Genomic DNA, 57,671 nt, shown 5'->3' on the forward strand with positions numbered 1-57,671 from the left:
CAAATCAAATTTAAACAAAATGAGCCCGATTAAATATCGAGCTCACTATTATCAAAATTAATTATAAATTTGTCTAAACTTTTGGGTCCAGTCTAAATCGAACGCTTTTTTTGTTATAGTAACGAATGTCTTGTCATTTCAGCGGGTTTTTCAATTCCCATCAGTACTAAAATAGTGGGCGCAATATCACCCAAAACACCATCATGAATCGATTTCAATTCTTGGTCAACTAAAATGATCGGTACAGGGTTAGTGGTGTGAGCTGTGTTTGGAGTCCCATCAGGGTTAATCATTGTCTCGCAATTTCCATGATCGGCAATGATAATCGTTGTATAGTTGTTTTCTAGTGCCGTTTTAACGACTTCTTTGACACACTTATCGACAGCCTCGCAGGCTTTTATAGCTGCTTCCATGACACCTGTATGACCAACCATATCGCCATTGGCAAAATTAAGACAGACAAAATCTACCTCACCTTTTTTTAATTCAGGAAGAAGAGCATCTTTCAATTCGAAAGCACTCATTTCAGGTTGTAAGTCGTAGGTTGCCACTTTTGGGGAATTTCGCAATATTCTGGTTTCTCCTTCAAAAGGCGTCTCTCTCCCTCCCGAAAAGAAGAACGTCACGTGTGGATATTTTTCAGTTTCTGCAATACGAATCTGTTTTTTACCAGCTTTTTCAAGTACTTCTCCAAGGGTTTCGGTGATGTTGTCTTTGTCATAAATCACGTGCACATTTTCGTACGTATCGTCGTAGTTGGTCATCGTGACATAATACAAATTCATTTTATGCATATTGTATTCATGAAAATCTTTTTGGGATAAGGCTTCGGTCAATTCACGTCCTCGGTCAGTTCTGAAATTAAAGAAAATGACAACATCACCTTCTTTGATGGTTGCTAGTGGTTTATTTTCTTCATCCACACAGACTAAAGGGAGAATAAACTCGTCAGTGGTTCCTTGATCATAACTTTTTTGGATGCTTTCTGTCAAATGGGTGGTTGCAGTTCCTTCTCCATGAACAACTATGTCGTATGCTAATTTTACTCGTTCCCAACGTTTATCGCGATCCATGGCGTAGTAGCGTCCTATAAGAGAAGCAATTTTTGCTTCAGAATTTTTAGTATACTTTTCAAGATTTGCAATATCTGAAAGAGCCGATTTTGGGTCAACATCTCGTCCGTCTGTAAAAGCATGGATGAATACATTTTCGAGACCATATTCTTGAGCAGCGTCTAGTAAACCGTATAGATGTGACGTGTGAGAATGTACACCACCATTAGAAACCAATCCTAAAAAATGCACTTTTTTCTGATTTGTTTTTGCATAGTGAAACGCATCCAAAAGGGGTTTTTCTTGATTCATGGTTTTGTTTTGAACAGCCAAGTTTATTTTTGCTAAATCTTGGTATACAATCCTTCCCGCACCTAAATTCATGTGTCCTACTTCTGAATTTCCCATTTGACCTTCTGGTAAGCCAACATTCAGTCCATCAGTGCGCAATTGTGCATTTGGATATTTGGTGTAGAGGCTGTTTATAAAAGGAACGTTTGCATTGTCTATAGCAGATACTTTTGGGTCGGGCGATTTTCCCCAACCATCTAAAATCATTAAAATAACTTTTTTATTCATATCACATTTGATTTATACAAAGGTACGTATTTGCAAAATCTCAGGAGACTGATTATTAAGGAAAATTTTAAAAAAATCACGAAAACGATTTAGGATTCTTTACTAAAGAAAATTAAAAAATATTTTGTATCGCATTGTAATCTATAAAATAGCGAAGACTTATAGAAAAAATCTGATTCAAATTAGTGTTGAGTACATTTGAAAAATTAGTACCAAAATTACTGTCGAAATCTCTTTCAAAAAGTAAGGAGTTATTTCTATAAAGAATGGTTAACTGGCTGCCTGGGGCAAACCACCACGAATAAGAAACATCCATATTCCAGGTGTTGAAATTTGAATTTTTATTTGTTGTGTAGGCATCGTTTGAGAGTAAACTACCATCATCTTGCAATGTTAAAATATCATGATTCACGGCATAAGACCAATAATGTCTTATGGATAAGTCAAAGTTCATTTTGTTATTGAGTGAATATTTTCCAGATAGCGTGTTGGTATAAGTAACACGATCTCTACGCGCAAAAATTATGTTGTTGTCTGCATCGGTGTCAATCCATCCAATGTTTTTGTTTTGTCTAAAAAAATTGAAACTATAAACTAATGAGAACTTATTTGAAAATCGATACCTCGGATCAATTTCAAAACCATAATTTATGCGTCCTTTACTTTCAACAAAGGCAAATGAAGGATTGAAATCTATTGCAAACTTTCGATTGTAATTTGTAGAAATATAGGTCCAAAAATTTATAAATCTAGGAATTGTTACAAACTTTTGTTCATTGGCGGTTCTGGGTTCGTAAAAATCATAAGTTTCTACTGGTTTTATGCTGAATCCACCACCGTAATAGTCATTTTTTTTGTTCGTTGAATTTATATTGATATTTATGTTGGCATTTTGAATTCTATCGGTTCTGTTATCAAATTCTGAATATAAATTTGCATAAATCCCAAAAGAATTAAAGGTCTTCGTTGGGTTTAATATTCGATAACTTCCATTGCCAAAGAATGCATGATAATGGGTTTGGAAATTAATACCTAAATCGTTGTTGTCAAAATCTTTACTGATGTATTGTTCTCCAAATCCATATCGGTATTTTCCGCTGGTTTCTGCAAAATACAGTGACGAGTTAATGCCTCTTTTGATTTCAATATTTTTATCTTCACTGACTTTACTGTATTTGAAATCACCATTTAGTTTGTAGGTGTTCTTTTTCGTGTTCAAATCGAAAACTAATGCAGAAACATTAGCGTCTCTAAAATGACTTTCTCTAAAAACATTAGTGTTTACAAAAGAAACAGAGGAATTTTTTCTAAATCTTTGATCCAATACAAATACGTTATAATTAGCCAAAGGTTCTACCATTTCTTGTCTTTCAGATTGATCAGAAGTGTTCAATATCGTGGCAAAAGCTCTGTTTGTTATGGCGTTTAAAACACCTATGCCTAATCCGTCTTTGGTTCTTCCAGATACTTTTAAAGCGTTTAGTAGATTAACATTTTTTGGATATTTGATCACTTCCTCATTATCGGCAACCTCAGGATAGGTAGACGGACTTCCTCCAATTCTTCTCGAGTAAAACAAATCTCCTTTGCTGAATAATTCGGTTCCTTCGGTAAAAAAAGGTCTATTTTCCATGAATTGTTGCTCAAAAGGACCGAGATTTAGCACAACATTATCAAAAGTAGTTTGTCCAAAATCGGGGATTAAAATTGCATCTAGTGTAAATGCGTCATTGATGCCGTATTTAATATCCAACCCAAGTTTAAATTCTTTTGTCACTAGTTCAGGGTTGCTTTTATAGTAAAAAGAAGTGTAAGGGATAAAAAATAATCGTGTAGGGGTTTTAATATTTTGAATGCCTTCAAGAATTCCCATTTGAGTTGCTTCGTTAGAAATTTTATTGTCAATAAGATTCCAAGTGTAAGCAAATCGATTTCTTTTGTCTTCACGGAAGAAATTCAAACCCCATGTTTGTGTTTTTTCAGAGGAAAAGCGTAGGGCGGCATATGGAATTTTCATCTCGACGGTCCAACCAAACGAAGTAATGTCCACATGACTATTCCAAATAGAATTCCAAGAAAAATCTTCTCCATTGGAGTTGGTATACAAATCATCGGCTTGCACGCCTGACGCACTTACATAAAATCCGAAATATTGTTGTCCGTCATTAAATCCGTTAATAGAAACGCCAAAAATATCAGCGGTACCAAAATCGTCTCGTTTTGTAAGTTCGCGTGGGATTTTATTAGGTTCAGGATCATACATAGAAGCCGCAATGTAAATGGCCTCATTGTCATACAAAACTTTTACTTCAGTACGCGAGTCTTTGGGTTGAGGTTTGCCATTGTCTGGTTGAATCATTACAAAATCACTAGCAATGGCTACATTTTTCCAAGCTGCTTCATCAAATTTACCATCAATCGATATTTTTTCGCTACAAAAGTTGGTGTATAAGGATTTTTTTGGAACTTGACAAACTCCAATAGATATTCCAAACAGAAAAAGAATTAAAATAAAAGATAGGGTTCTTTTCATTGATTTGACTTTACTTTGACTTTACTTTGACTTTTTACATAATTAACTCAAGAAGTAAAAAATTAGTATTGTTTGTAGGACATTTGTTACTGCTTTTTCGAGAACTAATCAAAAATATTTTTCCGATGTCTAGAAATCAATCCGATAAAACTAATTTTTGAAGACAGTTCAAATTCAAAAATGGTACAAAGGATTTATTCAGAACTCAAATTTTTGTACATCACAACATGAGGGCCAATAGACTCAATAATAAAGAAGTCTCCAAGAATGGTGTACCCTAGTTTTTTATAAAAGGGAACTGCTTTTTCTCTTGCATGAAACCAGAGAAGACGGTTTGATTGTGTTTTTAATTGGTTTTCACAATGTTCTAATAATCGTCTTCCGAATCCCTTTTGTTGGTATTTGGGAAGAATCGCCATACCTCTTAATTGGTATTGATCTGCATTTGAGAGCTTTTTATTTTTCGACGAATAAAGCGAAGCGACACCTATTAATTCGTGTTCAAAAAAAAGTCCAAAATGAATTGTTGATGACAAGGTATCACCTTCAAAAATACAAGTTTCAATAGGTCTTCCATCTCTTAATACCAAATGTCTAATAGGAATTAGTTCTGATGCATCGATTTTTTTTAGTTCTATGGGCATGGTGAATTTTTGGTAACAAATTAATTATAAATATTTTATATTTAAATGGTGGTGTGGTAGGAAAAAAAATTAAACTTTTTTGTAAAAAAATTTGCTTTTGAAATAATTTATAACATATATTTGCACTCACAAATGAAGTACATCGGATGCCGAAATATACAACGTTTGTGAGATAAAAGCGGAAGTAGCTCAGTTGGTAGAGCTCCAGCCTTCCAAGCTGGTTGTCGCGAGTTCGAGCCTCGTCTTCCGCTCAAAAAACCCTAACATTGTTAGGGTTTTTCTTTTTATAGTTGGTTTAAGTTAACTCCAGATTCGAGTTCCATTGCGGGATGATTCTTTTGAAACCAACGTGCGGTTAATGTTCCTCTTAAAAAGATATCAGACCCTACTACTTCAAGCCAACTTCCTTCACGCAGTCCCAATACGGGAATAGTATTCAAAACATGAAATTCATTAATCCTAGTTTCCCTAGTTTCTCCCATGTGCTTGCTTTGTAAATCGGCATCTAAATAGTGGGGATTTAAATTAAATGGAAGAATGCCTAATGTATCAAAACTTGGAGGATAAACGATCGGCATGTCATTAGTGGTTTGCATGGAAATGCCCGTAATGTTACTTCCAGCGCTCGTTCCAATATAAGGAGTTCCAGCATTGAGAACAGCTGCCAAAGTATTCATGACGTTCTGTTTGTATAACTCGGTAACTAAAAGAAATGTATTTCCACCACCTGTAAAAATCCCTTTAGCTTCTTTCAAAGCCGTAATTGGATCTTCAAAAGTATGGAGTCCCACAATTTTTTTATTTATCTTCAAAAAAGCTTCTTGAACTTTTGTAGTATATTCATCATGTGTGATGCCTCCCGGTCTTGCGTATGGAATAAAAAGTATGCTCTCACAATGGCTAAAATGGTGTTCAAGTTGAGGAAATAAATACTCTAAATAAGCGCCACCAAAAAGGGTAGATGTGCTCGCAATTAGTAGTTTTTTCATGATATTTTAATTTTCATCAAATTTAAGAAAATATAATTAACATAAATTTAGTGTTGTCTTGGCTTATTTTTCGAAATCATTCTAGGTACTTTTACAGCTAATTAAAATCAATTTGCGTGCGTTTGTTTCGAAGTCTACTTCTTTTATTCTTGCTGAGTGTTTCTGTGCAAGTAGAAGCTCAAAACGCTGTGTTTTCCAATCGAATTAATGGAAAAGTTATTGCAGATTACAATGATTTAGAGGGAATTTACATTATCAATTTAGCTAACGAAAATTCAACTAGTACAGAACGAGGAGGTTATTTTTCAATTGTAGCAAAAGTTGGAGATACTCTTTTGTTTTCAGCTATTCAATTTAAAGCGTTGAAAGTAGCTGTCAAAGAAAATGATGATACTCATGCCCTTTTTTTCGTAAAAATGGAACCTTTAGTTCGAATGATTGATGAAGTACGAATAGGGGAGTACAAAAACATCAATGCGGTTTCATTGGGAATTATTTCGCCTAACATAAAGCATTTTACCCCAGCCGAAAGAAAGTTAAACACCGCTTCTAATGCTTATCCCTCCTTAGGTATTGGAACCAAAATAGGGGTTTCCGCAGGTTTAGACCCTTTGTTGAATTGGATGTCGGGTCGTACCACCATACTAAAAAAAGAACTCGAAGTAGAGAAAAAAGAAACCTTAATAGATAAAGTTCAAAATTGGTTTGAAGAAAAATACCTTGTTGAAAAGCTCAAAATTCCTCAAGATTATGTAAAAGGATTCTTATATTTTGTAGTAGAAGATGAAAAATTTGTAGCTGCGGTCAAATCAAAAAACAGAACGATGGCTACTTTCGTACTTAATGATTTAGCGGTAAAATATAAACAAATCATAACCGAAAAATAAGTACTTTTGGAGTATGATAAAACATAAAAAAATATTTTGGGTATTAATTTTCTGGTTTGTTTTTATAGCCATGATGCCTCATAAATTTTATTCTTCTATTTTCCAAATTAACTACGTGCCTCAAAAGAAAATGGTTCAAATTACGTCTCGAATTTTTGTAGACGATTTGAATCAGGCTCTCGAAAAAAAATACCATAGAAAATTTTTTATAGGCACAGAAAAAGAATCGCTTCAGGAGGAACAAGAACTACTAAAGTATCTTTCTGAGACCGTTGTGTTAAAAATTAATGGAAAAGTAAGATCCTTAGATTTTAGAAGCAAAGAAGTAGAGGCAAATGTCTTAATTTGTTATTTTAGAATTACAGAGGTTACGAAGATACATACTTTTGAAATCGAAAATACTACTTTGATGGAGTTGTATCCCGAGCAACAAAATATTGTACAAGCGAATATTTTTGGCGAAAAAAAATCATTTCTCCTAACAGCAGATAATTTTAAAGGAATGTTAAAAAAATAAGCTTCAAATATTCTTCATAAAAAAACTACTACTTTTATGACCTAAACTAAATGAGTATGTGGTTAAAAAAGAGTTTTATAATCCTAGGGGTTTGTGCTAGTTCAGCCTTGACGGGAATTGCACAAGACACCCAAAAAAGCACCAAAGAAACGGAACAAAATGTAGATAAATTCAAGCAAATGTACGATTTGCTGGCCACACCCAATATGTATCGTACAGCTTCTGGTGCACCTGGACCTGAATATTACCAGCAACAAGCTGATTATAAAATAGATGTTGAACTAGATGATAAAAACACGCGTTTGTATGGAAAAGAAACTATAACGTATACCAACAATGCGAGAGAATCACTGGATTATTTATGGGTCCAATTAGATCAAAATCAACAGGCTAGAACATCATTGACCCCTCTAATTAATGGCAAAACAACCGACCCAGCAATGGAAGTTCAAAATTTTTCGAGAAACTATTTAGAAGATGATTTTGATGGGGGGTTTAGAATAGATTATGTAATCGATGCTCAAGGAAAACCAATGTCATATACTATCAATCAAACGATGATGCGTATCGAATTGCCAAAACTGTTGAAACACGGCGAGAAAATTGTTTTTTCTATAAAATGGAACTATTTAATTAATAATTATACTATCGATGGAGGTCGTTCGGGCTATGAGCATTTTGATACAGATGGCAATAATCTCTATGTAATTGCACAGTTTTACCCAAGAATGGCGGTCTATAACGATGTGGAAGGATGGCAAAACATGCAATTTTGGGGTGCTGGAGAATTTGCCCTTCCGTTTGGGAATTTTGAAGTAAACATTACCGTTCCTTCCGATCATATTTTGGAAGCTACAGGAACGCTACTCAACAGAGCAGAAGTTTTTACTCCAGAACAATTAGCGCGCTATACTCAAGCAGAAAAATCATTTGACAAACCCGTTGTTGTTGTGACACAAGCAGAAGCAGAAGCCCGAGAAAAAAGTATAGCAACCACAAAAAAAACATGGAAGTTCAAAGCCGATAATGTGCGAGATTTTGGATTTTCAACGTCTAGAAAATTTATCTATGACGCCATGGCTGTTAGAGTTGGAGGCAATACCGCAATGGCAATTTCGCTCTATCCAAAAGAAGGGAATCCACTTTGGGAAACATATTCAACCAGAATGGTCGCACATACCTTAAAAAGTTATTCTAATTATACTTTTGATTATCCCTACCCGAAAGCAGTTTCCATCAATGCGCGAGATCAAGGAATGGAATACCCCATGATTTGTTGGAATTATGGTCGTCCAGAAGCCGATGGTACGTATTCTGACAAGATAAAATATGGAATGTTGGGCGTTATTTGTCATGAAGTGGGACACAATTTCTTCCCCATGATTATCAATTCTGATGAGAGACAATGGACTTGGATGGACGAGGGACTCAATTCGTTCATGGAATATTTAGCAGAAACCTCTTTCGATCCAAAATTTCCTGTGCGTCGGGGTCCCGCAAAAAATATAGTTCCTTACATGAGTGGCGATCCTAAAGGATTAGAACCTATTATGACCAATTCAGAAAGCATTCGACAATTCGGAAATAATGCTTATGGCAAACCTGCTACGGCATTAAACATTCTTCGTGAGACCATTATGGGACACGAATTGTTTGATTATGCCTTTAAAACGTATGCTAATCGCTGGAAATTCAAACATCCTACTCCTGAAGATTTTTTTAGAACCATGGAAGACGCTTCGGCAGTCGATTTGGATTGGTTTTGGAGAGGGTGGTTCTATACTACAGACTATAATGATATTGGAATTAAAGAAGTAAAGAAATATTTTGTGAGTAATGATCCTTCCAAAGAAGTAGAATCCTTCAAAAAAAATAGACGCCAGCGTGATTCGAGCCCGAAACCTATGGTTTATATGATTGCTGAAGGAAGTGAAGATTATAAACCTGAATTAAATAAACCTTTCAAGACTACCGATTTTAAAGTATTGAATGATTTTGTGATGGAACACTTTTCGCAAGAAGAACGTGCCAAATTGCATGAACCAAAGTATTTCTATCAAGTTACCTTTAACAAACCCGGCGGATTGGTAATGCCAATTATTGTCGAACTCACCTTTGAAGATGGTTCGACTGAAATTCAGAAATTTCCAGCTCAAATTTGGCGTATGAATGATAAAGAAGTCAGCAGAACCTTTGCAACTCAAAAGCCAATCACTAAAATTCAAATCGATCCAAAATTAGAAACCGCCGATATTGATCTTTCCAACAATACTTGGCCAAAAGAAGCACAAAAATCAAAATTTGACTAATTACTTTGTACCTTTGCACCTATAAAATCATAAATCATGTTTGGAGGAGAATTTTTTTTCATTATACTCATTGCCTTTCTTCTTTTTGGAACAAAAAATTTACCAGAAGTTGTGAGAGGTTACGCTAAATTTATGGCCACACTCAAGAATGCAACTAATGAAATTAAATCTGAAATTCAAAAGAGTGCCGATATAGACGGAATCAATTCTTCTATACAACAAATCACTTCTTCGGTAACACAAGAAGTAGAAAAAGTGAAAGAAAGTGTGGCAACTGATACGGGAGCTATAGGGCAACAGGTACTCAAGCAAACCACAGAGGAAGTTGGCGCAATCCAACAAAATATTGAAGATATTGTAGAAGGGCCTATCAAACGTCAAAAGTAATGCTCGATAAAATTATAGCGCTAGACAAAACTCTTTTTGTGTATTTAAACGGATTGGGTAGTCCTCAATTTGATGGGCTTTGGCTCATTATTACAAAGCAAGCCTATTGGATACCTTTTTTCTTGTTTTTAGCCTATTTAATTTATAAAAAATTAGGGTGGAAGCAGTTGCTCATCATCATGCTTTTTGTGGCGCTACTTTTGTTGTGTTGCAATACGTCTGTTGAGTTTTTCAAGGCGACTTTTCATCGCTTACGACCCTGTAATGATCCCGAACTAAAAAACACCATCAGAATCATCCATCAATCCGATTCCTACAGTTTTTTTTCAGGGCATGCAGCCAATTCTATGGCGACCATGACTTTTTTGTATTTGATGTTAAAAAAACAGTACAAATATATTGTTCTCATATTTCTATACCCTTTGATTTTTGCCTACAGTCGCATTTATCTCGGTGTTCATTTCCCCACCGATATTTTAACAGGCTATGCTTTTGGCATACTATTCGGAGTGAGTTTTTATTATATCAATAAAAAATTTATTCTTAAAAGTTAAAGCACACGACTCACCGTCAACCCATCGCGAATAGGCAACAACACCGTTTCCACTCTAGGATCCTCATTCACCATTTGATTGTATTCCAACAATACTTTCGTACTCATATCTTTCGGATTCAATTCCTCCAAAACCTTACCGCTCCACAACACATTGTCCGATAAAATAATACCACCTGGGTTCATCATCGGTACAATCATGTTAAAATAATGAATGTAGTTTTCCTTGTCAGCATCAATAAAAACCAAATCATATTTTTTATTCAAAGTCGGAATTATCTCTAAAGCATCACCCAAATGCGCCACAATCTGATCCTTCCACGGCGACAAATTAAAATACTTCTGCTGTATCGAAACCAATTCTTCTTTAATTTCAATAGTGTCCAATATCCCTTCTTTTTGCAACCCTTCTGCCAAGCACAAAGCGGCATACCCCGTGTAAGTCCCAATTTCAAGAATATTCTTGGGACAAATAATCTTAGACAACATGCTCAACACACGCCCTTGCAAGTGACCACTCAACATGCGGGGTTGCAATACTTTCTGATGCGTTTCCCTAAACAATTGCTCTAACAATTCAGGCTCTTTTTGCGAATGCTGAGCCACATAATCTTCTAATTCCTCTGATATAAAATGCATGACCCTTTATTTTTTTACAAACTTACAAATATCCCATCATAAATAACCAAACATTCAAATCAACAAATTATGTTACCTTTGCCTCATGATGGAGAAAAAAGACATTAGAGCCTTTTCTAAAGATCAACTTAGAGATTTTTTTGTAGCCAACGGCGATAAAGCCTTTCGTGGCAATCAAGTCTATGAATGGTTGTGGAGCAAAGGCGCGCACTCTTTTGATGATATGACCAATATTTCAAAGGAAACCCGCACCATGCTCGAAACTCATTTTGTCATCAACCACATCAAAGTAGATCAAATGCAACGCAGCGACGATGGCACAGTAAAAAATGCCGTTCGTTTGCACGATGGTTTGGTTGTAGAAAGCGTGTTAATTCCCACTGACACCAGAACAACTGCTTGCGTTTCTTCCCAAGTAGGGTGTAGTTTAGATTGTAATTTCTGCGCAACTGCCCAATTAAAACGCATGCGTAATCTAGAACCAGGCGAAATTTATGACCAAGTGGTTGCCATCGACAGAGAAAGTAGATTGTACTACAACAGACCTCTTTCTAACATTGTATTTATGGGAATGGGAGAGCCGCTCATGAATTATAATAATGTCATCAAAGCCATAGATAGAATTACCTCCGACGAAGGCTTAGGCATGTCTCCCAAACGCATCACCGTTTCCACATCGGGGATTCCCAAAATGATTAAGAAAATGGCGGATGATGAAGTGAAATTTAAGTTGGCCGTATCCCTACATTCCGCTATTGATGAAGTTCGAGCCAACATCATGCCTTTTAGCAAAAACTTTCCTTTAAAAGAGTTACGAGAAGCTTTGACCTATTGGTATCAAAAAACTAAAAGTAAAGTCACGTATGAATATGTCGTTTGGCGCGGCATTAATGATACAAAAGAAGCTGTGGATGCCCTAGTGAAATTTTGTAAATACGTACCCTGTAAAGTCAATTTAATTGAGTACAACCCAATTGACGATGGCATGTTTCAACAAGCCTCAGAGGCAGCCATTGCTATGTATATTAAAGAATTGTCCAAAATAGATGTCGTGGCCAAAGTACGCCGAAGCCGAGGAAAAGATATTGATGCGGCATGCGGACAATTGGCTAATAAATCATAAAAAAACGTCTCGAAAAATCGAGACGTTGTTAATCAAAAAAAAAAATATTTAGAAAAAACCCTAAATTAGTTTCCAATCACAATGGTATAAGAATTTCCATTGATAGTAAACACCGCTGTGTTGTCACAATCTCCAGTACCATAATCTAAAGTTGCGGTGTGATTGTTTTTAGTAAATGTAATTACACCTGAAACAATTAGTGGCTTGTGGACATTCATGCAACTCATTTTAACTTGCAAAGGAGTAGTTATTGTACTCGTAATTGTTCCCGATGGGTGTGTTGTAGTCCAGCTTCCAGTAATGCTGTAAACATTGTCAGATAAATCATTAGGAGTGTCATAACCAGCTATAATTTCTCTTGTTCTTGACCCAACTCTATGGTGTGTTTGTCCGTTAATTGTAGCTGTCAAATCCATTTGCATGATTACAATTGGGTGTGGATTAGCCCCGGTAGTCATGGTTCTAGTAAACGATTTATTTCCTTCAATTTTTATATTATTGTGGTAAAAATTGTCGAAGCTATAATTCACGGTTTGGCTTGTAGCTGTTGGGTGATAAGTAAAGGTAATGATGATTTTTCCACTTACTACATTATTGTTTGCAAGGGTACAACCTGAACCAAAATCGATGGTTTTAGTTACCAAGTCGCCATCATTTAATACGGTTCCAAAAGCAGGTACTCTTGTAATGGTTGCACAAGTAGACAATGCAACTACACCGTTCTTGTTTGAAAAAGAATTGGAATTAATATTATTGTACTGGTCTTCTACAATAGTACTTACATCATCACTAGCAAGGTCGATTTTTGAACTCGCTTGTGCTTCGTCTTTTGACATGTAAGAGGTTTCAGAAGTGTCGTTTTTACTGCAACTTACCACAAACAGTGATAATAGAATGGCAAGGGTTACAATTTTTGTTTTCATAAGTGTCAATATTAATGATTTGCAAGATAAGACTTTAATTTATTAAAAAGGTTTAATCCTTGCTTAAAAATTTTTCAAGTAATTGGATTGTTGTATCTTTGGCACAATGAATATTACTTCCCAAATAAAACAACCGATTCAAGTTGAGATGGAACTTTTCGAAAAGAAGTTCTACGAATCGATGTCTTCCAAAGTAGCGTTGTTGAATCGAATTACGTATTATATCGTAAATCGAAAAGGAAAACAAATGCGTCCGATGTTTGTTTTTCTAACAGCCAAAATGCTTTCTGGTGGGACTGTTGTAGAACGAACCTATCGAGGAGCTTGCGTTATTGAGTTGATTCATACGGCAACTTTAGTGCATGATGATGTGGTGGATGATAGTAATAGAAGACGCGGATTTTTCTCTATCAATGCCCTTTGGAAAAATAAAATTGCCGTTTTAGTAGGGGATTACTTTTTGTCTAAAGGTTTATTGCTTTCTATTGACCATGGCGATTTCGATTTACTTCGGATTATTTCAGTCGCCGTGCGCGAAATGAGTGAAGGAGAGTTGTTGCAAATTGAGAAAGCACGCCGTTTGGATATTACTGAAGATGTTTACTACGAAATCATCCGTCAAAAAACAGCCACGCTCATTGCCGCTTGTTGCGCACTTGGAGCTCGTTCAGTTTCTGATGATGAGGTTCTAGTTGAAACCATGCGGAAGTTTGGTGAACTCATCGGCATGGCGTTTCAAATAAAAGATGACTTGTTTGATTACACTGACGATGCAATCGGAAAGCCTACAGGGATTGATATTAAAGAACAAAAAATGACTTTGCCCTTAATATATGCACTCAACAATTGTTCTAATAAAGAAAAAAGTTGGTGCATCAATTCGATCAAAAATCACAATAAAGACAAAAAAAGAGTTAAAGAAGTCATCCAATTTGTAAAAGACAAGAATGGCTTGCACTATGCCGAACAAAAAATGATGCAATTTCAACAAGAAGCGCTCGCTTTAATTCAAAACTTCCCAGATTCTACGTATAAAGACAGTTTAACATTAATGGTTAATTACGTCATCGAAAGAAAAAAATAATTTTTTATTCCTTCTAAATGCCTTGATTTTATTGAGGTTTACATTTTTTAAATAATTTTTTTGAAGATAAATTTACCTTTGGTGCAACCCTTTTGCAACTGTAATCGTCTATGCTAATAGAAGTCTGAAATTCTGAAATAAGTAATCTTCAATCAAAAATCGAATGAAAGTAATCAACTTACGTCAAGAAGAACAAGAATTAATCGAGTTGGCTGTCGAGCATAATCGTCATGCACAAAACAAGATTTATTCCAAATTTTCTCCAAAGATGCTAAGTGTGTGTAGGCAATACATTAAAGATTTGCACCAAGCCGAAGGCATTATGATTACAGCTTTCATGAAAGTATTCACGAATTTGAAGAATTTTAAAAACGAAGGCAGTTTTGAAGGATGGATTCGACGAATCATGATTAACGAATGTATTTCGTATATCAGAGTTCAAAAGAAGGTAACGTTTCTGGATGATGAAAATTATTATGAAGAATCTACTAATGATATAGAGACACAGCTTTCTACAGATGATATTCAATATTTGATTGACCATTTGCCTGAGGGTTATAAAATGGTATTTAATCTTTATGTAATTGAAGGATATAAACACCAAGAAATTGCCACATTACTTGGAATCAGTGAAGGAACGTCAAAGTCACAGTTGTCACATGCCCGAAAAGTATTGCAAGACAACATAATTAAATTAAAAATGTACGAAAATGGCACAGAATAAACTAGATACTCAAATAAAAGAACAGATAGACAGGCGAGAAATTCAACCCAGCAATTCGTCATGGGATCGACTGGATGCCATGTTGACGATAGCAGAACAAAAAAAACCAAAACGTTTTGATTTTCATTCGTTTCAATCGCTTGGAATTGCTGCCTCTATTTTAGTATTGGTAGCGTTAGGTTTGTTCTTATTCAATCAAAAAGAAAACGTTGTTAAACCAGAAAACAACCTAGTTGTAAAAGGAAATAATTATAAAAATACCAATGAAAATACCAAAACCCATGAGATTGATAGTGTGAAAATCTTTGATATAGATTCTAAGCAACAAAATCAACAAGTCGTAGAAATCAACAATCAAAAAGTAACAAGCAGCCATCAAAGGCAATCAAAAAAGTTCAATCAAAACAAACCTAACCTATTGATTAATCAAGAAAACCAAATCGAATTTCAAAATAAAGAGAGTGTTGCTCAAAAAGTACCTTCTACAGTAGAACCTCAAAAAGCACGTATTTCAAATTCTTTAAATGAAGACAACGTATTGGTTTCGATAGAAAAAACGGCCAAACCAAATACTAAAGTTAAAGTCAATGCCAATAGTCTTTTATCTAAAGTCGACGGAGAATTAGACCAATCTTTTAGAGAAAAGGTTTTAACCAAAATCAGTAAAAACTACCAAGAAGTTAAAGGAGCTTTGGCTGCCCGAAATCAAGAATAAATTTAATATCAATTTCAAAAACAATTTTTAAGATTATTCATATTTCTTAATCTATATTGCAAAAATTAAGTCCAATCATCAATAAATTAAATCATTATGAGAAATTTTACTATTTACTTAGCGTTATCACTATGCCTTTTGGCAAGCAAACTAGTAGCACAAAAATCTTTTGAAACCAAAGCAAAAGCCATTGCTACAAAGATTGAAAACATTACTAAAGAAGAAAAAGAGACATTAAAAAAAGAGATTGAAAATGTAAACGAGCAACTTGAGAAAGGATCGCTTACAAAAGAACAAGCCGATGCTAAGAAAAAAGAACTTTCTGAGGCTCGTGCCACTATTATTGAAAATCGAATTGCTCTGGTTCAGGAAGAACTAAAAGATTTGGTGCAGGATAAAGTAGATGGTATATTAAATGAAGTAAATTCTAATCAAAAAAAATATTCTTTTAGTATTCCTGGTGGATTTAAAGAAAATAATATAAAAGATACGATAAAAAAATCAGAAAAAAGAACTACGTCTCAGTTTATTTTTGCAGCAGGACTCAATAATGTTGCAACAAACCATAAAGTAGCGGGATCAGATTTTAGATATTGGGGTTCGCATTTCTACGAGTGGGGCGCCACCTTAAATACCCGTTTGTTAAAAGAGTCCAATTTATTACATTTAAAATATGGTTTTTCAGTAATGTATAACAATTTACGTCCTACAGACAATCGCGTTTATGTGAAAAATGGCGATCAAACCAATCTAGAAGTAAGCGCGACACATTTAAGCGATTCACGTTTCAAAAGTGTGTATTTAGTCGCTCCTGTTCATTTTGAATTTGATTTTTCTAAAAACAAATCCAAAGAAGGTAAAACAATATTCCAATCGCATGAAAGTGTTCGTTTAGGAATTGGAGGATATGCCGGATTTCGTTTGAAAACCAAACAATTTCAAATTTTTGATGATGAGTCAGGTCACGAAGTCACCATTAAAGAAAAAGGAGATTTCAATGTCAATGACTTTATTTATGGGGTGAGCGCTTATTTAGGGTATAAAGAAACCAGTTTGTATGTCAAATACGATATGAATCCTATATTCCAAAATAATGCTGTGAAGCAAAACAACATTTCATTAGGAATTCGATTCGATTTCAATTAATATTTTTTGTTTGGGTTAGTTGTAAAACTCTTTTAGGACGTCAAATTCTAAAAGAGTTTTTTTTATTAAAAAAACATGTAACTTTGAAACCTTAGAACCTTAAATCTGAGCCTAAAATTGATTACCAAAGAGACTATAGAAAAAGTTTTTGAAGCGGCACGTGTAGAAGAGGTGATTGCTGATTTCGTACAATTAAAACGAGCGGGAAGTAATTACAAAGGGCTAAGTCCGTTTTCTGATGAGCGATCTCCTTCCTTTATGGTGTCGCCTGTAAAGCAAATTTGGAAAGATTTCAGCTCAGGAAAAGGAGGAAACGCCGTAACTTTTATAATGGAACATGAGCGTTTTTCTTATCCAGAAGCGATTCGATATTTGGCAAAAAAATACAATATTGAACTTGTGGAAACGGAACTTTCAGACGAAGGGAAAGAAGCTGCCAATGAACGAGAGAGTTTGTTTTTAATTTCGGAATTTGCCAACCAGTATTTTCAAGAAATGCTCTTTCATTCTGAAGAAGGAAAGGCGATAGGATTGACGTATTTTAAAGAACGTGGTTTTACGTTAGATACCATTAAAAAATTCAATTTAGGGTATTCGCCCAATGTATGGGACGCCTTGACGAAAGAAGCGTTGTCAAAAGGCTATCAATTAGAGTTTTTAGAAAAAACAGGGTTAACAATAGTCGGTGAAGACAAACAATTTGATCGGTTCAAAGGGAGGGTCATGTTTCCTATTCACTCCATGAGTGGGCGTGTTCTAGGATTTGGAGGGCGCATCTTAACCAACGACAAAAAAGCAGCCAAATATCTTAATTCACCAGAAAGCGATTTGTACCATAAAAGTAAAGTGCTTTATGGAATTCATTTTGCCAAACAAGCTATTGCCAAAAATGACACTTGTTTTTTAGTGGAGGGATATACCGATGTGATTCAAATGCATCAAGCAGGTATTGAAAATGTTGTAGCTTCATCGGGAACTGCCTTAACGCCAGACCAAATTAGATTGGTCAGTCGATTAACAAAAAATATTACGGTATTATTTGATGGTGATGCTGCCGGAATTAGAGCTTCGTTGAGAGGAATTGATTTGATTCTTGAAGAAGGGATGAATGTAAAAGTATGCACCTTTCCCGGGGGGGATGATCCTGATAGTTTTGCTAAACGAACTCCATTGCAGGATATGGTGGCCTATTTTGAGGAAAATGCCCTCGATTTTATTCAGTTTAAGGCTTCTTTGCTTATGAAAGATGCTAAAAACGACCCAATCAAAAAAGCAGATTTGATTCGGGATATGGTGAGCAGCATCTCGAAAATTCCCGACCGAATAAAAAGAGAAGTGTATATAAAAGAAGTATCTCGTATCATGGATATTTCGGAGGAGGTCTTGTTTAATACCTTAGCACAATTGGTACAAAAAGAAGTCCTCGAATCTTCAAAAAAGCAAGCCACACAACAAAAAACGTTTGAAGTTGTAAAAAATGAAAGCCCTGTTCAGGAACGAATTGTTGACATTCAATATGAGTTGGAACATAAAATTATCGAAATATTATTGTTGTATGGAGCTTTGGAAGATGAATTTGAAGATGTTTTAATTCAGACCAATGAACAAGGAGAAATGATTGAGGTCAAAGAAAACAAAAAATATAAAGTTTATCAACGTGTGTATTTGAGTTTGCAAGAAGACGAAATTAAATTGGCAAATCCATTATTTAAAGCGATATACGATAATTTAATTTCCTATTATAATACTACAGATTCCTTTGAATTGGATCAGTATTTATTGCAATTGGATCAAGAAGTCGCACAAGAAGTCACAGCCATTTTAATGAATGATGAACGAGACACCTTACACAATTGGGAAGCTAAGCAGATTTATGTGAAAGCAAAAGGACAAACTATTGCACAATATGTTACCGAAACCATTCTTACACTTCGTTGGTTTTTAGTAAATAAAATTATAGAAGAATTAAAAAACACGATACAAAATGAACCACAACCCGATAATTCGGAAACACTGTCATTGGTTGTAGATTATCTCGGTTTGACCAATGTTTTTTCTAAAAAATTAGGTCGAGTAATTTCTAGACACTCCTGATTTTTAAATTTCTAAGTTTTTTGCTTTTTTAGTTAAATCAACCAGATTGGTGACATTCAATTTTTGTAGCAAACGCAATTTGTAAGTAGAAATTGTTTTTTCGTTCAATCCTAAATACTTCGAAATTTCATTATTCTTTTTGCCCTCACACAAAAAACGCAGCACTTCCATTTCACGATTCGATAATTTTCGATACAGGCGTTCGTTTTTGTTTTGCTTTTCAATGAGGTCTAAGTTTCTTTTTACTTGTTCGCTCAATACTACTTCACCATTATAAACTCTCATGATTGTAGTGCCTAATACTTCAAGTTTTTTTGATTTATGAACAAAACCAGATGCGCCTGCTTTAATAATGTTAGGAGCATAAATCTGTTCATTCAAATTAGAGAAGACAACAATTTTAGTATTTGGAAAGCGTTTTGTAATATTTTTTAATTCAATAATACTTTTCATGCCTTCCAATTCAAGGTCCATGACCAAAACATTAATTTCTTTGTTTCGTAAAGCTTCAGAAATCATGTAATAGTTCCCCACATTTGAAACAACACTGATTTCAGGGTGGTCTTTAAAATACATTTTTACGCCGTAATGTACCACTGGGTAATTGTCGGCTAGACAAACGGTTATCATACTACTAATATTTTAAGGAACTTTATAAGTCTTCATGTAAAGTTAATCAAAAAGTACTAATAAAACACTAAATGTAGAATTATTCTTTCAAAAAAGAGGGTATTTCACAAACAGGAATCGGCTCCATTTTGTGTTTGTTGTTTTGGTTTAAACGTTTGTAAATTTCGAAAACCTCTCTTTCTCTTCCAGAAAACTGTTCTATTTGATGACCTTGTTCAGCAGCCAACATTGCCCATTCCAACTCATCATAGCTTGCGCCTAACTGGTCTTCATCGGTACGATTGTCACCAAAAAGTCCGTCAGTAGGTGCTGCATGTTGTATGGATTCAGGGATTTTTAAATAGGCTCCTAAAGCATAGATGTCACTTTTCATTAAATCGGCAATCGGACTCACATCAACGCCGCCATCACCATATTTTGTATAAAAGCCAACTCCAAAATCCTCTACTTTATTTCCCGTGCCAGCTACTAAGTATCCGTTAATGCCCGCCAAATAATACAAAGTAGTCATCCTCAAACGCGCGCGACTATTGGCTAATGAAAGAGGGTATAACGTTTCGTGTGTACTTACTGGAACTTGCGTTTTAAAAAGATCATAGACTGCTGTTAGTTCTACTTGAATAGTACTCACGTTTGGAAATCTTTTTTGTAATTGTAAAATGTGTTCTCTTCCACGGTTGATTTGGTTTTCAGCTTGATGGATTGGCATTTCGACACACAATGTAGGTAAACCAGTTTGCGCACAAAGAGTTGAGGTCACCGCCGAATCAACGCCTCCTGAAATCCCTATCACAAATCCGTTTACTTTTGCTTTTTTTGCGTATTGTGTTAACCACGTAACGATGTATTCGTTCACTTTTTCAACATGTATCGTACTTTTTTTAGCCATAGTTTAGGGAAAATTTAAGATTTCGTAATGTATATTTGCAAAAATATTAAATATGATGAGAAAATTCATGTGTATAGCCATAATTGGTTTTTTATTTTTCTCTTGTGATAAGAAAAGTAAAATTGAAAAGGAAGTTGAAAAAATTCCTGTAACCATGAGATTGCATCGTTTCGAACAAGCTTTTTTCGAATCAACTCCAGAAAATTTATACAAAGTAAAAGCTGAATATCCTGAGTTTTTTCCAAAAGAAACACCAGATAATGTATGGGTAGAAAAGTTACAAAATCCGCAATGGCGTGAATTGTATCTAGAAGTTGAGAAGAAATATAAAGATTTTTCAAGGCAACAAACCGAAATTGAAGACTTGTTTAAACATATTAAATATTATTTTCCAAGTGTGATTACGCCACAAATTTATACGGCCATTGGAGAAATGGATTATTTAAATAAAACAATATATGCGCATGATAAGTTGATCATCGCCTTAGAATTATATTTAGGTAAAGATCATAAGTTTTATAAAAATGAATTTCCAGAATATTTACGTCAAAATTTTGACGAACATCAATTGTTGCCAGATATTGTCTCTAGTTTTGCTTATGGTGTTATTCCGTCCCCAAGAAATAAAGATCTCTTAAACTTGATGATAACTTCAGGAAAAGAACTTTATTTGAAAGATGTTTTGCTGCCCAATTGCACTGATGCAGATCGCATTGGATATACCCCCGAGCAAATTAAGTTTTGTCAGGACAATGAAAGCTACATTTGGGAGTATTTTGTGAGTAACAAAATGTTGTACAGTACCGATTCTAAATTGCCTAATCGATTCATAAACTTAGCTCCCTTTTCAAAGTTTTATTTAGAAATTGATAATGAAACTCCAGGGCGAATTGGTCAATGGGTGGGGTGGCAAATTGTGAGAGCTTTTATGCAAAATAACGACGTTTCAGTAAAAGAGCTGCTAAAAATGGATCCCAACACACTATTTGAAAAATCAAAATACAAACCCAAAAAAAATGAGTAATCAAAACACTTCAGAGATTAAGTTCACCGTTGCATTGGATGAAAATCGTGTACCTGAAAAATTATTATGGACGGCTAAGGATGGCGGAATTGATATGGAAGAAGCAAAGGCGGTATTGTTGTCAATATGGGATAGTAAAGCCAAAGAAACACTTCGCATTGATTTATGGACAAAAGATATGCCAGTAGATGAAATGAAAATCTTCTTTCATCAAACCTTAGTGGCTATGGCAGACACTTTTGAAAGAGCGACTCAAGACGAAAAAATGTCAGCGACTATGAGAGATTTCTGCGATTATTTTGCTGAAAAGTTGGAGTTGAAAGGTTAAAACGAATTAAGTTCTTTAAAAACCTCCTGATTTACAGCGTCAATATATTCCAGCAAACTGGCTCTACCTGTTGCTTCTAGAGAAGACGTTACAAAATATTGAGGCATTTCTTCCCAATTGTTGGCAAGAAGGGCTTTCCTGTAAGCAGCAATTTGAGCGTTTATTTTGCTTTTTCCAATTTTGTCAGCTTTGGTAAAGACTATACAAAAAGGAATTTCTATTTCGCCTAAATAAGTAATAAATTCTAAATCAATCTTTTGAGCTTCTAGTCGAATATCAATTAATACAAAAGCACAAACCAATTGCGCTCTTTTTTCGAAGTAATCTGTAATGAATTTTTGAAAGGTGTCTTTAGTAGATTTTGAAACGCGTGCATACCCATAACCCGGTAAATCAACCAGAAACCAATTGGAGTTAATTTTAAAATGATTGATGAGTTGGGTTTTACCTGGTTTGCCAGAAGTTTTGGCCAATGATTTTTGGTTGGTAAGCATATTGATTAGCGATGATTTCCCTACGTTTGAACGACCAATAAAGGCATATTCAGGCAGGCGCTCTGTAGGGCATTTGCTTACTTCAGAGTTGCTCACAACAAACTCGGCTTTGGTAATAATCATTTATATAACGTTATAGATTTACTTTTTGTAACCATTCGTGTAAAAGACGATTAAATTCATGGGGATGTTCCATCATGGCTGCATGGCCACATTTGTCGATCCAATATAAATCAGAATTTGGCATTAATTTGTGAAACTCTTCCGCAACATCTGGTGGTGTTACATTGTCGTTTTTACCCCAAATGATACAGGTTTTAACATGCATTTTGGGTAAGTCTTTCGCCATATTATGACGGATAGCGCTTTTGGCAATCGCTAACGTTTTGATGAGTTTAATGCGGTCGTTTACCGTAGCAAAGACTTCGTCAACAATTTCTTTCGTGGCCACTTTTGGGTCATAAAAAACGGCTTCGGCTTTTTGTTTGATGTACTCATAATCGCCTCTCTTGGGATAACTATCTCCCATGGCACTTTCATACAATCCAGAACTTCCTGTTATGACCAATCCTGCTACTTTTTCAGGATACATTTTAGTGTGGTATAACGCAATATGTCCTCCTAATGAATTCCCGAGTAAAATTACCCGTTCAAATTTTTTATAGGTAATAAAATCTTTAACATAACGGGCAAATGCTTTGACATTCGTTTTTAAAATATTTTGAGTGTATAAGGGGAGTTCAGGAATAACAATTTTATAGCCATTTTTTGAAAAATGTGTCGCAACACCCTCAAAATTACTAAGTCCTCCCATGAGTCCGTGTAAAATTACTATTGGAGTGCCTTCGCCTATTTCAATGTAGTTGTATTTGCCGTCATTTTTAGAGGTAAATTCCATTTTTTGTATGCTCTTTTTTCAATTGTTACAAATATAGTTCTTTATATCGTAAAACATAGGGTTTAACAAAATATTTAAGGATTCAAGTGATTTCTTGCGGGTTGAGATTTTAAGGTAATACATGCTAATGGTCAATATTTCAATGTTTTTCTTTTCTAAAAAGTGTTAAGATGTGAATTTGGTTTTTATTGAATTTTTGTCATTTTTATAATAATGTTTAGGAATTTTGATTTTGAAAGTGTAATGATTTTGGCTTTTTGCTTTAAAATATTTATCAAATTGAAAAGTGTAAGAGTATCAATATTTTAGTTAGTGGGAAAACTTATTAACAATATGGGAAAAAGTGGTAGAATGTGGTAAATAATTTTATATTTTTGCTGAAATCAATGAATCAATTTTTTTGAATACGATAATCGGAACATACGAGTGTAAAATTGACGACAAAGGAAGGGTGTTGGTCCCAGCTCCTTTGAAGAAGCAATTGGCTGCGTCCATTCAGGAAGGTTTTGTGCTGAAACGATCTGTTTTTCAGCCTTGTTTGGAGTTGTATCCTATGAATGAATGGAATGAGATGATGGGGAAAATTAACAAGCTGAATCGTTTCGTAAAAAAGAATAATGATTTTATCAGACGATTTACTGCAGGAGTTAAGGTGATTGAGATTGATGCTTTAGGGCGACTTTTAGTTCCAAAAGATTTAATGTTTTTTGCGCAAATTTCAAAAGAAATAGTGTTTTCCTCGGCGGTAAATATTATTGAGATTTGGGATAAAGAACTGTATGAAAAAGCAATAGATGATTCGGTTCTTGATTTTGCTGACTTGGCAGAAGAAGTAATGGGAAATACTAATGATGAAGGACATGGAATATCATAATTCGGTATTGCTGAATGAAACTGTGGGTGGCTTAAATATTACGCCTAATGGGGTGTATGTGGATGTTACTTTTGGTGGCGGTGGGCATTCTAAAGAGATTTTGAAAAGATTAGGCAATACAGGAAAATTGTTTGGTTTTGATCAAGACGAAGACGCGGCAAAAAATAGTTTATCGGATGAGCGTTTTGTGTTAATACAAGAAAATTTTAGGTATTTGAAACGTTTTTTACGATTTCATGGAATCAAGCAAGTTGATGGAATATTGGCTGATTTAGGTGTTTCATCTCATCAGTTTGATGTGCCAGAACGCGGATTTTCTACGCGATTTGAAGCGGATTTAGACATGAGAATGAGTAAAAAAAATGAATTATCAGCTTATCAAGTGATTAACGATTATGATGAAGCTGTGCTAAAGCGAATTTTTTTAGACTATGCCGAACTTAAAATAGCGCCTGCTTTGGCACGAACCCTTGTTGAAGCCAGAGAAAAAAAGCCAATTGTTACTAGTGAAGAATTGAAATTGGTTTTAAATCGATTTTTGCCTGAAAAAGTAAAAAATAAGGTATTGGCTCAAATCTATCAAGCGATTCGAATTGAAGTGAATCAAGAAATTGAAGTGTTGAAAGAATTTTTGACGCAATCGTTAGAGGTTTTAAAGCCAGGAGGAAGACTGAGTGTGATTTCGTATCATTCTTTAGAAGATAGATTAGTGAAAAGATTCATGAAAAATGGACTTTTTGAAGGAGAGCCGGAAAGAGATTTTTATGGAAATTACCATGTTCCTTTTCAAGTAATTGGGAAATTGATTGTTCCATCTGAAGAGGAAATAAAAATAAATAATAGAGCCCGAAGTGCAAAATTGAGAATCGCTGAAAAAAAATAATGAGAGGGGGAGTTTATAATATATTAAAAGCTAGGTTTCTAGTGAATGAAGACGCTACAAAAAACTGGCGTTTCATCTTATATATTGTTTTTTTGGCAATTTTAATGATTGCCAACTCACACCGTTATGACCAAAAAATTTTCAAAATAGCAGACTTAACCAATGAAGTAAAAGAACTTCGCTCAGAATTTGTAGACAAACGCTCGGAATTGATGAAGTTGAGAATGGAATCTACAGTTTCTGAAAAAATGGAAAGAATAGGTATAGTGCCCTCGCAAGTACCCCCACAAAAAATAAAAGTTAAAAAAACAGAAGAGAAAAGTTTCTTTCAAAAAATATGGCAGTAGACGATAAACATATTTCCTATCGTATGTATTTGGTAGCTTTCATGATTTTAATGATTGCTGTTGCCATTACAGTAAAACTCACAAATATTCAGTGGGTTGAGGGGGATTATTATCGTAAATTGGCGAAAGAAAGAACGGTAAAAACGTTTGTAATTCCCGCAAATAAAGGAAATATTTATTCAGCAGATGGAAGTTTATTAGCGACTTCAATTCCAAAATACACCATTCGATTTGATGCAGGAGCACCCAATAAAAAAGATTTTGATACCTCGGTTGATTCGCTATCCATTTGTTTGTCTAAGTTGTTGAAAAAGCCAAGTGCCTACTATCTTTCTTTGCTTAAGAATGCAAAGTCGAGCAATCTAAGATATGTCTTAATTGCAGAGAATTTAAGTTATACTGATTATTCTAAAATAAAGAAAATGCCTCTTTTCAATAAAGGAGCCTATAAAGGAGGGATTATCGTTGAACAAAAAACGGTCAGAGAACATCCTATTGGGAAAATTGCTGAGCGTACTATTGGATATGACCGAATAGATGATGGTGTTCGTAAGCGTGTCGGTATAGAAGGCGCTTTTGGGAAATATCTAAACGGAAAAGATGGAAAAGAACTAAAGCAAAAAATTGCTAAAGGACAATGGAAACCCATTCGAGATCTAAATGAAGTAGACCCTCAAGATGGATATGATGTTATTTCTACTATAGATGTGTATATCCAAGACATCGCACATCATGCTCTTCTAAAACAACTTCAAGAATATGATGCCGAACATGGTTGTGTAGTTGTTATGGAAACAAAAACCGGAAATGTCAAAGCGATATCAAATCTAGGAAGAGATGAAGCTACAGGAAATTATTATGAAACCATAAATTATGCTGTTGTAGAAGCACACGAACCTGGGTCGACATTCAAATTAGTCGATATGATAGCCTTGCTAGACGATCATAAAATAGATACTAGTAAAGTCTATGATAGTCACGGAGGAATTATAGAATATCGAGGAAGAAAAGTACGTGATTCTCATGAAGGAGGGTATGGAAAAATATCATTGGCTAGAGGGTTTGAAGTGTCTTCTAATACAGTGATGGTTCAGGCTGTTTACGAAAATTACAAGAATAATCCAGAGGAATTTGTGAACAGAATTGATAAAATGGGTTTGAATAAACCTCTAGGACTCCCTTTTCAAGGAGAAGGAAAGTCAAAAATTCCTCAGCCTTCAGATAAAAGTTGGAGTGCCATTTCACTTCCCTGGATGGCTTTTGGATATGGTGTGGCTGTTACGCCCTTGCAAACTCTTACATTGTATAATGCTATTGCAAATAATGGTGAGATGGTAAAACCGCAATTCGTTTCAGAAATTAAAGAATGGAATAAAACGATTAAGAAATTTGACAAACAAGTGATTAATCCAAAAATCTGTTCAGATGAGACAATAAAAAAACTAAAGGCTGTGATGCAGAATGTGGTAAAACGAGGTACTGGCGCGAAATTATATTCTAAAGATTTTTCAATGGCAGGTAAAACGGGAACAGCACAAGCAAACTATGCTGTAAATGGAGGGTCTGAGAAACATTACATTTCCTCTTTTGTAGGGTTCTTTCCAGTAGAAAATCCAAAATATTCATGCATTGTGGTAGTTCATAAGCCCAATACATCCAAAAACAATTACTATGGAGCAGATGTGGCTGGACCTGTTTTTAAGAGAATTGCTCAAAAGATTTTTACGGACGCCCCTTCGACAAATGAAATTAAAAATTTAAATAGACCAATTCCCTTACAAGAAATAAAATATAAAGAATACTTTGATAAAGCTATAACAACAAAAAATAAAATTCCAAATGTAAAAGGAATGCCAGGTATGGATGCTGTGGCTTTACTGGGAAATCTTGGAGTCAAAGTCAAAGTCAAAGGCGTTGGAAAAGTAAAAAACCAATCCATTCAAGCAGGAGCATTCATCAGCAAAAACACTGTTATTGTATTGGAATTATCATAAGAAACCGTTATGAAATTATTGAAAGACCTATTATATAAAGTAGCTATTGAGTCGGTAAAAGGAACTACAGATCTTACTATCAATAAAGTGGAATTTGATTCTAGAAAAATTGAAGACAAGGATGTTTTTGTTGCTATTCGTGGTACGCTTTCAAACGGGCATGATTTTATTGATAAAGCAATAGCCAAGGGTGCTGTAGCAGTAGTGTGTGATACATTACCCACAAAAATTGAAGAGCAAGTATGTTATATTGTGGTGTCAGATACTAACTCGGCACTGGCAATTATGGCCACAAATTATTATGATAATCCGTCTTCAAAGGTACGATTAGTAGGAATAACAGGAACCAACGGAAAAACAACCATAGCATCGTTGTTGTATCAATTGTTTAAAAACGCAGGATATAAAGTAGGGCTTTTGTCGACTGTAAAAATTATGGTGGATAAACAAGAATACAAAGCGACACATACTACCCCAGATTCGTTGACAATAAATTATTATTTAAACGAAATGATGGAACTAGGGTGTGAGTTTTGTTTTATGGAAGTAAGTTCTCATGGCATTCATCAAAAAAGAACCGAAGGGCTTGTTTTTGAAGGAGGTGTTTTTACTAATTTGACGCACGATCATTTAGATTATCATCCTACTTTCGGTGATTATAGAGATGTGAAGAAATCCTTTTTCGACTTTTTGTCTAAATCTGCATTTGCGTTAGTAAATAGTGACGATAAAAATGGTTTAATCATGTTGCAGAATACCCATGCGAGAAAATTAACCTATGCGTTAAAATCGTATGCCGATTATAGAGCACAAATTTTAGAAAATCAATTGTCGGGATTGTTGTTGAAAATCAATGATAATGAGGTTTGGGTAAAATTAATTGGAACTTTTAATGCCTACAATTTACTCGCGATTTATGGAACAGCGGTTGAATTAGGATTGGAAAAAAATGAAGTTCTACGACTGTTGTCTGAATTAGAAAGTGTTTCAGGACGATTCCAATTTATAGTATCTGATACTAAAATCACAGCAATAGTAGATTATGCTCACACTCCTGATGCGTTAGAAAATGTATTGCATACTATTAACAATATCAGAACTAAAAATGAGCAATTGATTACCGTGGTAGGATGTGGCGGAGACCGTGACAAAACCAAAAGACCAATAATGGCCCATATTGCATCTGAGGGGAGTGATAAAGTCGTTATTACTTCTGATAATCCGAGAACTGAAAATCCCGATACCATTATTGCAGAAATGGAGGCAGGAGTAGCTCCACAGAATTATAAAAAAACGGTTTCTATTTCAGATAGAAAACAAGCTATTAAAACAGCGTGTCAAATGGCTAATCCCAATGATATCATTTTAATTGCGGGAAAAGGACATGAAACATATCAAGAAATCAATGGTGTTCGTTACGATTTTGACGACATGAAAATCGTAAAAGAATATCTTGAATTGTTAAACAAATAAACTAAAACTTATGTTGTATTATATTTTTGAATATTTAGATAAAACATTAGATATTCCAGGTACAGGAGTATTTCAGTATATAACATTTCGATCGGCATTAGCCTTAATTTTATCATTGATGTTGTCTACTATTTATGGTAAAAAAATTATTACTTTTTTGCGTAATCAACAAGTAGGGGAAACGGTTAGAGAATTAGGTCTTGAAGGGCAAACTCAAAAAGCTGGAACGCCTACGATGGGTGGTTTAATCATCATTTTTGCAACGCTAATCCCAGTTTTATTGCTCACGAAACTCAATAATATATACATCATTTTATTGATTGTAACCACATTATGGATGGGTACCATAGGATTTATTGATGATTATATCAAGATCTTTAAAAAAGATAAACAAGGATTAAAAGGAATTTTCAAAGTTATAGGACAGGTTGGATTGGGAATTATTGTTGGTTCGGTACTTTATTTCAATCCATCGGTTACGGTGAGAGAGAAATCGTCTAAACCCATTACATTCAACAGAATAGAAAATGTTATCAGTCAACCCGCTAAAGAATATAAATCGACGATTACAACGATTCCTTTTACTAAAAATAATGAACTGGAATATGCAAAAATATTAGAACCCTTTACGGAAGACTATCAAAAATGGGCTTGGCTTGTTTTTATTCCAATTGTAATATTCATTATTACAGCAGTTTCTAATGGGGCAAATCTAACAGACGGTATCGATGGTTTGGCTGCGGGAACTTCCGCTATTTCGGTACTGGCTTTGGGAATTTTTACTTTTATATCCGGAAATATTATACTATCGAGTTATTTAAATGTAATGTATATTCCAAATTCAGGAGAAATGACCGTATTTATCGCAGCATTTGTGGGAGCATTGATAGGATTTTTATGGTATAATTCCTATCCAGCCTCTGTTTTTATGGGAGATACAGGCAGTTTAACTATCGGTGGAATCATTGCGGTACTAGCAATTTCGGTTCGTAAAGAAATGTTATTACCAGTATTGTGTGCTATCTTTTTTGCAGAAAGCGCTTCAGTAATTATCCAAGTTACCTATTTCAAATACACCAAAAAACGATTTGGCGAAGGGCGAAGAATATTTTTAATGTCACCCTTGCATCATCACTATCAAAAGAAAGGATATCACGAGAGTAAAATTGTAACACGCTTTTGGATTGTGACCATATTACTTGCGATTGTTTCAATTGTAACCTTAAAATTAAGATAATGAAAAGGTTAGTGATTCTTGGCGGCGGCGAAAGTGGTGTAGGAACAGCCATTCTTGGTAAGAAAAAAGGCTACGATGTGTTTGTATCCGATTTTGGAAAAATCAAAGAAAATTATAGAGAAGTTCTCATACTTAATGAAATTGCTTGGGAAGATGAGCAACACACAGAAGCGCTCATATTGAATGCTGATGTTGTCATGAAAAGTCCAGGTATTCCTGATAAAGCTCCCATTGTTAAAAAGCTAGTGGCTAAGAATATTCCTGTTATTTCAGAAATTGAGTTTGCGTGTCAATTTACAGAGGCTATAACCATTGGGATTACAGGAAGTAACGGAAAAACAACTACAACAATGCTTACGTATCATTTACTCAAGCAAGGGGGATTGAATGTGGGACTTGGAGGAAATATCGGAAAAAGTTTTGCCTGGCAGGTGGCTGACGATGCTTATGATTACTATGTGTTGGAATTGAGTAGTTTTCAATTGGATGGAATTGTCCACTATAAACCACATGTGGCAATTCTTACCAACATTAGTCCCGATCATTTAGATCGATATGAATATGATTATCAAAATTATATCAATTCAAAATTTAGAATAACAATGAACCAAACCGAGGCAGATTATCTGATTTATGATGCTGATGATGAAGCTTCGAATGAATGGTTAAAAAAAAATACAGTGAAAGCACAATTAATTCCGTTTTCGGTTTCTAAAATGATAGAAAATGGAGCCTTTTTAAAAGATAATACTATGGAAATTAACATCAACAACGAAGAATTTTTAATTGAAACCGATCAAATTGCTTTAGAAGGAAAGCATAATATGAAAAATGCTATGGCAGCGACTACAGTTGCACAGCTTATGAAGATTAGAAAGCAGACCATTCGTGAAAGTTTGTCTAATTTTCAAGGTGTGGAACATCGCTTAGAAAAAGTGCTTAAAATTCAGAATGTGCAATACATCAATGATAGTAAAGCTACGAATGTCAATGCAGCTTTTTTTGCCCTTGATAGCATGACCACTCCAACGGTTTGGATTGTCGGAGGGGTTGATAAAGGAAATGATTATTCTGAGTTAATGCCCTTGGTGCGAGAAAAAGTAAAAGCAATTATTTGTCTTGGTATTGATAATAAGAAAATTATTGAGGCTTTTGGAAATGTTGTCGATTTGATGGTCGAGGTGGATAATATGCATGATGCAGTGAATACAGCAAAGCACATGACCGAAAAAGGAGATACCGTGCTTTTGTCGCCTGCTTGTGCTAGTTTCGACTTGTTTGAAAATTATGAAGATCGAGGAAATCAATTCAAAAGAGAAGTTAAAAATTTATAGAAATCAGGCATTTTTTGTCCAGTAAAATATGAAAGAAATTATAAACAGTTTAAAAGGAGATAAAGTGATTTGGGCTTTTGTAGCCCTATTGGCGTTGTTCTCGTTTATGCCTGTTTTTAGTGCAAGTAGTAATTTGGCTTACATGCGTCATGGCTCAGGGAATGCCCTTACTTATTTAATCAAACATGCAGTTCATATTTTTATTGGTTTTTTGATTATTTATCAAATTCATAAAATACCCTATCATTATTTAAGGGGAATTTCGATAGTTTTTTTACCGCTTATTTGGTTATTGTTGGTCTATACTTTGGTTAAAGGTACGGTAATCGAGGGTGCAAATGCCAGTCGGTGGCTTCAAATTCCTTTTATTGGAATATCTTTTCAAACCTCCACATTGGCAGCTATTGTTTTGTATGTATACGTGGCGCGTTATTTGTCAAAATCACGAGAAATACCACCGTCATTTAAAGCGTCATTTTTTGAACTTTGGATTCCTGTTTTTATCACATTAATACTCATTTTACCTGCCAATTTTTCGACAGCCGCGTTAATATTTGCTATGGTTATTATGCTTTCCTTTATCGGAAAATATCCTATAAAGTATATTGGAGTGATACTTGGGGCAGGATTGGTGAGTTTATTGTTCTTTATCTTAGTTGTTAAAGCGTTTCCTGGTGCATTTCCTAACAGGGTTCAAACATGGGAAAAAAGAATGGGAAATTTCTTCAATAAAAATGAAGAAGGAAAGAATTCCGATGAGTATTACCAAATAGAACGAGCAAAAACTGCAATAGCCACAGGAGGTCTTTATGGTTTAGGTCCAGGGAAAAGTGTTCAGAAGAACTTTTTGCCACAGTCCTCTTCCGATTTTATTTTTGCAATTATTGTAGAAGAATACGGACTTTTTGGTGCACTCACAATTTTAGGTTTATACATGTTACTCCTCTTTCGATTTATCATTGCTGCCCACAAAGCTTCAACACTTTTTGGAAAGTTGGTGGTGGTAGGGCTCGGATTTCCAATCGTTTTTCAAGCGCTCATTAATATGGGAGTAGCAGTTGAGTTATTGCCTGTAACCGGACAAACTTTGCCATTAATAAGTTCTGGAGGAAGCTCGATTTGGATGACTTGTGTCGCAATTGGTATCATTTTGAGTGTGACTAAAAAAGACGAAGAAATTGCACAAGAAATCGCTGAAAAAGAGAAAAGAGAAGAAGCCTTACGTAAATTAATAGATCAACAATTGAAAGAAGATGAAGAACAAGAAAATTCATCGCTTTCAGAAGACGATTCGTATTCCATTGTAGAACAATAAAAAGAAAACCATGAAAAACTATAAATTCATATTAAGTGGTGGAGGTACTGGAGGGCATATATACCCAGCCATTGCGATTGCAAATGAATTGAAGCAACGTTTTCCTGATGCAGAATTTCTTTTTGTTGGAGCTAATGATAAAATGGAAATGCAGAAAGTTCCTCAAGCGGGCTATCCAATTGAAGGGCTTTGGATTGCAGGGTTACAACGAAAAATCACATGGCAAAATATGATGTTTCCATTAAAATTAATAAGCAGTTTATGGAAATCAAAAAGAATAATTAAAAAGTTTAAGCCAGATGTTGTGATTGGAACTGGAGGATTTGCCAGCGGCCCGTTATTGCAAGTGGCTAACAAAGCTCAGATTCCAACGGTTATTCAAGAGCAAAATTCTTATCCAGGAATCACAAATAAAATTTTGAGTAGAAAAGCCCAAAAAGTTTGTGTTGCTTATGATCATTTAGAGTCATTTTTTCCAAAAAATAAAATAGTGTTTACTGGGAATCCGGTGCGTCAAGATTTATTGGATATTGATAGTAAAAGAGCGGAAGGTATTTCGTATTTTAAATTAAATAATTCTAAAAAAACATTATTAATTCTCGGAGGAAGTTTGGGTGCTCGTAGAGTAAACCAATTAATTGAAAAAGAATTGGATTTCCTTTTGGCTTCTGGCGTACAAGTCTATTGGCAGTGTGGAAAATTATATTTTGAAGAATACAAGAAATATAACGAACACGAAAATGTACATGTTGTGTCTTTTATTGATAGAATGGATTTGATTTATGCCGCTTCAGATATTGTAATTTCTCGTGCTGGAGCCTCGTCGGTATCAGAATTATGCTTGGTAGGAAAACCTACAATCTTTATTCCATCACCAAATGTAGCTGAAGATCATCAAACCAAGAATGCTCGAGCAATAGTAGAAAAAAATGGTGCGATTTTGATTAAAGAGAACGAATTGGACGAAAAATTTAAAACGATATTTTCTGATTTGATGGCTAATGAAAGCTTACAACAAGCATTACGTCAAAATATTAAGAAATTGGCAAAACCTAATGCAACAAAAGATATTGTTGAAGAGATAACAAAATTACTCGAAAGACGAAAGTAATCAGGGATGGCTTGTGAACTGTAAGGTTTTCAAAATTTAAGACTTAAAAAAATGAATCTGAACCAAATACATAATGTCTATTTTATTGGTGTTGGCGGCATCGGAATGAGCGCTTTGGCACGGTATTTTAAAAATATTGGTAAACAAGTAGCAGGGTATGATAAAACACCAACTACACTCACAAATGAATTGATTGCTGAAGGGATAACGATTCACTTTGACGATGATATTCAACAAATTCCAAAAGACTATTTTGTGGATAACACATTGGTTATTGTCACTCCTGCTGTACCTATTTCTCATGCCGAATGGAATTATTTCACAGAACGTGATTACGTCATAAAAAAACGCGCAGAGGTCTTGGGGCTTATCACAAAAGATACGTTTTGTTTTGCTGTTGCAGGAACACATGGGAAGACGACCACATCGAGTATTTTGGGTCATATTTTATATGAAAGCGGACTTGATGTGACTGCTTTTTTGGGAGGGATTGTTGAAAATTACCATTCAAATTTAATAGGAACCGGGAAAACAATTTCCGTAGTTGAGGCAGACGAATTTGATCGTTCCTTTTTACATTTACATCCTGATATTGCATGTGTCACCTCAATGGATGCGGACCATTTGGATATTTATGGTGATAAAAAGGCAATTGAAGAATCTTTTAGAGCGTTTGCAGATAAAGTAGCAGATAAATCAAAAATGTTTGTTCCCAAAGGGCTTGATTTAGATGGGTTAACCATTGCGATTAACAATGATGCTACTTTCAAAGCATATAATATCAGAGTTCAAGACAGCAGTTATGTTTTTGATGTTCAAACGCCATCAGAAGTTATTAAAGATATTGCGTTTAGGCTTCCGGGGCATCACAATTTGATGAATGCTTTGATGGCATTGGCTATGGCTAAAACCTATGGTGTCGAAACAGCTCTAATTTGCAAGGCATTGGCCTCCTTTAAAGGGGTTCAAAGAAGATTTTCGTATCAAATTAATACCGAAAATAAAGTATATATCGATGATTATGCACACCATCCTACTGAGATCAATGCTGTTCATCAAGCTGTAAGAGAGTTATATCCTGGAAAAAAGATACTTGCTGTTTTTCAACCGCATTTGTTTAGTAGAACTCAAGATTTTGCAGATGATTTTGCTCAGGTATTGTCTCAATTTGATTCGATTATATTATTAGATATATATCCTGCGCGAGAGCAGCCTATTGAAGGTGTAACATCATCTTGGTTGTTGTCTAAAATAACCAATACATCGAAACAATTAATTGCTAAAAAAGATTTGATAGAGGTACTGGTAACCTCAGAGGCTCAAGTAATTGTGACTATTGGAGCAGGGGATATTGGAGAAATGGTTTTATCTATAAAAAAAGCACTTTTATGAAATTTTTTAACTGGTATTTCATACGACTTTTTCTAATGCTTGTCTTAGTCGTTTTTTTATATTCTTTTTCATACAAAAGAAATGCGCAGCGGGAAATAAAAAAATGCGATATCGTTTTTGTAGGCGAAAATCAAGGGTTTATAAAAAAAGAGATGGTTAATAAATTGTTAATAGAAAATAGAAGCCTTGTGTCAGGTATTAAAAAAGAGCACTTAAATTTGGACAAAATGGAGCAATCTGTTAACAAATATCCTTTGGTTGAAAAATCAGAGGTTTATGTTACAGTAGATGGTGTTTTAAGAGCTGAAGTAAAGCCAAGAACACCTATTGGTAGAGTTTTTAATGATGAAAGTTCTTTTTATATTGATGATAAGGGTGTTCTTATGCCACTTTCCGATGTGACAACGGCGCATGTGCCATTAGTTTCGGGAACAATTACCAATAAAAACAGAAAATCTTTAGCAGCAGTTTTGAAAAAAATTTATGATGATGACTTTCTAAAAAAGAATATCATCGGGGTTCAAATTACTCCAGAAAATGATTTAGAGATGTATAATAGAAACTTTGATTATCAAATTGAGTTTGGAAGAATGATGCATGTTGACAGTAAGTTTAAAAATTATAAAGCATTTTTTCAAAAAGCGATAACAGATAGTTCATTAGTTAAATACAAAAAGATAAATTTAAGATTCACAAAGCAAGTGGTTTGTACAAGATAAAAAGATTAAGTTAGATTAAGTATTGCTTTTGCAGAATATGAATACTATGGAGAATAGAGAAAACATAGCGGTTGGTTTAGATATAGGTACCACAAAGATTGTTGCCATGATTGGTAAGAAGAATGAGTATGGTAAACTTGAAATCTTGGGTCTTGGAAAAGCCAAAAGTTTAGGCGTAGCACGTGGTGTTGTGAATAACATAACCCAAACGATTCAGTCTATTCAACAAGCCGTGAGTGAAGCCGAAGAAAATTCTGGTTATAGAATCAATGACGTAGTAGTCGGAATTGCAGGACAACATATCAGAAGTATTCAACATTCAGATTATATTAGTAGAACTAATTATGAAGAGGTAATTAGTGAAAAAGACATACAACAGCTCATTGAGCAGGTAAATAAATTGGCCATGTTGCCAGGTGAGGAAATTATACATGTTTTACCACAAGAATATAAAATTGATGGACAGTCTGAAATAAAAGAACCTGTAGGAATGTATGGTAGAAGACTGGAAGCTAGTTTTCATGTCGTTGTGGGTCAGGCATTATCCATTCGAAACGTAGGAAGATGTGTGCAAAGTTCAGGAATCGAATTGTCTGGCATTAATTTGGAGCCACTAGCTTCTGCCGATGCTGTTTTGAGTCAGGAAGAAAAAGAGGCTGGAGTAGCATTAATTGACATTGGAGGAGGAACTACGGATTTGGCTATTTTTAAAGATGGCATCATCAGACATACAGCTGTCGTTCCTTTTGGAGGCAATGTCATTACCGAGGATATCAAAGAAGGTTGCTCAATCATAGAAAAACAAGCCGAGTTATTGAAAGTTAAATTTGGTTCGGCATGGCCAGGAGAAAATAAAGATAATGAAATTGTTTCTATACCTGGTTTGAGAGGGAGAGAACCTAAAGAAATTTCGTTAAAAAATTTGTCAAAAATAATTCATGCCAGAGTTGTTGAGATTATTGAACAAGTTTACACCGAAATCAAAACCTATGGTCATGAAGATCCTAGAAAAAAATTAATTGCTGGAATTGTGCTGACAGGTGGTGGTGCGCAATTGAAACACATCAAGCAATTGGTAGAATACATTACAGGGATGGATACACGCATTGGTTATCCTAATGAGCATTTGGCAGGAAATTCGAGCGAGGAAATATCAAGTCCGTTATATGCTACTGCCGTGGGATTGGTTATGAAAAGTATTGATAATCGTACGCAAAGCGCTTACAAATTGGAAGTTTCTAATAAAGTTCCAGTCAAAACTAAACCTATTGCCCGACCCATAATGGAAGAACCTAGTGTAATAGAAGATGTAAAAAATGAAAGTGAAGCGATACAAGAACCTGTAAAAGAAATCAAAGAAAGTACAGATGTTCCTAGTCAGGAAGATACTGGAAAGAACTTTTTTGATAAATGGGTCGATAAAGTGAAAGACTTTTTAGACAAAGCGGAATAAGTAGATAAAAGAGATAAGAATAAGTAAAACCAAAATAGTATGATAAGCAACTCAGAATTTGGAAGTATTTCATTTGATTTGCCAAAAAATCAATCAAATGTTATTAAAGTTATTGGTGTAGGTGGTGGAGGTAGTAATGCAATTAATCACATGTTTAAGCAAGGAATCAACGGAGTAGATTTTATTGTTTGTAATACAGATTCACAAGCATTACAAAACAGTCCGGTTCCTAATAAAATTCAGTTAGGTGTTAATCTAACGGAAGGATTAGGAGCAGGAGCAAATCCAGATGTTGGGCAACAATCGGCTATTGAAAGTGTTGGTGAAATTGAAAAAATGTTGGATAGCAACACCAAAATGGTTTTTATCACTGCAGGAATGGGTGGCGGAACAGGAACAGGAGCCGCGCCAGTAATTGCACAATTAGCAAAAGAGCGAGAAATTTTAACAGTAGGTATTGTAACCTTACCATTTTCTTTTGAAGGTAAAGTGCGACAAGACCAAGCTAAAGTTGGGATTGAAAAATTACGCAAACAAGTCGATTCGTTAATTGTAATTAACAATAACAAGTTGCGTGAAGTATATGGAAACCTAGGATTCAAAGCGGGATTTTCTAAAGCAGACGAAGTCTTGTCTACGGCTTCGAGAGGAATTGCAGAGGTAATTACACATCATTATACTCAAAATATTGACTTGAGAGATGTGAAAACAGTACTTCACAACAGTGGAACGGCTATCATGGGGTCTGCAACAGCATCGGGTGAAAACAGAGCAAAAGAAGCAATTATTGCAGCTTTAGATTCTCCGTTGTTGGACGATAATAAAATCACTGGAGCTAAAAACGTATTGTTGCTTATCGTTTCAGGTTCTAATGAAATCACTATGGATGAGATTGCTGAAATTAACGAGCACATCCAAGCAGAAGCAGGTCATAACGCCAACATCATTATGGGAGTTGGAGAGGATGAAAGTTTGGGTGATTCAGTAGCTGTTACAATTATTGCTACGGGTTTTAATGTTGAACAACAAGATGAGATCATCAATACAGAGGTAAAAAAGATTATTCATTCTTTGGAAGATGAACAAAAATTGGTACATGATTTAACTCAAAAACCTGTTGATTTTTTTCAAGTGAAGGTAGAGAATCCAATTGAAGTTCCTGCCGAAGTTAAAGAAGAGAAAATTGTTTTTGAACTTATTGAAAACGAAATGAAATCTGAGCCAGCACCCAAAGCTGAAAATGATTTGATTGCAATGAATGAGTTTATAAAAAATTTAGATGTAACATTCGAAATTGTATCACCAATTCAGGATATCGATCTTAATTTTTCTACATTCATTAAAGAAGAACCAAAAACGGTTCAACATGTTGCGCCAATTCAATCTGTAAAAGAGGAAGAACAATTTACCTTTTCATTTGACTTACCCGTTTCAAAATCGGTAGAAACAACAGAAAAAAGTGAGAAAATAGTTTTTGATTTAACTGCAGAAACCAAAGAAATTCAAGTAAATGAGCCGATTGAATTTGTCCCTGTAACCGAATTAAAAGACGGGGTGATTCGATATTCTTTGGAAGAATATATGGAAGTTGAAAATGAGTTATTAGGATCAAAACCTAAAGCTGAAATTAAAGAAGAGCCAGTTGAGGAAGCTTTAAACATCACAATGAAAGTGGCAGAGCCAGCGAAACCTTCTTATGCAACCCATACAAGTGATGAAATTTCTCCAGTAGAAATGACAATAGAAGAAACCTTAAAAATGCGTGCCGATGAAAGACGAAGAAAGTTAAAAGAATTTAATTATAAATTTCATAACAATCCGTCTCGAATTGATGAAATGGAAAAAGAACCTGCGTACAAAAGGTTGGGTGTTGATTTAACTGAAAACAATTCATTAAATAACAATTCAAGAATGTCTTTAGGATTAGATAGTAATGATGATATTCAATTACGTTCTAATAATTCATTCTTACACGATAATGTAGATTGATCATCAAGTTAATTAAATGGAATAGCCCGAAAGTTCGATTGAATTTTCGGGTTATTTTTTTTATCTTTGTAGCGCATTTAAATACAATAAACCGATAATATCATATTATGAGTTTACAAACTAAAATTATGGACGTGATGAAAGAAGCTATGCGTTCAAAAAATACCATAGCGCTTGAGGCGTTACGTGCCATTAAATCTGAGCTTCTATTAGCACAAACGGCTTCAGGTTCTAAAGAAGAAATTACAGAAGCTGATGAAATTAAAATTTTACAACGTTTGGTAAAAATGCGAAAAGATAGTGCTGAAATTTTTACTTCTCAAAACCGTCCTGATTTAGCAGAACCTGAGTTGGCTCAAATTAAGGTTATTGAGCAATTTTTACCCGCACAACTTTCAGAAACAGAAATTGAGGCTATAGTTTCTAAGATCATTACGGAAACAGGTGCATCGGGAATTGCTTCAATGGGGAAAGTAATGGCTGCAGCAACTGCTCAAATTGGTGGCCAAGCTGAAGGGAAAGTTATTTCAGCGATAGTTAAAAAATTATTAGTTTAAAAAATTATCAGTTTTGGATTATGATTCACAATTTGTAATTCAAAACGTGTTATTGTAATATGGCTGCGTAGTTCAACTGGATAGAATATCAGATTTCGGCTCTGAGGGTTGGGGGTTCGAATCCCTTCGCGGTCACTCTATGGGACATGTCTAATTTTTTAGATTTGTCCCATTTTTTTATCCCTCGGTAGGCCTTGTTAATACTGGAAATTTCATTTAATATTGGATTTACATCAGCGGTTCGAACTTTTTTATTTTCAAAGTGGATTTTATTTGGAAATATCGAACCAAGTAATAGCCTTTTTCCTTCAATATCAGCATTATTGTATTGTTTTTCAATAGATTCCATTTTATTTATGGCTTTTTGATACAAATCAAATAACACTTTTTCATCAAAATCATTTTTTTCTTTTTCTTTTAATTCTGTAACTATATTTTCATAGCGTATTTTAGTAGTTTGATAGTCAGATTTCTCGATTTCACCATCTACATACATGTCTTGTAATCGTTCTAATTTTTGCTCAATTTTTTTGATTTGTTCAAAATGTTTAGGGCCTAATTTGTTTGATTCCGCTTTTTCTGAAAGTTGTTCTTTTACGACTTCTTCAAATAGTTTCTTTATTGGACCATTAAGGGATATGCTATCAAGAAAATCATTAAACCACTGACTAACTTCTTCAAGGACATATCTTCCATTACAAGGGCTAATACAATGATAATAGGAATAATGTTTTGTTCTTCCTTTAGAGGTACTTGCTGTTAATGGGTTATTACATACTGGACAAAGTAAAAAACCTTTTAAAGGAAATTTATCGTTTAATTTTTTGTGTTTGGTATGATGTTTTTGTCTTCTATTGTTGAGAATATCCTGTACTTTATCAAAAAGTGATTTTGTTATAATTGGCTCATGCAATCCATTAATAATAGTTTCTTTTTCATCTTTGTATGCTTTTATGAAAATACCTCCATAATAAATTGGATTTTTCAATAGATTAGAAAAAGGAGTTTTACTACTTTTTAACCCCTTTGTTTTAAGTTTGATAAGCACTTCTTTTTGATTATATATACCCGTTGCCATGAGTTCAAATGCTTCTTGAATTAATACAGCATCTTTATTCGGGATTAATAGTGGTTTTTTAGCGCTATCTCTTCCGTTATCATAACCAAGAGGAGCACTTCCCATGTATCGTCCTTCTTTTAATGCTCTACGCATTCCTGAGGTAACATTTAACGAGCGGCGATGATTTTCCACTTCAGGTATAGAAAGATATACAGCAAGCATTAATCCTTGTTCAGGAATCGTTAAATCAAGCGGCTGTTCTATAGCATTTACTCGAATGGCTAGTGCGTTGAAAGTAGCTATCATTTGATATGATTCTGCTGTATTACGAGAGAATCTATCCCATTTGATAAAGATGACTTGGTTAACACTTTTTTTGTTTTTTTTACAAAAATCTAATAACTTCTTAAATTCAGGTCTTTTAAATGTTTTAGCTGAATAATCCTCACGGTAAATTGCTATAATATTCAAATTATTTGTTTGGCAGTAAGTCATTAATTTTTGTTCTTGGTCTCGAAGAGAATAGCCTCTACCAGCTTGTTCATCAGTTGAAACTCTAACATATAGAATTACATTATCCATCTTTATTGCTTTTTTAAAATGTTGTCGATTGAAACTTTGGCTAAAATGTTTAAGAATTTTAGAATTTCCTTAATTTCATCATCGGTGTATTGTTTTGCATTTACTTGTTTTAAAATTTGTCTGGCTTTTTCAAGTTCCATTTGTACCTCAAATAGACAAAAGAAGTAAGATGTACTTGTTTTGTACTTTTAGGTAGTTACGTGCTAAGGATTACTTAGGACATTATTGTTCTTTTTTTAATATTTCTTTTTTTGTGTTTTTTACCACTAAGTGTTTATCATTTCTATAAACCATTTCTATTTTTTCATATTGTTTCATTCCTAAAATTCTTCTAATTTCTTTGGCGTTTTGGTTTTTGACATCTTCCTCAAAAGTTAAGTTTAATGTAATGTCACCACTTTGATGTTTGTTTACTTTTATTTCTTTACATAAATCATCATTTAGCGCATCAACAACTTTTTTCTCATTTTCATTAAAAAAATAAAATTGAAAATTGTGTTTGTCAAAATTTGAATCTTCAAACATTTTTGCAACTAAAGGTACTAAAGGAATGTTTATAAAAGTATCATTAATAATAGAATTTGAAATAAGATTTGCTAGAGTAGTGTTATTATTAAAATTATTACTGTCATTCTTTATAAAAAATACTTCAACAAATTCTTCCTTTTTTTTAATCATCAATGAAACGGAAACATCTCTTAATAAGATGTCAGAAAACACTCCTCCAATATTTTGAAATAAGATATAATTCTTTTCGTCTATAATCTTATCAAAATAAGTCAAAAAGCTACCATCAAGCAAAAGAGGTCTAATAGTATCTTTTAATTCCTCAGGTACATGTTTTAGTATTGAATTTGCAAATTCTTGAGTTGATATGGAATCTAGTTTTTCGTTGTCAAATTCGATATTAGAGTACATGATATCTTTTACTGCTCTTATGGTTGGAAAATCAACATTAAACTCTCTCAATTCTTTGACAATAAATAACCAAAGCGCATCAAATACATTTAAAAAGACATTTTCTCTCTTTTCAATGTTTTTTGATTTAGTTTCTTTTGAAGAATAAACCAAGTTTTCTTTTTTCCAATGATTGTAATTTCTAGAGGGTATTTTTAAGAGACTTAAAGGAATTTTCTTTTCAAATATCCTTGGGTAATAATCGTAAATATTCATATTGTTTAGTATTTATTTAACAATACAAATGTATTAAAAAATAAACATATAACAAATATGTAATAAAAAAATAATTTGTATTTTTGCTTTTTTAAAACAACAAAAATGAAAAAGCCAGTAAAAATTTGTAAAAATCCTGATTGTGGAGTTGAAATAGTAGATTATAAATCTTCTAAAAGAGAATACTGTAGTGATTACTGCAGAAACCATCATGGGCATAAACGAAGATGTGAAGAAAACTTTGAATTTATTGCTCAAAAAAAAGGGTTGGCAAATAACTATAAAATACTAAAAAGGTACATAGATGCAGGTGTTGTTAGAGAAGATTTTGATAAACTGCTAAAATTTGGATTTGATCCAAAATATCTACCTCAGAAATATATAGATAGAACATTTAGTCCAAATATTGCATTTCATATTATAAAGGATATAATTTTTGGATTAGACCCAGTAACAAATCAAGTAATAATAAATTCGGTAAACAATGAAAAATAACACACTTACCCCAAGGCAATTAATGTTGTCTCCAGATGTTTTAGCCTATGAAATAGGTCAAATTCCAACACCAAAAAAAATAGAAAATAGAAAGATTGCAACGTATGTTATTATAGGTGTTTTAGCTACTATAATAGTTGGTGTTATATCCTATGAAATTTATCAGTATCACCAAGAAAATAAAAGGAAAACACAAGATTTGAACTAAAACAAAACAATCAGTGAAAATCATTGATAACTGATTTTCACTGATTGTTTCTAGTTGATATTGATTATGATTAGTTTTTACTGAAAATTATCGATAATTAACTTTTTTATCGATTTTACAACATGCAGTTAAGTTTAATGTTATCTGTCAATACATCAACTGTTTCAAATCAATAGTCGGTATTATCATGGAAAACTTTGTTTAGTTATTTATTAACTATAATAACAAAATAAGAAATAAGAAAAATAGATAACATTGTTTCAAAAATTATATAAAATATTTTTCATTCTAAGGTTACCTTTTTGTTTTATCTCTATTAATAAGAAAAAACAAATATCATGGAACTTACAAACAAAAAATTAGAAGCAGTCGAAGGAATTGCAAATGAAACATTACAAAATCAACTCGAAACTATTTCAAAAGAAAAAGTTGAACGAGTAAAAAGCTTTAAAGACTTTGGTTTTAAGAGAGCGGGTCAAAATTTAGGTAGTTGGCTCTCGTTGAAAACACATCTCAATTGGATTAGAGATGGTCATTTTGTTGATGAAACTTATAATGAAAATGAAGTGGAAATTTTGAGACAGCAAGCAGAAAATAAAATACTTTCTAAAGATGAAGAAAAAGAGAAAATTGAAGGTGATAAAAAAACTGCAATTGAAGTTTTAAAACCTTCTATTGAAAGAAAAATTAAAGATTTGAACGATGAAATTCAGCAAACTAGAATTGATCTTGCTGATAAAACCTTGCAGACAGGATATGAATCTATTAAATTTATCATGTATTCTACTTTGGTTGTCATACTCTCTTTTTACTTATTATTTTTTTATGCCTCGACTATTTATGCTGCTTTTTTTAGAAATAAAAGTAGCTTGATTGCTAATGCGGGAGGAGATATCTCGCTTTATCTGGATTCAATATTTGATGTTAAGGGAATTTTTACAGCATCTCCCATTTTATTGATTGTTTATTTAGGTGCTTTCTTGTTTTTTGCTATTGGACTTATTCCTCATAACATAGAAGGTAAAAACAAGAGTTATTATATTGGGTTATCACTTTTTGGAGCTTTAGTTGCTGATAGTATGCTTGCTTATAAAATTGATAAAGGTTTACATGACTTAAAAATAATGGCTGGAATTTCTGATGGAGAATGGTATTTTTATACCAGTATCAACTTCTATTTGGTATTGTTATTTGGATTTGCAGCCTATTTAGTTTGGGGCTATATGTTTGAAATGATGTTAAAGGAAAAAACAAAAAAATCTCCAGATATTAAAGCGAACATCATTATCAAAGGATTGAAAGAAGAAATTAGCCTTTTGAGAATTGAATTGAGTAATTTGGAAACTAGAATTATCGAATTAGAAACACAACTAAAAGCGATTATGTCACAATTGGAACAATTGAAAAAAGAATTAGAAAAACGTATGCAGAATCCAGATGCTTTATCTCAAAACTTGACTAGTTTTTATATGGGTTGGCAACAATATTTAAACAATACTACTGAATTTATAAACGAGAAAGACCTTTGTGAACAAACTTTTAATGAATTTATACAATCACAATTTCATCTAACAGTAAGTGCTAATTAAAATCTCTTAAAAATTTAAATTTAAAAACATTATGAAAACTATATATCAAAATATAATATTATTTACTTCTATTTTATTGTTGTTTACTTCTTGCGGATATGAAGAAGTGAAAATAGATAAAAAACCTGTAAACTATATTGTTCTGTTGGACTTAAGTGATAGAATTTTAGTTTCAGATCAATTAGATAAAGATTTTGCTTTGATAGAAACTACCTTCAAATCTTTTGAAAAACAAGCGAGGAAAAATTTAGTTATTTCCTCTAAAGACCGATTTAGTATTAAAATCATACCCCAGAAAAATAGTCCATTAAATGTGAATCATTATGAGGATTTATTGCAATTGTATCTTGATGAAACTGATTTTGCTGCTAAAAATAAATCTTTGGTAGCGTTATCAAAAGCATTGCCTAAAATCCTTGAAAACCTTAAGAAAGATGCGTTGTTTGGCACAACTTCTAATAAATATTTTGGAGTTGATATTTGGGCTTATCTTCACGATAACGGAATGGAACTAAGTAAATCAGGTTATGAAAATAAAATTTTAATTCTTACAGATGGTTATTTTGATTTTGAAAGTCAAGCTCACGTAATTAAAGATAAAAATCAATATACCAGCACTCGTTTTTTGAATGATTTGACTACTTCTAAATGGAAACAGATTTCAGATTCACAACAATATGGATTGTTACCAATAAAATTGGATAAAAATACAAATTGGATAGTTGCTGGAATCTCAGGTAAGAGAGCTAATGACATTTTACAAACTGAAAAAATAACCTACTTCTGGAATAAATGGCTGAAACAATCAGGAGTGAATCATGCCTCTTTTATTTTAAATGGTTCAATTTCTACCATGTGTTCTACTTTAAAGGGAAAAATATAATTTAAATATCAAATTAATAATATATGAAAAATTTTAAAACAATAATTACAATTATTTTATGCGTTTGTTATACTGTAATTAACGCTCAAAGCAAAGAAGAAGATCAAAAAGCTATTGCTATTTTTGAGATAAAAGATGCACGTGATAATGGTTCTGATTTTACTCCTAATGTCTTAGAAGAAAATGCTTATTTGGTTCTTTATAAATCAAATGATGGAGAAGAAATAATGTTGTCAAACTATTGGGAAAAATCCAAGTCTCAAAGTTTTGGAAGAATTTATTCTATTACGAAAGAAGGAAAGCCAGATACAGAAACAGAATATAAATATGATTTATATAATTTTCAATGGAGTTACTCTAATAGTTACGATGACAAGAAAGGTACTGCTAAAATTAAGTTATTCGTTGTTTATAAACCACAAGGAACCTATTTTGAATTTACGATTCTTCCAGAAAATTTAGACGTGTTAGTATATAAAGGGACAATGAAGGGAGATTTAAAATTATTAGATGTTAAAATTGATAAGTAAGTTGAAGTTTTTTTTTGAGAAGGCCGTCTTTTTGACGGTCTTTTTATTTTTAAATAATATCCAAAAGATTTTTTTTAAAAGAATTTACTCAGACTAGGTTACCTTTTTATAATTTCTGTATTAATAGTTATAAATAAATTATTTAAAATTAAAAAAAACACACCTGTTATGAAAAAAATATTTTTAGGATTACTACTATTATTAAGCACTTCAATGTTCTCACAAGAGACTTTTGTAAAGAAGTACACCTCAATGATTTCAAAAAAAGATGGAATTTTACAACCATGGGAAAAAACTGATGTTACAGTTGTTTTTAATCCTAGAGGGGTTAAAGATATTGTTATTTATTACTCTTCAGGAAATACGTTGACTCTACATCAAATTGGTGGTGTCGAAGCTGGCAAAACAAATTCAGGTGAAGGATACCAGATAGTTGAGTGTATTGACCAAGATGGTGAAAAATTAGCAATTCAATTATTTGATGATGATACTTGTTTTAGAATACTAATTGCAGAGGGGTATATGATAGAATTTCACAATGATTAGAAATTAATTCACACAAATATTTTTAGAAGTTTAAATTATTTTTATTTCTTCCCAAAAAAATAAATCAAAAAATCAAGGGTTACCTTTTTATAATTTCACTATTAACTAGTATAAAACAATTAATCATTAACAATTTAAATTTTATTATCATGAAAAAAGCATTTTTCTTTATCGCGTTTTTGTTTGCAGCTGCAACATCTTTTGCTCAAACCTCTACTTATGTTTCGGGTTACACCAACAGTAATGGCACTTATGTTGAACCTTACCGCAGAACTACTCCTAATTATACTCGTAATGACAATTACAGTACGGTTGGAAATGTTAATCCGTACACAGGGTCTTATGGAACTAAACCTGCGGATACTTATGTACCAAGTACTACTTATTCTTACAGCACTCCAACGTATTCAACACCAGTTTATACTGGACCACGTGGCGGTACATATTATGTAAATAGTAATGGAAACAAAACGTATATTAGTAGATAAATCAATATTAAACAAATCAATCTCTTTATCACTAAAGAGATTGATTTGTTCTATCATTTCTAAAGTGACAAAAAAATGTTAAATTGCTGCCTTTAAGATTTTATATACAAATATAGAGGTTACCATGGCAGACAAAAACATTTTTTCAAATCTTACTGACCAGGAGTTGTTAGTTAAAATAAAACAGAATTCCGATTATTTAGGTATCGTTTATAAACGATGTAAAACTAATTGTCTGGGGTTTATGAGGAAAATGACAAGCGGAAAAATCAGTGATTATGAACTGGAAGATGTTTTTCAAGATGCCAATATTATACTTTATGAAAAAATAGTAAAAGGTGATTTTGTTCTAACCGCTTCTTTTCAAACCTATTTGAATTCTGTTTGCCGTTTCCAATTATTAAATACTCTTGAAAAAAGTAAATTGACCACTGACTATGAAGATAATTCCGAGGATGACGATGATGAAAACCCTAATGGTTATAATTCTTCTATAACGGATAGTTTGGATGCTGTAGATCACTCCAACGAACCACAATTTTTGGCAATAGAAACTGCTTTAGAAAAGATGAAAGCTGCTGGAGGTCATTGTTATGAATTGCTTACTTTGTTTTGGTATCACAAAAAATCAATGAATGAATTGACTACTGAATTTGGATATACCAATTCAGATACTACTAAAAATCAAAAGGCAAAATGCCAAAAACGATTGGAAAAAATTGCTTATAACGAATTGAATCAATAAAAATGAAATTAGCTATCGACATAGTACAAAGTTTGTTGTTGCCAAAATTGGAGAAAGATGCCATTTTTGATATCAACCAAGCTAATATAGCTTTTTGGGAAACGTTTACTACTGCCTTTCTTGATTTTGAAAAGGATGCTAAACCAGTATATGCTGCTATTTATAGTTTGGGATTGAAAGATGCCGAGAAAATCATTTCTAAATTAGATACTGTTTACATTTCTTTTATAAAAGAGTTGGCTGAAAATCATGTTTTAGGAATTAGTTCTGAAGCTATTGATTATTTGATTACGTCCAAAAACAGCACTTTTGAAAAAGAGGTGCGCTTCTTTACTGATTTACAAAATGCCATTAAGAAAGTGGAGCGTAAACGCATTAAAACGGAACTTCCTAATGCTTTTGATAAACTAAGTTTTCAGCTTTCTGATGATGCTATTGCCTTAGCTATTACCAAAAAAGAACGTGAAGCTCTCAAAGAAAAAATGAATGCTTGGGATGAGCAATTAGTTATTTCGGAAGAAGCTCCTGTTTATTCTGTTTCTACTAAAAAAGAACCTAAAGTTTTCTCTTTATCTTGGATAAAATATGCTGCTGCAGCATGTATTGTTTTGACAGCTGGAATTATGTATTTTAAATTTAATACTGATAACAATGTTGTTCAACCTGGTGATACTAATGTGGTAACTGCTCCGGTTAAAAAAGAAACTATAACTCCTGAAATTCCTTCTGAAGCACTGGCTGAGGTTACTACGGTTACTAAAACGGCTACTGTAGTTAAAAGTGGATTAGGATTTGCTCCAACTTCGTCTAAAATTAAAATTGTTGAAAATAATCAAGCAGCCCGAAAGATTTCAATTGAAAAAGCCATAGAAAAATATCGCCAAATGCTTGAACAAGAGTTTCCAGAAAATAAATTGGGTTATGGTTCAAGAGCCAAAGCCATACAAGATACTATAACTTCGCTACAAAAAGAACTGGTGCTGCTAAATGAAAAAGAAAAACAATATATTTTTGATGGTAAAGCATTGGTTTTATATGTCTCGGTTACTGCTAAAGAAAATGCTATAGTACTTTATGATGAAACTTATTATTTTAAAAGAGATGCCGACTTTTTTAAGTTGACCGTTGCTAAGCAACCTCAACTTTATAAAAAAATAACTGATTTAGATCTTTTAGAAGTATTGAATAATTTGTGTGATGAATAACATGAAGAAATTACTAATTATCTATTTATTTATTTTATCTATTTTTTCCTATTCTCAAGAAAAGAGATTAGCTCTAGTTATTGGTAACTCTAACTATGAAAAAGGAGAGTTGAAAAACCCCGTAAATGACGCAAAATTAATTGCAAAAACTTTGGATTCATTGGGCTTTGAAGTGATTGCAAAGTACAATCTTTCCACAAAAAGAGAACTTTTGGATGTAATTCGTGATTTTGGGGTTAAACGAGAAAGTTATGATGTTGGGTTTATCTATTATGCGGGTCATGGAGTACAAGTAAAAGATGAAAATTTTTTATTACCAACAAAGGAAATTTATAACTCTGAATTGGATGTTCAAGATTTTGGAGTAAGCGTTCAAAGTATATTGAGATATTTGGAAAGTAAAACAGACCAAGTTAATATTCTAATACTAGATGCTTGTAGAGATAATCCATATGAATCAAATTGGAATAAAACTAGATCATTAAAAGGTAGTGGACTTGCTAAAATACCCCCACCAACAGGTTCACTTATTGCTTTTTCTACTGATGTCGGTCAAACTGCTGCTGATGGAAAAAATGAAAACAGTATATATACAGAAAGTTTAGCAAAAAATATGCTGATAGAAAATATAAGTATAGATCAAGTTTTTAGAAATGTTAGAAGCGAAGTATTAGCTAAAACCAAAGGAACACAAAGACCCGTGGAAGCTACACAACTTACAGGTAATAGCTTTTATTTGGTACAAAGTAATTATGAAATTCAATTTAAGAAGGCAAAGGAACTAATTGAAAAAAAAGAATATTTAGAAGCTTTAAATATAAGTAACACAATATTGCAGATTGATCCTAAAAATATTAAAGCACTTTTATTAAGAGCAAATATATATCAAGGAGATTTAAATCAATTTGAAAAAGCATTATTGGATTACGAAAAAGCTATAGAAATTCAACCGAAAAATGCTAATACTTTTTTCTGTAGGTCTGAATTATTTGAAAATTTAAAACAATATGACAAAGCTCTATTAGATTATAACAAAGCTATTGAATTAGCACCTGATAATTCAATTTACTATAATTCAAGGGGTAAATTATATGAAAATTTGTTAAAACAATACAACAACGCCTTATTTGATTATAATAAAGCTATTGTTTTAGAACCAAATAATCCGTCTTGGTATTTTTCAAGGGCATATTTGTATCAATTTAGTTTAGAATTATATGAGAATGCATTAACTGATTATTTAAAAGTATTAGAATTAAATCCTAGATCTTCTGGAGCCACAAATAATATTGGCCTTATTTATAAGGATTATTTTAAAAATAATGAAAAAGCTCTTGAATTTTATAATAAGAACATTGAATTAGCACCCACAGACCCTCTAGGATATTCAAATAGAGGTGATTTGTATCACTTTAATTTTAAAGATAATACAAAGGCACTAGCAGATTATAATAAAGCCATTGAATTGTCTTCAGACGATGCAAACTATTATAATAGTAGAGGTCAATTGTTTCAGGAATTAAAACAATATGACCAATCACTTGCAGATTATTCTAAAGCTATTGAATTAAATCCAAAAGAATCTAATTGGTTATTTAATCGTGCATTATTATATGAAGAAATGGAACAATATGATAAGTCATTATCGGATTATTTAAAAATAATCGAAATTGACCCAAAGCAAACAAATGCTTTCAACAATGTTGCTTTGATATATAAAGATTATTTAAAAGATTATAAAACGGCACTCGAATTTTTAAGTAAGAAAATAGAATCAAACCCAAAAGACCCTATGGGATATAGAAATCGTGGGTTTTTATATCAAAATCAACTTAAGAACAACGAGAAAGCACTTATCGATTATAATAAAGCAATTGAAATAGCTCCAAATGAAGCAAATAATTATTTTTATAGAGGTCAATTTTATGAAAATGAATTAAAACAATATGACAAAGCTTTACTTGATTACAATAAATCTATAGAATTAGAGCCAAAAGAAACGGAGTGGTTATTTGCTCGTGCTTTTTTATTTCAATATAGCCTAAAAAGATATGATCAGGCGCTGTCCGATTATCTTAAAGTAATTGATATAGAGCCCACAATTTCTAATACTTATTATAATGTCGCAAATTTATATAAAGATTATAAAAAAGACTATGAAAAAGCGCTTGAGTTTTATACAAAGCAAATTGAATTAACACCCTCAAATCCTATAGGATATTCAGGTAGGGGCGATTTGTATCGCTTTAATATTAAAGATTATACTAAAGCCGTAGAAGATTATGACAAAGCCATTGAATTAGCTCAAGATAATGCTAGTTTTTATTATGATAGAGGTCAATTGTTTGAGGAAGCAAAAAAATATGACCAAGCACTAGCCGATTATTCTCAAGCAATTGAATTAGAACCAAAAGAATCAAGTTGGTTATTTGCAAGAGCATTTTTGTATAATAAATTAAAACAATATGATAGGGCTTTATCAGATTATTTAAAAGTTATAGAAATTAACCCTAGAGATAAAGATGTGTACTATAATATTTCATTAATTTATCTAGATTACTTAAAAAATAATGAACAAGCCCTTAAATATTTAAATAAAGATATTGAGTTAAATCCAAAAAGTTCTTTTGGTTATATAAATAGAGGTGATTTTTACAGATCGTATCAAATTGATTATGAAAAATCAATGTTAGATTTTAATAAGGCAATAGAATTAGAGAATAATAATGCTGAAATTTATTTTTACAGAGGTGTATTGAATACATTTAATTTAGATAATGTAGAAAAAGGATTGTCTGATTTTAATAAGGCAATAGAATTAGATCCAAAAAATGCCAGCTATTATAACAGAAGAGGTATACTATATAGAGTAAAACTAAAAGATTTTAATAAAGCGCTTGATGATTATAACTATGCAATAAAATTAGAACCAAATTTTAATGAAGCTTATACAAATAGAGCGATACTTTATCTTTTTAATTTAAATGATGTTGACCATGCTTTAATAGATTATAATAAAGCCATTGAACTTAATCCTGAAGATATTGAAGGCTATATTTATAGAATAAATTATTATATCAAAATTAAAAACTATGAAAAAGCACTTGAAGAAGCTGATTATGTGATAAAAAAAGACAATAAAAAGCCCCAACCATTTTATAAAAAGTCTTTAATATATGACAACCAAAATAAATTTTTACAAGCCATTATTGAAGTTTCTATTGCCATTCAGAAATATATAGAAAATCCTAATCCAGATAATGATATTCTTGATTTTGAAGAAATAAATCTTTTAGATTTAGTAGATTTATATTTATATAGAGCTAGTTTATGTAAAAAAATTAATGATTTAGACTCAATGTGTGTGGACCTTAAAAATGCACTTGAGTCTATAAAAGATAATCCTACTAAAAAGAAAGAAATAGAATTTTTGATTAAAGAAAATTGTAAGCAAAAATAATGGCTTTAAATACTAATTGTAATAAATTATTTCCAAAAGTTGGTTTTCTGATAAAACAATAACAAATTTGTTTTTTGAATAATTCAAGTATAACAAATTATTTATTTTGTAAATAGATGTAGGCTTTCCAAATTTTGTAAAAATTGCATCTTTATCTAAATTTTCGCTGAGTCCATTAATTTTACTAAGGTTTGCTTTTGAAACTTCAATAAAATATTTTGATTTATTATATTCATAAACTTCATAATTAGTAGTTTTATTAATTTTAATATTAATTCCATCACCAGATGATATGGTTTTATCTACTTTGTTTAAATGTGTAAATTTCAATTCATTTATTAAATTAGAGAATTCATTTTTTACATTTAAATTTTGTAATGAATCTGATGATGTAGTATTATGAAATACTTCTTTATTGTATTTTGATATAATACTAGATTTTTTGATTTTTTCATTCTCATCAATCTTTGGTACTAAACCTAAATAAAATGACAATAAATTAATGTCATTTTCGTCAGTAATACTTAGTTTTAATTGTTCTAGTCTTTTGCCAAAATCTAAATCTAGGTTCGTTTTAGTAATTTTATTGTTTATCAATTCACTTATTAATAAATTCACTTTAGGCTTCATAAAATTTTTATCTAAAACAGATGAACGATTAAATGCATCATCAGCCAAATTCAGATGATATATTATCGTATCTTTTATTTTTGATTCAGACAACCCATCAAATCGACGATAAATATCTTTAGTTGTGGCTCTAGTGTTTTCTTCAAAAAGTATAGGAAATGAATATTTAGATAAATTATCGTCAAAATCAATTGCTTGTTTTAAATAAATAGCACCTAGATTATTATAAATTTCCCGACTTGTGAATTTCTTTGAGAGTATATGCTCATAACATTTTAAAGCATTTTTATAATCTTCAGTAGCGACCATTAAATTCCCCATTTTAAAAACAATACTTAGTTTGTCTAATTCTTCTAAGTTATTTTTAACAATATTTTCTCTATCCGTTAAACTTGGATATCCTTCAATTGTTTCGGGAAGATTGTAATTTTTGTATAATAATTTTAGAACATTTTCTGCAATTGTTAAAGAATTATATCCAGAGATTTGTGAAAAAAAACCACCAAATAAATCTGCTTGTGTTTCCTCTATTTTTCTATTATTTATCGATTTTACATCTTTGTTTAATTGGTTTTTTAGTTCCGATGTATATGTAAATCCGATATTTTTCATCCAAGTATGATTTAAATAATGATGTGCAAGTTCATGCGATAATACATATGCTAGTGCATCTTGACTATCGTCAAAACTACAAAGTAAATTGAGAGCTTTTTTTTCTAAAAAGACACTGCCATTATATGTATATGCAATTTTATCCACAGAATTAATGAAATTTAATTTTGGAGGACTTGGAAAATTATTTCCGACAGAATTAGTAATATTATTAAAAACTTTTTGTGCTAATACTTCATTTTTAGTCTGTCCATAAGATATACCAATGAAAAAACAGAGTAATATTGATGTTTTAAACTGCATAATATATTTGTATTATTAAACTATTAATGGTATTGTGTAGGATATTTATATTTAGAGTTCGGTATAAATTTAGGAAATTCGTTTTCTATATTTTTTAGAATTACTAATTAAATCTTGGAAAAAAGAAATTATTTCTTCTGTATATTTTACGATAAAGTCTATTTCTGTAATTAAATAATTAAATCCTATTTCAGCAATAATTATATTTTCTTCATCGTCAAATTCCTTAAATTCATAATCAATAATATCTAAATTAATAATTTTTCCTTCATCTATACATTTTTCTAATTCTTCAAATCCAGGTTTATTTTTATCATTTACAGGATGAATAATACCATTTCTGACAAAGTTGTAACTTATTAATATTGTGTACCGTTTAATTGTATCTTTTATAAAAGGCTCTGTTATTTTTTGTTTTTTATTATTTACAACATCTAACATTTCAATAGTCTTTTTAGGGAAAGAAGAATCATAAATTCTTTTAACAATCTCATTAACTTTAGTTAACATAATTTCTAATTCAGAATGAACTGTAATAAAATAGGAATTATATAATGTTTGAATTAATGGATTAGAAACACTTTCATTAGATTGAATTAAGCTTTGACTATTTTCTTTATCTTCACTTAACAAATCCTTTTTAAATTGTTGAGAATCTGATATTAAATGTTTTACTGCTCTTGTAAACGTTTCATGTAGTAATTCAAAATAATAAATATACCCCGTTCTTTCATGATGACTACCAAGAAGCATTTGTATTTCTAATTCAAATTCATTTAATTCTTCTTTTAATTTACCTTTTATCATTCATAAATTTTATTGAGTTATACACCAATCAAAAAACAATCAATTCTACCTATTTGCTGTAATTGTAAACTATCAAAATTTAAAATTGTTGTGAAATTATCAATTAACAATAAAATATTTTTTACGTTGGCTAAATCGCCATTTACAACTTTACTAAAAGAAATAGCATATTCATTACTAATTTCTTTTAGTTCATATTCAGCAATGATTCTATTATCTCTAATTACATAAATTTCTGTGAATTGTAATTCACAACTTTCCCTTTTATGATTGGTCAATTTAAAAGTTCTTGATTTTAAAACAGAATGTATTTCTTGAAGAGTCATATTCTTTTTTTCACAAAGATACTACTCAATATATTGCATATCAAGAAATATGATTAAGATTTGAAAAAGTACAATAACTAAAAAAGTTATAATTTACCCAAAATGCGGCAAAACATATTCTATAAACCATTGTGGCGGAGTACTGGTTTTTAGTTCTAAATCGCCTTTGTAGCATTCGGCAATCAATTGGTTTTTTTTGCCAGAGTTATCAAATAAGTAGGCGCGGTAACAAAGGGGCAACAGTGAAGATAACAATTCTAGAGTTCTATAATAGCGTTCTACTACTTTTACATCGGGCACATCATGCCCGCCATGGCTCACTCTGTTGGATATTCTTGAAATATTAACTTCGGGTTTATCAATACACACAAAATACAAATAGGGTTGATAGCCTAATTGAACCATTTCTTTTATTTCATCTACTTTAGAAGGATGGCTCATCACCGTTTCAAAACTGAAGGATTTATGTTGTGCTACTAGTAAATATCTTATGAAGGAAGCGATAAAAGAACCTTCGTAACTATGAGAGCCAATAGAGTTGTCAACGATGCAATTCTCTTTGATATGAACATCTATTTCATGCCCGTCTGTTTTTGCTTTATTGATAAGTGATTGTGAGTTCGGCAATTTTTTGAAATTCTCTAAATCGGTTTGGGTTGCAACCAAACCAATACTTTTCAAATCAAGCAGCGAAGAATCTAGTAGTTTTTTTTCTATGAGATCGGCATTAATAAAATAACCTGATTTTTCTTTATGAGTATCTTGAAACGCTTCAAATAAAGAACTTTTTCCTGATCCATTTGGACCCGCAAATATTCGAACTCTTTTATTACTTGCCATGAAATACCATTCCTTTTTCTAAAACTATATTGGCCGGCTTTCTTTCTAATACTTCTATCTGTTTTTTTGAACCATCAGGAAGCTCCTCATATACAATTCCATTTTCAATATAAGTTACTACTAAATCTAAAGCTTTGGAACGTCGAACGGCATTTTCTCCACTTATTCTACCGGCTTTCACCAGTGATTTAGTTTGGTTATAATCTCTTCTGAAAATTTTCTTTGTGTTCATAGTAATTGGAATTTTACTGCTTTTAAAGTGTAACAAATGTAATGAATTAATCTAAATCTTGATAGAAAATAATTTAGTTAAAAATAATTCATAGGGTTACCTTTTTTGTTTTTATGTATAAACAATTGTAGGAGGAAATTAAACTCCAATTTAAAGTACATTCAACAAACTTAAAAACAATTATCATGGGATTATTCGACTTCTTTAAATCACCAGAACAAAGAAAACAACAAGAACAAATTAATCAGTTGCGAAAACAAATATTTCCTGGAGGAAGACAACAACAAGAGCAAGAGATTCAAGAAGTGCGCCAATTATTAAATTTTAAATATTCTAAAGAGGCTACAGAATATGCTTATTGCTATGCGGTGATATCTTACTTTACTTCAAATTTTACCAATGGCAATGAATTAACCGATATCATTCTCAGAAACTCAGAATGTACGGTATCCAGAGAAGATGCAACAAAAATAGCTCAGTTTGCAGTACTTAAAAGGCATTATAATTCTACTACTTCTTTAGGACAAACATTACATCAAAAATCAGACGGAGAAAAGTTATTTATGGTAGCTTTTGGCGGTATCGTTGAGATTAAAAGAGCCTATAAAGATTTGACCAACTTTGGAAAATTTGAAGTGTTGTTATTCAATTCGTTGATTGCCTTGCAAGAATATCAATCCAATTATCCTGAAAAATATGAGGCCATGCAAGAAGATTTTTTCAGAAATTTATTCAAACAGGCTAGAGTATACAATATTCCGATGACAAATGAAGCGCTTGCCAATTTTGTAAATTCAAGATTTGAAACGTATATAGAAGAAATTATTAGATTTTTTGACCCGGAAGAAGAAGGGTATATGCTTTTGAAAACCTACACTCTTTTCTATGAACAACCTTTAGAACCAAATCCTGAAATTAGTTTTGATTTATTTGAATACGCTGCATTTCTTCCTGCATTAATGCAAATGAGAACCTATGTTATAGAGAAAACGTTTACTACTATATAGATTAAATTTTAGAATATCATTCGTTAAATCAACAAAGTTATGCTTCATAAACTACTATTCCTTTTGGTTCTTCTTCCTACAATCAATTTCAGTCAAACTAAATTCACTAGT

56 protein-coding genes and 2 tRNA genes (1 of these 58 running past the window's edge) are annotated in these 57,671 nt (G+C 32.7%); 41 read left to right on the forward strand and 17 right to left on the reverse strand.

The window, feature by feature from the left end:
* Window positions 1–113: 113 nt before the first annotated feature.
* The 3 genes from gpmI to CLV55_RS08330 form a co-directional block, all read right to left on the reverse strand.
* The gene (gene gpmI / locus CLV55_RS08320) at window positions 114–1,631 is read right to left on the reverse strand and encodes a 2,3-bisphosphoglycerate-independent phosphoglycerate mutase (RefSeq protein ID WP_112113298.1); all 1,518 of its coding nucleotides are present in this window, start codon (window positions 1,629–1,631) and stop codon (window positions 114–116) included.
* A 112-nt stretch (window positions 1,632–1,743) separates the two neighbouring features.
* Window positions 1,744–4,164: a DUF5916 domain-containing protein gene (locus CLV55_RS08325; RefSeq protein WP_112113299.1), complete on the reverse strand. Its 2,421-nt coding sequence runs from the start codon at window positions 4,162–4,164 to the stop codon at window positions 1,744–1,746.
* A 194-nt stretch (window positions 4,165–4,358) separates the two neighbouring features.
* A complete protein-coding gene (locus CLV55_RS08330; RefSeq protein ID WP_112113300.1) occupies window positions 4,359–4,808 on the reverse strand; it encodes a GNAT family N-acetyltransferase in 450 nt (149 codons plus the stop codon).
* Between the two features lie 178 nt (window positions 4,809–4,986).
* Here CLV55_RS08330 and CLV55_RS08335 point away from each other — a divergent pair.
* Window positions 4,987–5,059: transfer RNA gene (locus CLV55_RS08335), tRNA-Gly, on the forward strand.
* A 33-nt stretch (window positions 5,060–5,092) separates the two neighbouring features.
* On the opposite strand, the gene pepE is transcribed toward CLV55_RS08335, so the two are convergent.
* Window positions 5,093–5,797: a dipeptidase PepE gene (gene pepE / locus CLV55_RS08340; RefSeq protein WP_112113301.1), complete on the reverse strand. Its 705-nt coding sequence runs from the start codon at window positions 5,795–5,797 to the stop codon at window positions 5,093–5,095.
* 122 nt (window positions 5,798–5,919) lie between these two features.
* Here pepE and CLV55_RS08345 point away from each other — a divergent pair, with 122 nt between their 5' ends.
* The 5 genes from CLV55_RS08345 to CLV55_RS08365 are packed head-to-tail and all read left to right on the forward strand — an operon-like array spanning window position 5,920 to window position 10,451.
* Window positions 5,920–6,684: a hypothetical protein gene (locus tag CLV55_RS08345; protein ID WP_146739554.1), complete on the forward strand. Its 765-nt coding sequence runs from the start codon at window positions 5,920–5,922 to the stop codon at window positions 6,682–6,684.
* A gap of 13 nt (window positions 6,685–6,697) precedes the next feature.
* Complete coding sequence (locus tag CLV55_RS08350) at window positions 6,698–7,201, forward strand: DUF6702 family protein (protein WP_245902698.1); 504 nt, start codon at window positions 6,698–6,700, stop codon at window positions 7,199–7,201.
* Between the two features lie 56 nt (window positions 7,202–7,257).
* Window positions 7,258–9,510: a M1 family metallopeptidase gene (locus CLV55_RS08355; protein WP_112113303.1), complete on the forward strand. Its 2,253-nt coding sequence runs from the start codon at window positions 7,258–7,260 to the stop codon at window positions 9,508–9,510.
* 36 nt (window positions 9,511–9,546) lie between these two features.
* The gene (locus tag CLV55_RS08360) at window positions 9,547–9,897 is read left to right on the forward strand and encodes a Sec-independent protein translocase subunit TatA/TatB (protein WP_112113304.1); all 351 of its coding nucleotides are present in this window, start codon (window positions 9,547–9,549) and stop codon (window positions 9,895–9,897) included.
* On the forward strand, window positions 9,897–10,451 hold the full coding sequence (locus CLV55_RS08365) for a phosphatase PAP2 family protein (protein WP_112113305.1): 555 nt from the start codon (window positions 9,897–9,899) through the stop codon (window positions 10,449–10,451). Before CLV55_RS08360 ends, CLV55_RS08365 begins: the two co-directional genes overlap by 1 nt.
* On the opposite strand, the gene CLV55_RS08370 is transcribed toward CLV55_RS08365, so the two are convergent.
* The gene (locus CLV55_RS08370) at window positions 10,448–11,089 is read right to left on the reverse strand and encodes an O-methyltransferase (RefSeq protein ID WP_112113306.1); all 642 of its coding nucleotides are present in this window, start codon (window positions 11,087–11,089) and stop codon (window positions 10,448–10,450) included. The genes CLV55_RS08365 and CLV55_RS08370 overlap by 4 nt on opposite strands.
* An 85-nt stretch (window positions 11,090–11,174) precedes the next feature.
* Here CLV55_RS08370 and rlmN point away from each other — a divergent pair, with 85 nt between their 5' ends.
* The gene (rlmN, locus tag CLV55_RS08375) at window positions 11,175–12,212 is read left to right on the forward strand and encodes a 23S rRNA (adenine(2503)-C(2))-methyltransferase RlmN (RefSeq protein ID WP_112113307.1); all 1,038 of its coding nucleotides are present in this window, start codon (window positions 11,175–11,177) and stop codon (window positions 12,210–12,212) included.
* A 65-nt stretch (window positions 12,213–12,277) separates the two neighbouring features.
* Here the strand turns inward: rlmN and CLV55_RS08380 are convergent, their stop codons facing one another.
* On the reverse strand, window positions 12,278–13,135 hold the full coding sequence (locus tag CLV55_RS08380) for a hypothetical protein (RefSeq protein ID WP_112113308.1): 858 nt from the start codon (window positions 13,133–13,135) through the stop codon (window positions 12,278–12,280).
* Between the two features lie 106 nt (window positions 13,136–13,241).
* Here CLV55_RS08380 and CLV55_RS08385 point away from each other — a divergent pair, with 106 nt between their 5' ends.
* The 5 genes from CLV55_RS08385 to dnaG all read left to right on the forward strand — a co-directional run bounded on the left by CLV55_RS08385 (window position 13,242) and on the right by dnaG (window position 18,898).
* Window positions 13,242–14,219, forward strand: a complete 978-nt coding sequence (locus CLV55_RS08385) for a polyprenyl synthetase family protein (RefSeq protein ID WP_112113309.1) — start codon at window positions 13,242–13,244, stop codon at window positions 14,217–14,219.
* Window positions 14,220–14,382: 163 nt separating this feature from the next.
* Entirely contained in the window at window positions 14,383–14,943 is a 561-nt protein-coding gene (locus CLV55_RS08390) for an RNA polymerase sigma factor (RefSeq protein ID WP_112113310.1), read from the forward strand.
* Window positions 14,930–15,658, forward strand: a complete 729-nt coding sequence (locus CLV55_RS08395; RefSeq protein ID WP_112113311.1) for a hypothetical protein — start codon at window positions 14,930–14,932, stop codon at window positions 15,656–15,658. The genes CLV55_RS08390 and CLV55_RS08395 overlap by 14 nt, the downstream gene beginning before the upstream one ends.
* A gap of 96 nt (window positions 15,659–15,754) precedes the next feature.
* Window positions 15,755–16,804 (forward strand): hypothetical protein, encoded by a 1,050-nt coding sequence (locus CLV55_RS08400; protein WP_112113312.1) that lies wholly within the window; start codon window positions 15,755–15,757, stop codon window positions 16,802–16,804.
* A gap of 117 nt (window positions 16,805–16,921) precedes the next feature.
* Complete coding sequence (gene dnaG / locus CLV55_RS08405) at window positions 16,922–18,898, forward strand: DNA primase (RefSeq protein ID WP_112113313.1); 1,977 nt, start codon at window positions 16,922–16,924, stop codon at window positions 18,896–18,898.
* 3 nt (window positions 18,899–18,901) lie between these two features.
* Here dnaG and CLV55_RS08410 read toward each other — a convergent pair whose 3' ends face one another.
* Both CLV55_RS08410 and nadE read right to left on the reverse strand, forming a co-directional pair.
* The gene (locus tag CLV55_RS08410; RefSeq protein WP_112113314.1) at window positions 18,902–19,528 is read right to left on the reverse strand and encodes a response regulator transcription factor; all 627 of its coding nucleotides are present in this window, start codon (window positions 19,526–19,528) and stop codon (window positions 18,902–18,904) included.
* Window positions 19,529–19,607: 79 nt separating this feature from the next.
* The gene (gene nadE / locus CLV55_RS08415; protein ID WP_112113315.1) at window positions 19,608–20,417 is read right to left on the reverse strand and encodes an NAD(+) synthase; all 810 of its coding nucleotides are present in this window, start codon (window positions 20,415–20,417) and stop codon (window positions 19,608–19,610) included.
* A 55-nt stretch (window positions 20,418–20,472) separates the two neighbouring features.
* Here nadE and gldB point away from each other — a divergent pair, with 55 nt between their 5' ends.
* A complete protein-coding gene (gldB, locus tag CLV55_RS08420; protein WP_112113316.1) occupies window positions 20,473–21,441 on the forward strand; it encodes a gliding motility lipoprotein GldB in 969 nt (322 codons plus the stop codon).
* Window positions 21,434–21,769: a gliding motility protein GldC gene (gene gldC / locus CLV55_RS08425; protein ID WP_112113317.1), complete on the forward strand. Its 336-nt coding sequence runs from the start codon at window positions 21,434–21,436 to the stop codon at window positions 21,767–21,769. Before gldB ends, gldC begins: the two co-directional genes overlap by 8 nt.
* On the opposite strand, the gene yihA is transcribed toward gldC, so the two are convergent.
* Window positions 21,766–22,386: a ribosome biogenesis GTP-binding protein YihA/YsxC gene (yihA, locus tag CLV55_RS08430; RefSeq protein WP_112113318.1), complete on the reverse strand. Its 621-nt coding sequence runs from the start codon at window positions 22,384–22,386 to the stop codon at window positions 21,766–21,768. The genes gldC and yihA overlap by 4 nt on opposite strands.
* A gap of 10 nt (window positions 22,387–22,396) precedes the next feature.
* The gene (locus CLV55_RS08435; RefSeq protein ID WP_112113319.1) at window positions 22,397–23,161 is read right to left on the reverse strand and encodes an alpha/beta fold hydrolase; all 765 of its coding nucleotides are present in this window, start codon (window positions 23,159–23,161) and stop codon (window positions 22,397–22,399) included.
* A gap of 400 nt (window positions 23,162–23,561) precedes the next feature.
* On the opposite strand from CLV55_RS08435, the gene mraZ reads away from it, so the two are divergent.
* The 15 genes from mraZ (at window position 23,562) to CLV55_RS08510 (ending at window position 39,974) form a co-directional block, all read left to right on the forward strand.
* The gene (gene mraZ, locus CLV55_RS08440) at window positions 23,562–24,035 is read left to right on the forward strand and encodes a division/cell wall cluster transcriptional repressor MraZ (protein ID WP_112113320.1); all 474 of its coding nucleotides are present in this window, start codon (window positions 23,562–23,564) and stop codon (window positions 24,033–24,035) included.
* Window positions 24,010–24,918, forward strand: a complete 909-nt coding sequence (rsmH, locus tag CLV55_RS08445) for a 16S rRNA (cytosine(1402)-N(4))-methyltransferase RsmH (protein WP_211306489.1) — start codon at window positions 24,010–24,012, stop codon at window positions 24,916–24,918. The genes mraZ and rsmH overlap by 26 nt, the downstream gene beginning before the upstream one ends.
* Window positions 24,918–25,265 (forward strand): FtsL-like putative cell division protein, encoded by a 348-nt coding sequence (locus tag CLV55_RS08450; RefSeq protein ID WP_112113321.1) that lies wholly within the window; start codon window positions 24,918–24,920, stop codon window positions 25,263–25,265. Before rsmH ends, CLV55_RS08450 begins: the two co-directional genes overlap by 1 nt.
* Window positions 25,256–27,259: a penicillin-binding transpeptidase domain-containing protein gene (locus CLV55_RS08455; RefSeq protein ID WP_112113322.1), complete on the forward strand. Its 2,004-nt coding sequence runs from the start codon at window positions 25,256–25,258 to the stop codon at window positions 27,257–27,259. The genes CLV55_RS08450 and CLV55_RS08455 overlap by 10 nt, the downstream gene beginning before the upstream one ends.
* Window positions 27,260–27,268: 9 nt before the next feature.
* Entirely contained in the window at window positions 27,269–28,732 is a 1,464-nt protein-coding gene (locus tag CLV55_RS08460) for a UDP-N-acetylmuramoyl-L-alanyl-D-glutamate--2,6-diaminopimelate ligase (protein WP_112113323.1), read from the forward strand.
* A 10-nt stretch (window positions 28,733–28,742) separates the two neighbouring features.
* On the forward strand, window positions 28,743–29,969 hold the full coding sequence (gene mraY, locus CLV55_RS08465) for a phospho-N-acetylmuramoyl-pentapeptide-transferase (RefSeq protein WP_112113324.1): 1,227 nt from the start codon (window positions 28,743–28,745) through the stop codon (window positions 29,967–29,969).
* Complete coding sequence (gene murD / locus CLV55_RS08470; RefSeq protein ID WP_112113325.1) at window positions 29,969–31,303, forward strand: UDP-N-acetylmuramoyl-L-alanine--D-glutamate ligase; 1,335 nt, start codon at window positions 29,969–29,971, stop codon at window positions 31,301–31,303. Before mraY ends, murD begins: the two co-directional genes overlap by 1 nt.
* 28 nt (window positions 31,304–31,331) lie before the next feature.
* Window positions 31,332–32,618, forward strand: a complete 1,287-nt coding sequence (locus CLV55_RS08475) for an FtsW/RodA/SpoVE family cell cycle protein (RefSeq protein ID WP_112113326.1) — start codon at window positions 31,332–31,334, stop codon at window positions 32,616–32,618.
* A gap of 10 nt (window positions 32,619–32,628) precedes the next feature.
* The gene (murG, locus tag CLV55_RS08480) at window positions 32,629–33,729 is read left to right on the forward strand and encodes an undecaprenyldiphospho-muramoylpentapeptide beta-N-acetylglucosaminyltransferase (RefSeq protein WP_112113327.1); all 1,101 of its coding nucleotides are present in this window, start codon (window positions 32,629–32,631) and stop codon (window positions 33,727–33,729) included.
* A gap of 51 nt (window positions 33,730–33,780) precedes the next feature.
* Window positions 33,781–35,121, forward strand: a complete 1,341-nt coding sequence (gene murC / locus CLV55_RS08485) for a UDP-N-acetylmuramate--L-alanine ligase (RefSeq protein ID WP_112113328.1) — start codon at window positions 33,781–33,783, stop codon at window positions 35,119–35,121.
* On the forward strand, window positions 35,118–35,840 hold the full coding sequence (locus CLV55_RS08490; protein ID WP_112113329.1) for a cell division protein FtsQ/DivIB: 723 nt from the start codon (window positions 35,118–35,120) through the stop codon (window positions 35,838–35,840). Before murC ends, CLV55_RS08490 begins: the two co-directional genes overlap by 4 nt.
* A gap of 46 nt (window positions 35,841–35,886) precedes the next feature.
* A complete protein-coding gene (ftsA, locus tag CLV55_RS08495) occupies window positions 35,887–37,293 on the forward strand; it encodes a cell division protein FtsA (RefSeq protein ID WP_112113330.1) in 1,407 nt (468 codons plus the stop codon).
* Window positions 37,294–37,332: 39 nt separating this feature from the next.
* On the forward strand, window positions 37,333–39,282 hold the full coding sequence (ftsZ, locus tag CLV55_RS08500) for a cell division protein FtsZ (RefSeq protein ID WP_112113331.1): 1,950 nt from the start codon (window positions 37,333–37,335) through the stop codon (window positions 39,280–39,282).
* A 107-nt stretch (window positions 39,283–39,389) separates the two neighbouring features.
* Complete coding sequence (locus tag CLV55_RS08505) at window positions 39,390–39,839, forward strand: GatB/YqeY domain-containing protein (RefSeq protein ID WP_112113332.1); 450 nt, start codon at window positions 39,390–39,392, stop codon at window positions 39,837–39,839.
* A gap of 61 nt (window positions 39,840–39,900) precedes the next feature.
* A tRNA-Arg gene (locus CLV55_RS08510) sits at window positions 39,901–39,974 on the forward strand.
* Here the strand turns inward: CLV55_RS08510 and CLV55_RS13100 are convergent.
* A complete protein-coding gene (locus CLV55_RS13100) occupies window positions 39,928–41,481 on the reverse strand; it encodes a recombinase family protein (protein WP_394338242.1) in 1,554 nt (517 codons plus the stop codon). The two genes, CLV55_RS08510 and CLV55_RS13100, sit on opposite strands and share 47 nt — an antisense overlap.
* A gap of 222 nt (window positions 41,482–41,703) precedes the next feature.
* Window positions 41,704–42,654, reverse strand: coding sequence for a hypothetical protein (locus CLV55_RS08520; protein WP_112113333.1), 951 nt, complete (start codon window positions 42,652–42,654; stop codon window positions 41,704–41,706).
* Between the two features lie 105 nt (window positions 42,655–42,759).
* Here CLV55_RS08520 and CLV55_RS08525 point away from each other — a divergent pair, with 105 nt between their 5' ends.
* The 10 genes from CLV55_RS08525 (at window position 42,760) to CLV55_RS08570 (ending at window position 52,803) form a co-directional block, all read left to right on the forward strand.
* The gene (locus CLV55_RS08525; RefSeq protein WP_112113334.1) at window positions 42,760–43,149 is read left to right on the forward strand and encodes a hypothetical protein; all 390 of its coding nucleotides are present in this window, start codon (window positions 42,760–42,762) and stop codon (window positions 43,147–43,149) included.
* Window positions 43,139–43,357: a hypothetical protein gene (locus tag CLV55_RS08530; RefSeq protein ID WP_112113335.1), complete on the forward strand. Its 219-nt coding sequence runs from the start codon at window positions 43,139–43,141 to the stop codon at window positions 43,355–43,357. Before CLV55_RS08525 ends, CLV55_RS08530 begins: the two co-directional genes overlap by 11 nt.
* A 338-nt stretch (window positions 43,358–43,695) precedes the next feature.
* On the forward strand, window positions 43,696–44,946 hold the full coding sequence (locus tag CLV55_RS08535; RefSeq protein ID WP_245902699.1) for a coiled-coil domain-containing protein: 1,251 nt from the start codon (window positions 43,696–43,698) through the stop codon (window positions 44,944–44,946).
* 31 nt (window positions 44,947–44,977) lie between these two features.
* Complete coding sequence (locus CLV55_RS08540) at window positions 44,978–45,829, forward strand: hypothetical protein (protein WP_112113336.1); 852 nt, start codon at window positions 44,978–44,980, stop codon at window positions 45,827–45,829.
* A gap of 23 nt (window positions 45,830–45,852) precedes the next feature.
* Window positions 45,853–46,359 carry a hypothetical protein gene (locus CLV55_RS08545; protein WP_112113337.1) on the forward strand — a complete coding sequence of 169 codons (507 nt, stop codon included), beginning with the start codon at window positions 45,853–45,855 and terminating at the stop codon, window positions 46,357–46,359.
* A 168-nt stretch (window positions 46,360–46,527) separates the two neighbouring features.
* Window positions 46,528–46,905, forward strand: coding sequence for a hypothetical protein (locus CLV55_RS08550; protein ID WP_146739555.1), 378 nt, complete (start codon window positions 46,528–46,530; stop codon window positions 46,903–46,905).
* Window positions 46,906–47,054: 149 nt separating this feature from the next.
* Window positions 47,055–47,393: a hypothetical protein gene (locus tag CLV55_RS08555; RefSeq protein WP_112113339.1), complete on the forward strand. Its 339-nt coding sequence runs from the start codon at window positions 47,055–47,057 to the stop codon at window positions 47,391–47,393.
* 124 nt (window positions 47,394–47,517) lie between these two features.
* Window positions 47,518–48,138 carry a sigma-70 family RNA polymerase sigma factor gene (locus tag CLV55_RS08560; RefSeq protein WP_112113340.1) on the forward strand — a complete coding sequence of 207 codons (621 nt, stop codon included), beginning with the start codon at window positions 47,518–47,520 and terminating at the stop codon, window positions 48,136–48,138.
* Window positions 48,139–48,140: 2 nt separating this feature from the next.
* Entirely contained in the window at window positions 48,141–49,343 is a 1,203-nt protein-coding gene (locus CLV55_RS08565; protein WP_112113341.1) for a hypothetical protein, read from the forward strand.
* A gap of 1 nt (window position 49,344) precedes the next feature.
* The gene (locus CLV55_RS08570; protein ID WP_158527030.1) at window positions 49,345–52,803 is read left to right on the forward strand and encodes a tetratricopeptide repeat protein; all 3,459 of its coding nucleotides are present in this window, start codon (window positions 49,345–49,347) and stop codon (window positions 52,801–52,803) included.
* Between the two features lie 12 nt (window positions 52,804–52,815).
* On the opposite strand, the gene CLV55_RS08575 is transcribed toward CLV55_RS08570, so the two are convergent.
* From CLV55_RS08575 to CLV55_RS08595, 5 genes are all read right to left on the reverse strand, one after another.
* Entirely contained in the window at window positions 52,816–54,348 is a 1,533-nt protein-coding gene (locus tag CLV55_RS08575) for a M48 family metalloprotease (protein ID WP_112113343.1), read from the reverse strand.
* A 69-nt stretch (window positions 54,349–54,417) separates the two neighbouring features.
* Window positions 54,418–55,155: a hypothetical protein gene (locus tag CLV55_RS08580; protein WP_112113344.1), complete on the reverse strand. Its 738-nt coding sequence runs from the start codon at window positions 55,153–55,155 to the stop codon at window positions 54,418–54,420.
* A 17-nt stretch (window positions 55,156–55,172) separates the two neighbouring features.
* On the reverse strand, window positions 55,173–55,481 hold the full coding sequence (locus tag CLV55_RS08585; RefSeq protein WP_112113345.1) for a hypothetical protein: 309 nt from the start codon (window positions 55,479–55,481) through the stop codon (window positions 55,173–55,175).
* Window positions 55,482–55,574: 93 nt separating this feature from the next.
* Window positions 55,575–56,321, reverse strand: a complete 747-nt coding sequence (locus CLV55_RS08590) for a hypothetical protein (protein WP_112113346.1) — start codon at window positions 56,319–56,321, stop codon at window positions 55,575–55,577.
* A complete protein-coding gene (locus CLV55_RS08595; protein ID WP_112113347.1) occupies window positions 56,311–56,553 on the reverse strand; it encodes a hypothetical protein in 243 nt (80 codons plus the stop codon). Before CLV55_RS08595 ends, CLV55_RS08590 begins: the two co-directional genes overlap by 11 nt.
* Window positions 56,554–56,738: 185 nt before the next feature.
* Here CLV55_RS08595 and CLV55_RS08600 point away from each other — a divergent pair, with 185 nt between their 5' ends.
* Both CLV55_RS08600 and CLV55_RS08605 read left to right on the forward strand, forming a co-directional pair.
* The gene (locus CLV55_RS08600) at window positions 56,739–57,560 is read left to right on the forward strand and encodes a hypothetical protein (protein ID WP_112113348.1); all 822 of its coding nucleotides are present in this window, start codon (window positions 56,739–56,741) and stop codon (window positions 57,558–57,560) included.
* A gap of 39 nt (window positions 57,561–57,599) precedes the next feature.
* Window positions 57,600–57,671 carry the 5' end (the start) of a hypothetical protein gene (locus tag CLV55_RS08605; protein ID WP_112113349.1) on the forward strand. 459 nt of this gene lie beyond the right edge of the window, so 72 of the gene's 531 nt are visible here — the first part of the coding sequence; the start codon lies at window positions 57,600–57,602; its stop codon lies beyond the right edge, outside the window.

The organism is Flavobacterium aciduliphilum (assembly GCF_003268855.1).
Taxonomy (GTDB): Bacteria; Bacteroidota; Bacteroidia; order Flavobacteriales; family Flavobacteriaceae; genus Flavobacterium; species Flavobacterium aciduliphilum.

Excerpts from the sequence above, each read along its gene's own strand:
- CLV55_RS08580 (WP_112113344.1), bottom strand. The coding sequence starts at position 55,155 with ATGATAAAAGGTAAATTAAAAGAAGAATTAAATGAATTTGAATTAGAA.
- CLV55_RS08450 (WP_112113321.1), top strand. The coding sequence starts at position 24,918 with ATGAGAGGGGGAGTTTATAATATATTAAAAGCTAGGTTTCTAGTGAAT.
- CLV55_RS08530 (WP_112113335.1), top strand. The coding sequence starts at position 43,139 with ATGAAAAATAACACACTTACCCCAAGGCAATTAATGTTGTCTCCAGAT.
- CLV55_RS08460 (WP_112113323.1), top strand. The coding sequence starts at position 27,269 with ATGAAATTATTGAAAGACCTATTATATAAAGTAGCTATTGAGTCGGTA.
- yihA (WP_112113318.1), bottom strand. The coding sequence starts at position 22,386 with ATGATTATTACCAAAGCCGAGTTTGTTGTGAGCAACTCTGAAGTAAGC.
- CLV55_RS08380 (WP_112113308.1), bottom strand. The coding sequence starts at position 13,135 with ATGAAAACAAAAATTGTAACCCTTGCCATTCTATTATCACTGTTTGTG.
- gldB (WP_112113316.1), top strand. The coding sequence starts at position 20,473 with ATGAGAAAATTCATGTGTATAGCCATAATTGGTTTTTTATTTTTCTCT.
- CLV55_RS08600 (WP_112113348.1), top strand. The coding sequence starts at position 56,739 with ATGGGATTATTCGACTTCTTTAAATCACCAGAACAAAGAAAACAACAA.
- CLV55_RS08555 (WP_112113339.1), top strand. The coding sequence starts at position 47,055 with ATGAAAAAAGCATTTTTCTTTATCGCGTTTTTGTTTGCAGCTGCAACA.
- CLV55_RS08475 (WP_112113326.1), top strand. The coding sequence starts at position 31,332 with ATGAAAGAAATTATAAACAGTTTAAAAGGAGATAAAGTGATTTGGGCT.
- CLV55_RS08365 (WP_112113305.1), top strand. The coding sequence starts at position 9,897 with ATGCTCGATAAAATTATAGCGCTAGACAAAACTCTTTTTGTGTATTTA.
- CLV55_RS08570 (WP_158527030.1), top strand. The coding sequence starts at position 49,345 with ATGAAGAAATTACTAATTATCTATTTATTTATTTTATCTATTTTTTCC.
- CLV55_RS08325 (WP_112113299.1), bottom strand. The coding sequence starts at position 4,164 with ATGAAAAGAACCCTATCTTTTATTTTAATTCTTTTTCTGTTTGGAATA.
- CLV55_RS08535 (WP_245902699.1), top strand. The coding sequence starts at position 43,696 with ATGGAACTTACAAACAAAAAATTAGAAGCAGTCGAAGGAATTGCAAAT.
- nadE (WP_112113315.1), bottom strand. The coding sequence starts at position 20,417 with ATGGCTAAAAAAAGTACGATACATGTTGAAAAAGTGAACGAATACATC.
- pepE (WP_112113301.1), bottom strand. The coding sequence starts at position 5,797 with ATGAAAAAACTACTAATTGCGAGCACATCTACCCTTTTTGGTGGCGCT.
- CLV55_RS08370 (WP_112113306.1), bottom strand. The coding sequence starts at position 11,089 with ATGCATTTTATATCAGAGGAATTAGAAGATTATGTGGCTCAGCATTCG.
- CLV55_RS08590 (WP_112113346.1), bottom strand. The coding sequence starts at position 56,321 with ATGGCAAGTAATAAAAGAGTTCGAATATTTGCGGGTCCAAATGGATCA.
- CLV55_RS08400 (WP_112113312.1), top strand. The coding sequence starts at position 15,755 with ATGAGAAATTTTACTATTTACTTAGCGTTATCACTATGCCTTTTGGCA.
- ftsZ (WP_112113331.1), top strand. The coding sequence starts at position 37,333 with ATGATAAGCAACTCAGAATTTGGAAGTATTTCATTTGATTTGCCAAAA.
- CLV55_RS08455 (WP_112113322.1), top strand. The coding sequence starts at position 25,256 with ATGGCAGTAGACGATAAACATATTTCCTATCGTATGTATTTGGTAGCT.
- gpmI (WP_112113298.1), bottom strand. The coding sequence starts at position 1,631 with ATGAATAAAAAAGTTATTTTAATGATTTTAGATGGTTGGGGAAAATCG.
- CLV55_RS08520 (WP_112113333.1), bottom strand. The coding sequence starts at position 42,654 with ATGAATATTTACGATTATTACCCAAGGATATTTGAAAAGAAAATTCCT.
- CLV55_RS08385 (WP_112113309.1), top strand. The coding sequence starts at position 13,242 with ATGAATATTACTTCCCAAATAAAACAACCGATTCAAGTTGAGATGGAA.
- CLV55_RS08585 (WP_112113345.1), bottom strand. The coding sequence starts at position 55,481 with ATGACTCTTCAAGAAATACATTCTGTTTTAAAATCAAGAACTTTTAAA.
- ftsA (WP_112113330.1), top strand. The coding sequence starts at position 35,887 with ATGGAGAATAGAGAAAACATAGCGGTTGGTTTAGATATAGGTACCACA.
- mraY (WP_112113324.1), top strand. The coding sequence starts at position 28,743 with ATGTTGTATTATATTTTTGAATATTTAGATAAAACATTAGATATTCCA.
- CLV55_RS08595 (WP_112113347.1), bottom strand. The coding sequence starts at position 56,553 with ATGAACACAAAGAAAATTTTCAGAAGAGATTATAACCAAACTAAATCA.
- CLV55_RS08350 (WP_245902698.1), top strand. The coding sequence starts at position 6,698 with ATGATAAAACATAAAAAAATATTTTGGGTATTAATTTTCTGGTTTGTT.
- CLV55_RS08575 (WP_112113343.1), bottom strand. The coding sequence starts at position 54,348 with ATGCAGTTTAAAACATCAATATTACTCTGTTTTTTCATTGGTATATCT.
- CLV55_RS08330 (WP_112113300.1), bottom strand. The coding sequence starts at position 4,808 with ATGCCCATAGAACTAAAAAAAATCGATGCATCAGAACTAATTCCTATT.
- CLV55_RS08360 (WP_112113304.1), top strand. The coding sequence starts at position 9,547 with ATGTTTGGAGGAGAATTTTTTTTCATTATACTCATTGCCTTTCTTCTT.
- murD (WP_112113325.1), top strand. The coding sequence starts at position 29,969 with ATGAAAAGGTTAGTGATTCTTGGCGGCGGCGAAAGTGGTGTAGGAACA.
- CLV55_RS08505 (WP_112113332.1), top strand. The coding sequence starts at position 39,390 with ATGAGTTTACAAACTAAAATTATGGACGTGATGAAAGAAGCTATGCGT.
- rlmN (WP_112113307.1), top strand. The coding sequence starts at position 11,175 with ATGATGGAGAAAAAAGACATTAGAGCCTTTTCTAAAGATCAACTTAGA.
- CLV55_RS08540 (WP_112113336.1), top strand. The coding sequence starts at position 44,978 with ATGAAAACTATATATCAAAATATAATATTATTTACTTCTATTTTATTG.
- CLV55_RS08560 (WP_112113340.1), top strand. The coding sequence starts at position 47,518 with ATGGCAGACAAAAACATTTTTTCAAATCTTACTGACCAGGAGTTGTTA.
- murG (WP_112113327.1), top strand. The coding sequence starts at position 32,629 with ATGAAAAACTATAAATTCATATTAAGTGGTGGAGGTACTGGAGGGCAT.
- CLV55_RS08395 (WP_112113311.1), top strand. The coding sequence starts at position 14,930 with ATGGCACAGAATAAACTAGATACTCAAATAAAAGAACAGATAGACAGG.
- CLV55_RS08545 (WP_112113337.1), top strand. The coding sequence starts at position 45,853 with ATGAAAAATTTTAAAACAATAATTACAATTATTTTATGCGTTTGTTAT.
- CLV55_RS08565 (WP_112113341.1), top strand. The coding sequence starts at position 48,141 with ATGAAATTAGCTATCGACATAGTACAAAGTTTGTTGTTGCCAAAATTG.
- gldC (WP_112113317.1), top strand. The coding sequence starts at position 21,434 with ATGAGTAATCAAAACACTTCAGAGATTAAGTTCACCGTTGCATTGGAT.
- CLV55_RS08550 (WP_146739555.1), top strand. The coding sequence starts at position 46,528 with ATGAAAAAAATATTTTTAGGATTACTACTATTATTAAGCACTTCAATG.
- CLV55_RS08410 (WP_112113314.1), bottom strand. The coding sequence starts at position 19,528 with ATGATAACCGTTTGTCTAGCCGACAATTACCCAGTGGTACATTACGGC.
- CLV55_RS08525 (WP_112113334.1), top strand. The coding sequence starts at position 42,760 with ATGAAAAAGCCAGTAAAAATTTGTAAAAATCCTGATTGTGGAGTTGAA.
- CLV55_RS08490 (WP_112113329.1), top strand. The coding sequence starts at position 35,118 with ATGAAATTTTTTAACTGGTATTTCATACGACTTTTTCTAATGCTTGTC.
- CLV55_RS13100 (WP_394338242.1), bottom strand. The coding sequence starts at position 41,481 with ATGGATAATGTAATTCTATATGTTAGAGTTTCAACTGATGAACAAGCT.
- CLV55_RS08435 (WP_112113319.1), bottom strand. The coding sequence starts at position 23,161 with ATGGAATTTACCTCTAAAAATGACGGCAAATACAACTACATTGAAATA.
- CLV55_RS08390 (WP_112113310.1), top strand. The coding sequence starts at position 14,383 with ATGAAAGTAATCAACTTACGTCAAGAAGAACAAGAATTAATCGAGTTG.
- CLV55_RS08355 (WP_112113303.1), top strand. The coding sequence starts at position 7,258 with ATGTGGTTAAAAAAGAGTTTTATAATCCTAGGGGTTTGTGCTAGTTCA.
- rsmH (WP_211306489.1), top strand. The coding sequence starts at position 24,010 with ATGATGAAGGACATGGAATATCATAATTCGGTATTGCTGAATGAAACT.
- murC (WP_112113328.1), top strand. The coding sequence starts at position 33,781 with ATGAATCTGAACCAAATACATAATGTCTATTTTATTGGTGTTGGCGGC.